This window comes from Streptomyces sp. NPDC043878, from assembly GCF_056435735.1.
In genome coordinates this window covers 1-41,386 of the sequence record NZ_JBWKDW010000045.1, presented here as the reverse complement: position 1 = coordinate 41,386, position 41,386 = coordinate 1, and the positions used below count along the sequence as shown (strand labels likewise).

Annotated in this window: 40 protein-coding genes and 1 pseudogene; 16 read left to right on the top strand and 25 right to left on the bottom strand. The window is 71.4% G+C overall.

Translation table 11 applies throughout. From position 1 onward, the window contains the following. The first annotated feature begins 113 nt into the window (after positions 1-113). Complete coding sequence (locus tag AC07AZ_RS37060) at positions 114-683, top strand: GNAT family N-acetyltransferase (protein ID WP_478855160.1); 570 nt, start codon at positions 114-116, stop codon at positions 681-683. A 15-nt stretch (positions 684-698) separates the two neighbouring features. Here the strand turns inward: AC07AZ_RS37060 and AC07AZ_RS37055 are convergent, their stop codons facing one another. The 8 genes from AC07AZ_RS37055 to AC07AZ_RS37020 all read right to left on the bottom strand — a co-directional run bounded on the left by AC07AZ_RS37055 (position 699) and on the right by AC07AZ_RS37020 (position 10,581). Next, positions 699-2,255 (bottom strand): TraM recognition domain-containing protein, encoded by a 1,557-nt coding sequence (locus AC07AZ_RS37055; RefSeq protein WP_478855159.1) that lies wholly within the window; start codon positions 2,253-2,255, stop codon positions 699-701. Between the two features lie 20 nt (positions 2,256-2,275). After that, the gene (locus tag AC07AZ_RS37050; protein ID WP_478855158.1) at positions 2,276-3,703 is read right to left on the bottom strand and encodes an ATP-binding protein; all 1,428 of its coding nucleotides are present in this window, start codon (positions 3,701-3,703) and stop codon (positions 2,276-2,278) included. A gap of 10 nt (positions 3,704-3,713) precedes the next feature. Then, positions 3,714-5,273 carry an SCO6880 family protein gene (locus tag AC07AZ_RS37045; RefSeq protein WP_478855157.1) on the bottom strand — a complete coding sequence of 520 codons (1,560 nt, stop codon included), beginning with the start codon at positions 5,271-5,273 and terminating at the stop codon, positions 3,714-3,716. After that, complete coding sequence (locus tag AC07AZ_RS37040; protein WP_478855156.1) at positions 5,270-6,595, bottom strand: hypothetical protein; 1,326 nt, start codon at positions 6,593-6,595, stop codon at positions 5,270-5,272. The genes AC07AZ_RS37045 and AC07AZ_RS37040 overlap by 4 nt, the downstream gene beginning before the upstream one ends. Continuing rightward, on the bottom strand, positions 6,585-7,415 hold the full coding sequence (locus AC07AZ_RS37035) for a DUF8175 domain-containg protein (protein WP_478855155.1): 831 nt from the start codon (positions 7,413-7,415) through the stop codon (positions 6,585-6,587). Before AC07AZ_RS37035 ends, AC07AZ_RS37040 begins: the two co-directional genes overlap by 11 nt. 197 nt (positions 7,416-7,612) lie before the next feature. Continuing rightward, entirely contained in the window at positions 7,613-7,921 is a 309-nt protein-coding gene (locus AC07AZ_RS37030; RefSeq protein WP_003991275.1) for a hypothetical protein, read from the bottom strand. A 441-nt stretch (positions 7,922-8,362) separates the two neighbouring features. Beyond that, entirely contained in the window at positions 8,363-9,691 is a 1,329-nt protein-coding gene (locus tag AC07AZ_RS37025; RefSeq protein ID WP_478855154.1) for a S53 family peptidase, read from the bottom strand. Positions 9,692-9,978: 287 nt separating this feature from the next. Next, positions 9,979-10,581: a TetR/AcrR family transcriptional regulator gene (locus AC07AZ_RS37020; protein WP_478855153.1), complete on the bottom strand. Its 603-nt coding sequence runs from the start codon at positions 10,579-10,581 to the stop codon at positions 9,979-9,981. Positions 10,582-10,652: 71 nt separating this feature from the next. Between AC07AZ_RS37020 and AC07AZ_RS37015 the strand changes: the two genes are divergently transcribed. Continuing rightward, positions 10,653-11,588, top strand: a complete 936-nt coding sequence (locus AC07AZ_RS37015; RefSeq protein ID WP_478855152.1) for an oxidoreductase — start codon at positions 10,653-10,655, stop codon at positions 11,586-11,588. Positions 11,589-11,601: 13 nt separating this feature from the next. Here the strand turns inward: AC07AZ_RS37015 and AC07AZ_RS37010 are convergent, their stop codons facing one another. Genes AC07AZ_RS37010 through AC07AZ_RS37000 form a run of 3 tightly spaced genes read right to left on the bottom strand, consistent with a single transcriptional unit; the run spans position 11,602 to position 12,904 of the window. Beyond that, positions 11,602-11,859 (bottom strand): DUF397 domain-containing protein, encoded by a 258-nt coding sequence (locus tag AC07AZ_RS37010; protein ID WP_478855151.1) that lies wholly within the window; start codon positions 11,857-11,859, stop codon positions 11,602-11,604. Continuing rightward, positions 11,852-12,043: a DUF397 domain-containing protein gene (locus tag AC07AZ_RS37005; RefSeq protein ID WP_478855150.1), complete on the bottom strand. Its 192-nt coding sequence runs from the start codon at positions 12,041-12,043 to the stop codon at positions 11,852-11,854. Before AC07AZ_RS37005 ends, AC07AZ_RS37010 begins: the two co-directional genes overlap by 8 nt. Before the next feature lie 9 nt (positions 12,044-12,052). Beyond that, positions 12,053-12,904, bottom strand: coding sequence for a helix-turn-helix domain-containing protein (locus AC07AZ_RS37000; RefSeq protein ID WP_478855149.1), 852 nt, complete (start codon positions 12,902-12,904; stop codon positions 12,053-12,055). A gap of 200 nt (positions 12,905-13,104) precedes the next feature. On the opposite strand from AC07AZ_RS37000, the pseudogene AC07AZ_RS36995 reads away from it, so the two are divergent. From AC07AZ_RS36995 to AC07AZ_RS36980, 4 genes and pseudogenes are all read left to right on the top strand, one after another. Further along, positions 13,105-13,532: pseudogene (locus AC07AZ_RS36995) on the top strand (ATP-binding protein). A 77-nt stretch (positions 13,533-13,609) separates the two neighbouring features. After that, positions 13,610-14,395 (top strand): trypsin-like serine peptidase, encoded by a 786-nt coding sequence (locus AC07AZ_RS36990; RefSeq protein WP_478855148.1) that lies wholly within the window; start codon positions 13,610-13,612, stop codon positions 14,393-14,395. 204 nt (positions 14,396-14,599) lie between these two features. After that, positions 14,600-15,544 carry a C40 family peptidase gene (locus tag AC07AZ_RS36985; protein ID WP_478855162.1) on the top strand — a complete coding sequence of 315 codons (945 nt, stop codon included), beginning with the start codon at positions 14,600-14,602 and terminating at the stop codon, positions 15,542-15,544. Positions 15,545-15,789: 245 nt separating this feature from the next. Next, entirely contained in the window at positions 15,790-16,497 is a 708-nt protein-coding gene (locus AC07AZ_RS36980) for a phosphatase PAP2 family protein (protein WP_478855147.1), read from the top strand. Positions 16,498-16,519: 22 nt separating this feature from the next. Here AC07AZ_RS36980 and AC07AZ_RS36975 read toward each other — a convergent pair whose 3' ends face one another. Continuing rightward, complete coding sequence (locus tag AC07AZ_RS36975) at positions 16,520-18,103, bottom strand: FAD-binding oxidoreductase (RefSeq protein ID WP_478855146.1); 1,584 nt, start codon at positions 18,101-18,103, stop codon at positions 16,520-16,522. Positions 18,104-19,067: 964 nt separating this feature from the next. On the opposite strand from AC07AZ_RS36975, the gene AC07AZ_RS36970 reads away from it, so the two are divergent. Next, a complete protein-coding gene (locus tag AC07AZ_RS36970) occupies positions 19,068-19,910 on the top strand; it encodes an SCO4651 family lipoprotein (protein WP_478855145.1) in 843 nt (280 codons plus the stop codon). A gap of 86 nt (positions 19,911-19,996) precedes the next feature. Next, positions 19,997-20,176 (top strand): hypothetical protein, encoded by a 180-nt coding sequence (locus AC07AZ_RS36965; RefSeq protein WP_478855144.1) that lies wholly within the window; start codon positions 19,997-19,999, stop codon positions 20,174-20,176. Positions 20,177-20,233: 57 nt separating this feature from the next. Here the strand turns inward: AC07AZ_RS36965 and AC07AZ_RS36960 are convergent, their stop codons facing one another. Next, on the bottom strand, positions 20,234-20,605 hold the full coding sequence (locus AC07AZ_RS36960) for a metal-sensitive transcriptional regulator (protein ID WP_478855143.1): 372 nt from the start codon (positions 20,603-20,605) through the stop codon (positions 20,234-20,236). A gap of 224 nt (positions 20,606-20,829) precedes the next feature. On the opposite strand from AC07AZ_RS36960, the gene AC07AZ_RS36955 reads away from it, so the two are divergent. Both AC07AZ_RS36955 and AC07AZ_RS36950 read left to right on the top strand, forming a co-directional pair. Continuing rightward, entirely contained in the window at positions 20,830-21,450 is a 621-nt protein-coding gene (locus tag AC07AZ_RS36955; RefSeq protein WP_478855142.1) for a DUF47 domain-containing protein, read from the top strand. A 7-nt stretch (positions 21,451-21,457) separates the two neighbouring features. Further along, positions 21,458-22,456, top strand: a complete 999-nt coding sequence (locus tag AC07AZ_RS36950) for an inorganic phosphate transporter (RefSeq protein WP_478855141.1) — start codon at positions 21,458-21,460, stop codon at positions 22,454-22,456. A 250-nt stretch (positions 22,457-22,706) separates the two neighbouring features. Here AC07AZ_RS36950 and pstB read toward each other — a convergent pair whose 3' ends face one another. The 10 genes from pstB to AC07AZ_RS36900 all read right to left on the bottom strand — a co-directional run bounded on the left by pstB (position 22,707) and on the right by AC07AZ_RS36900 (position 33,552). Further along, a complete protein-coding gene (pstB, locus tag AC07AZ_RS36945; RefSeq protein WP_478855140.1) occupies positions 22,707-23,483 on the bottom strand; it encodes a phosphate ABC transporter ATP-binding protein PstB in 777 nt (258 codons plus the stop codon). Positions 23,484-23,523: 40 nt separating this feature from the next. Further along, the gene (gene pstA, locus AC07AZ_RS36940) at positions 23,524-24,582 is read right to left on the bottom strand and encodes a phosphate ABC transporter permease PstA (protein ID WP_478855139.1); all 1,059 of its coding nucleotides are present in this window, start codon (positions 24,580-24,582) and stop codon (positions 23,524-23,526) included. Then, positions 24,579-25,586 carry a phosphate ABC transporter permease subunit PstC gene (gene pstC / locus AC07AZ_RS36935; protein ID WP_478855138.1) on the bottom strand — a complete coding sequence of 336 codons (1,008 nt, stop codon included), beginning with the start codon at positions 25,584-25,586 and terminating at the stop codon, positions 24,579-24,581. Before pstC ends, pstA begins: the two co-directional genes overlap by 4 nt. A gap of 101 nt (positions 25,587-25,687) precedes the next feature. Beyond that, the gene (pstS, locus tag AC07AZ_RS36930) at positions 25,688-26,815 is read right to left on the bottom strand and encodes a phosphate ABC transporter substrate-binding protein PstS (protein WP_478855137.1); all 1,128 of its coding nucleotides are present in this window, start codon (positions 26,813-26,815) and stop codon (positions 25,688-25,690) included. Positions 26,816-27,058: 243 nt separating this feature from the next. Beyond that, the gene (locus tag AC07AZ_RS36925; protein WP_478855136.1) at positions 27,059-27,481 is read right to left on the bottom strand and encodes an NUDIX hydrolase; all 423 of its coding nucleotides are present in this window, start codon (positions 27,479-27,481) and stop codon (positions 27,059-27,061) included. 48 nt (positions 27,482-27,529) lie between these two features. Further along, complete coding sequence (locus AC07AZ_RS36920; RefSeq protein ID WP_478855135.1) at positions 27,530-28,690, bottom strand: CHAD domain-containing protein; 1,161 nt, start codon at positions 28,688-28,690, stop codon at positions 27,530-27,532. Beyond that, complete coding sequence (locus AC07AZ_RS36915) at positions 28,671-30,902, bottom strand: RNA degradosome polyphosphate kinase (protein ID WP_478855134.1); 2,232 nt, start codon at positions 30,900-30,902, stop codon at positions 28,671-28,673. The genes AC07AZ_RS36920 and AC07AZ_RS36915 overlap by 20 nt, the downstream gene beginning before the upstream one ends. 330 nt (positions 30,903-31,232) lie before the next feature. Further along, positions 31,233-32,222, bottom strand: a complete 990-nt coding sequence (locus AC07AZ_RS36910; protein WP_478855161.1) for an ABC transporter permease — start codon at positions 32,220-32,222, stop codon at positions 31,233-31,235. A gap of 5 nt (positions 32,223-32,227) precedes the next feature. Further along, positions 32,228-33,133, bottom strand: a complete 906-nt coding sequence (locus AC07AZ_RS36905; protein ID WP_478855133.1) for an ABC transporter ATP-binding protein — start codon at positions 33,131-33,133, stop codon at positions 32,228-32,230. Continuing rightward, on the bottom strand, positions 33,130-33,552 hold the full coding sequence (locus tag AC07AZ_RS36900; RefSeq protein WP_478855132.1) for a GntR family transcriptional regulator: 423 nt from the start codon (positions 33,550-33,552) through the stop codon (positions 33,130-33,132). The genes AC07AZ_RS36905 and AC07AZ_RS36900 overlap by 4 nt, the downstream gene beginning before the upstream one ends. A gap of 109 nt (positions 33,553-33,661) precedes the next feature. Here AC07AZ_RS36900 and AC07AZ_RS36895 point away from each other — a divergent pair, with 109 nt between their 5' ends. From AC07AZ_RS36895 to AC07AZ_RS36875, 5 genes are read left to right on the top strand one after another with little or no spacing between them, the layout of a single operon-like run. Continuing rightward, positions 33,662-34,213: an RNA polymerase sigma factor gene (locus AC07AZ_RS36895; protein ID WP_478855131.1), complete on the top strand. Its 552-nt coding sequence runs from the start codon at positions 33,662-33,664 to the stop codon at positions 34,211-34,213. After that, on the top strand, positions 34,210-35,040 hold the full coding sequence (locus tag AC07AZ_RS36890) for a zf-HC2 domain-containing protein (RefSeq protein WP_478855130.1): 831 nt from the start codon (positions 34,210-34,212) through the stop codon (positions 35,038-35,040). The genes AC07AZ_RS36895 and AC07AZ_RS36890 overlap by 4 nt, the downstream gene beginning before the upstream one ends. Continuing rightward, a complete protein-coding gene (locus AC07AZ_RS36885; protein ID WP_478855129.1) occupies positions 35,037-35,897 on the top strand; it encodes an ABC transporter ATP-binding protein in 861 nt (286 codons plus the stop codon). The genes AC07AZ_RS36890 and AC07AZ_RS36885 overlap by 4 nt, the downstream gene beginning before the upstream one ends. Further along, on the top strand, positions 35,894-37,417 hold the full coding sequence (locus AC07AZ_RS36880; protein ID WP_478855128.1) for an ABC transporter permease: 1,524 nt from the start codon (positions 35,894-35,896) through the stop codon (positions 37,415-37,417). The genes AC07AZ_RS36885 and AC07AZ_RS36880 overlap by 4 nt, the downstream gene beginning before the upstream one ends. Beyond that, positions 37,414-38,127 carry an ABC transporter gene (locus AC07AZ_RS36875; RefSeq protein ID WP_478855127.1) on the top strand — a complete coding sequence of 238 codons (714 nt, stop codon included), beginning with the start codon at positions 37,414-37,416 and terminating at the stop codon, positions 38,125-38,127. Before AC07AZ_RS36880 ends, AC07AZ_RS36875 begins: the two co-directional genes overlap by 4 nt. 68 nt (positions 38,128-38,195) lie before the next feature. Here the strand turns inward: AC07AZ_RS36875 and AC07AZ_RS36870 are convergent, their stop codons facing one another. Both AC07AZ_RS36870 and mshD read right to left on the bottom strand, forming a co-directional pair. After that, positions 38,196-38,321, bottom strand: coding sequence for a hypothetical protein (locus AC07AZ_RS36870; RefSeq protein WP_478855126.1), 126 nt, complete (start codon positions 38,319-38,321; stop codon positions 38,196-38,198). Continuing rightward, a complete protein-coding gene (gene mshD, locus AC07AZ_RS36865; protein ID WP_478855125.1) occupies positions 38,321-39,247 on the bottom strand; it encodes a mycothiol synthase in 927 nt (308 codons plus the stop codon). Before mshD ends, AC07AZ_RS36870 begins: the two co-directional genes overlap by 1 nt. Before the next feature lie 156 nt (positions 39,248-39,403). Between mshD and AC07AZ_RS36860 the strand changes: the two genes are divergently transcribed. Continuing rightward, positions 39,404-41,221: a bifunctional metallophosphatase/5'-nucleotidase gene (locus tag AC07AZ_RS36860; protein WP_478855124.1), complete on the top strand. Its 1,818-nt coding sequence runs from the start codon at positions 39,404-39,406 to the stop codon at positions 41,219-41,221. Positions 41,222-41,386: the final 165 nt, after the last annotated feature.

Sequence of the window (41,386 nt, the reverse complement as noted above, 5' to 3'; positions counted from 1 at the left end):
GCAGGGGGGACCCTGTGGGAGAGTAGGACACCGCCGAACAATTCTTGGGAAAACCCCCGCACCGTTGGTGCGGGGGTTTTCTGCGTTCCGGGGTCAGGTATTACGGTGGCCGCATGAGCACCTCGAACGCCGAAAATCCCGGAAGCTATCTCATCCGTTCCATACGCTCCGACGAATGGGCCAGGGCCAAGGAGCTGCGGCTCGTCGCCCTGCGGGACCCGATCGCGCATCTCGCCTTCCTCGACACCTACGAACAGGCCGCGGCGAGGCCGGACTCCTTCTGGCAGGAGCGCGCCGAGGGTGCCGCCGAAGGGGCGACCGGGGCGCAGCAGATCATCTCGGAGGGCCCGGACGGGGACTGGGCCGGCATGCTGACCGTGCTGATCGAGCAGCCCGGGACCACGGACTGGGCGGGATCTCCCATCGAGCGGAAGCAGGGGCACATCGTCGGCGTCTACGTCAGGCCCGAGCACCGGGGGTGCGGGATGACCGAGGTGCTGTTCGACGCGGGCCTGGAATGGGCCTGGGGGCAGGGCGTCGAGCGCGTACGGCTCATCGTGCACGAGGACAACGGGCGGGCCCGGTCCTTCTACCGCAAGACGGGGTTCGTGCCCACCGGAGTGATCGTGCCGATCGCGGGCAGCGAGGGCCGCGAGCTGGAGATGGCCGTCGAGCGGCCGTGAGGAACGGGACGGCGCTCACACCGGCAGTTCGTCGTGCGGCCAGCGGGCGCGGGCCTGTTCGCGGGAGCGGAGCAGGGCCAGCGTGAGCAACCCCCGGTCGGCGCCGGTGGCGAGCAGCTCCGGGAGCTGGGGCAGGGGTGCGACGGCCGCGATGTCGTCCAGGACGAGGGTCAGTGGTGGGTCGAGCCGACCGGCGGATGACCGTTCGGCCATGCGCCGGCCGTGCTCGACCACGCTTGCGGTGAGAGCCGTCAGGAAGGGCATCGCACCGGGATTCGTCCTGGGATCTTCGATCGATTCACCGACCACATAAAGCGTGCCCCCTTCGTCGACGAAGGAATCCAAGGCGAGGGCATCAGTTCGGTTTGGAGTGCACGCCTCACGGATGTTGACGGTGAAGAGGGCGGCCAGCGCCCGGCCCGCCAGTTCCTGGGCGATGTCACGGCGGTCCGGATGCCCGGTGAGCGCTGCCTCGAGCTCACCCGCCGAGCCGGCGGCCGCCTTGGGATTCGTCCGCAGGGTGCGGACGGCGTCCTGGATCTGGGTGCCCTGCGACCAGCGGTGGACATGGCGGACGGTTCTGCCGTCGATCGCGGCGGCGTGGAGGTAGCTGCGCAGGAGGGTCTCGGCGGTATCGCTGACCGCCTGGTCGAGCCGCGCGGTGGGGCGGATCGGGCTGAGCAGGGCGGTGGCCCTCGCCGCGGCCGTCGCCTTGTCCTCGCAGCCCGCGGTGGGCGACCAGTGCAGACGGGCCGGGGTGTCGCAGCGGTGCGCGGGGTCGTAGAGGTGGACCGGGCCGAGCTTCGCGCGGGCGTCCTTCGTGTCCTGCCACAGCACGGGGTCGGAGGTGACGACGAGGGCGGGGCCCGCGGCGTCGCGTACCGCCTGGGTCGCCGACGTACGGCGGCTGTCCGGAAGGCCGTAGAGCACCACGCCCCCGGAGCGGACCGGTTCCCACGCGCCCGGTCTGTCACCGCCGAACGGGGAGGCGGGGACCGTCTGTTGCGGGGCCGGCGGCGTGAGGAGCTCCGCGGGTTCAGGCTCGACACGCGGGACGGGGACCTCGTGCACCTGGGGGTGCGGCCGGCGTGCCTCCGGCTCGGGTACGGGCGCGCGCACCGGCTCGGGAACCGGCCTCGGTTCCGTGCCGCTCGTCGTGCCGCGAGCCGTCGCCTCAGCCCGTTTCCGTGCCCTGACGCCCTTCCACCGTGCCACCGTGCCGAGCGTGAACACCGTCAGGACGAACAGCACCATCAGCTGGCCGAGGAACAGGCCCCAGAAGAGGCCGTAGCCCGAGAGCTGGGCCGGCGGGGTGTCGGGCCAGGCGCCGGGGACGTCGTGCGGGCGGCCGATGAGGTGGCGCATGGCCAGCGGGGTGCGGGTGAAGGCGACGCCGTCCGGCCAGGCGCCCTGGGCGAACAGGCCGGACAGGCCGGTCGCCGTCCACACCAGCAGGGTCATGCCGAGGAGGAAGGCGAGCAGGCCGACCAGGAGTCCGTCGGGCACGCCTCCCTGCCGGCTGTGGCGGTCCGTTCTGTCCTGCCGGCGGTCGAGGTGATCGTCCGGTCTCACGGCTGCCCCTGCCCCTCCGCCTACGCCACCGTCGACTCGGACGAGCCGTCCAAGTCGTTGAGGTGCTGCTCCATGAAGGCCGCCGCCCGTTCCTCCGCCTCCAGCTCGGCGGCGCGCAGGGCGTCGCCCGCCATTTCGTGTTCCCTGGAGGTCTCGGTCATCGCGCGGTCGGTGAAGACGAGCGGGCGTTCGGTCTCCGTGACCAGGTGTTTGACCACCTGGACGTTGCCGTTGACGTCCCAGACGGCGATGCCGGGGGTCAGGGTGGGGATGATCTCCACCGCCCAGCGCGGCAGCCCCAGCACCCGGCCCGTGGCGCGGGCCTCGTCGGCTTTCTGGGCGTAGATCGTCCGGGTCGACGCCATCTTCAGGATCGCGGCGGCCTCCTTCGCGGCCGCGCCGTCCACCACGTCACTCAGGTGGTGGACGACCGCCACGAAGGACAGACCCAGCCGCCGGCCGAACTTCAGCAGGCGCTGGAAGAGCTGGGCGACGAACGGGCTGTTGATGATGTGCCAGGCCTCCTCGACCAGGAAGATGCGCTTCTTCCGGTCGGGGCGGATCCAGGTGTGCTCGAGCCATACTCCGACGATCGCCATCAGGATGGGCATGGCGATGGAGTTGCGGTCGATGTGGGAGAGGTCGAAGACGATCAGGGGTGCGTCCAGGTCGATGCCGACCGTCGTGGGGCCGTCGAACATGCCCCGCAGGTCACCGTCGACCAGTCGGTCCAGAACGAGGGCCACGTCCAGGCCCCAGGCGCGTACGTCGTCCAGGGCGACGTTCATCGCCTCGGCGGACTCCGGCTCGGGGTGCCGCAGTTGGTCGACGATGTCCGTCAGGACGGGCTGGCGGTCGATGATCGTCTCGTTGACGTAGGCGTGCGCGACCTTGAGGGCGAAGCCGGACCGCTCGTCGAGGCCGTGCCCCATGGCGACCTCGATGATCGTGCGGAGCAGGGCGAGCTGCCCCGTCGTCGTGATCGACGGGTCGAGGGGGTTGAGCCGGATGCCGTGGTCGAGGGCGGCCGTCGGGTCCAGCCGGATGGGAGTTATGCCCAGCTCCTGCGCGACCAGGTTCCATTCGCCGACGCCGTCCTCGCCCTGGGCGTCGAGGACGACGACCTGGCGGTCGCGGAAGCGCAGCTGTCGGAGGACGTACGTCTTCTCCAGAGCCGACTTGCCGTTGCCGGACTCGCCGAGGACCAGCCAGTGCGGGGCCGGGAGCTGCTGGCCGTACAGCTGGAAGGGGTCGTAGATGTACCCCTTCCCGGAGTAGACCTCGCGGCCGATGATGACCCCCGAGTCGCCCAGGCCGGGCGCCGCGGTCGGCAGGTAGACGGCCTGCGCCTGGCCGGTGGAGGTGCGTACCGGAAGGCGGGTCGTCTCGACCTTCCCGAAGAGGAAGGAGGTGAAGGCGTCGGTCAGGATGGACATCGGATCCCGCATGCGGCGGCCCCTACCTTCGAATGCCGGTGGCGAACGGGAGCGTGTTCACGAAGGCGCGATGGTGCTCTCGGTCGCACCACTCCAGTTTCAGGTACGACTTTCCGGCCGAGGCCCGGATGGTCCGCTTGTCGCGGGCCAGGGCCTCGGGGGTGCGGGAGGAGACGGTGATGTAGCCGACCAGGTTGACGCCGGCGGCGCCGCTCGCGAGGTCCTCTCCGCGCTGGTCGAGCCGACCGTGCGCGGCGACGTCGCGGGGGTCGACGGTCCGGTTCATCTTGGCGGCGCGGGACGCCTCCGCCTCGTCGTTGGTCTTCTCCGTCAGCATGCGTTCGATGGCGACCTCGGTGGGTTCGAGGTCCATGGTGACGGCGACGGTACGGATGACGTCTGGGGTGTGGACGAGCAGCGGCGCGAGGAAGTTGACGCCGACGGGGGTCATCGGCCACTCCTTCACCCAGGCGGTCGCGTGGCACCAGGGGGCGCGGGTGGAGGACTCGCGGGTCTTGGCCTGGAGGTAGGAGGGCTCCATGGCGTCCAGTTCGGCCGGCCAGGCGTTGCGCTTGGTCATCGCCTGGATGTGGTCGATCGGGTGGTCCGGGTCGTACATCGCGTGGATGAGCGAGGCGAGCCTGCCCTGCCCGAGGGGCTGGCGGACGCGGATGTCGGCCTCCTGGAGGCGCGAGCAGATGTCGGTCAGCTCACGGGCCATGACGACGGCGAGCCCGGCGTCCCGGTCCAGTTTGCGGCCCGAGTGCGGCCGGGCCGCCCGGGCCATCGCGTGCGCCTCGGCGGACAGTTCGCGGGTGAAGTGCATGCAGGCCACGAGGTAGGCGCGGTGCTGCTCGCTGCTGGTCGACACCATCGACTGCAGCTGCTCGTACGACTGCGCCAGCCATCCCGGTGCCCGCTCGTCCCCGCGTACGGCGACGTCCTTGGCGTGGGCGTCCGGGTCGGCGGGGAGGGTGCGGGCGAGCATCTGGAGGCGGGTGACGAAGCCGTCGCCGTTGGCCACGTGCTTGAGGAGGGTGCCGAAGCGGTCGACCAGCGCCTCCTGGTCCTCGGAGTCGCGCAGGCCGACACCCGGGCCCTCGATCTCGATGGCCGCGGTGACGGTTCTGCGGTCGGCGTGCAGGAGTACGGCGATCTCGTCCGGGCCGAAGGGCGCGGCCAGCCAGTTGATGCGGCCGATGCCGGGCGGCGGGCCGACCTCGATCTCCCGGCCGTCGAGGCGGGTACCGGCCTCCATGGCGGAGGAACGGTAGGTCGTCCCCCGGCGCAGGGTGCGCTTGTAGCTGCGGTTGATCTCGAACCACTTGTAGAACGTGCGGCGCTTGTACGGCACGTAGACGGCGGCCAGCGCGAGCATCGGGAAGCCCGTGAGCAGCACGATCCGCAGGGAGAGGACGGGGACGAGGAGCCCGCACATCATGCCGAGGAACGCGCCCAGGACGATCAGCGCGATCTCACCGCTCTCGCGGTTGCGGCCGACGATCGCGTTCGGCCGGGCGCGGCCGATCAGATATGTACGGCGGGGCGCGAGCACGTGGGACACGTGGGACTCGGTCGTCAACGCCCTTCACCTCCCGTGCGGTTGGTACTGCTGTTGCGGGTTTCACTGGCGTGCGGCGTGTTCACCGGGCTGCCCTGGCGGGGAGCGGGGGCGGCGGAGGGGACAGATCCGCCGCCTCCGTTCGCGGTGCGCGAGCTGTGCGCGGCGACACCGCCGGAGGCCGGGTTGGCGGGGCGGGGTCCGCTGGACGCGGACTGGCCGCCGCCGCCGTTGTTGTCGGCGCGGGTGCTGTGGGTCTTGATGCCCTGCGCGACCATGGTCGCCGGGGAGCTGATGACCGCGGCGGCCTTGCCCTCGGCGCCCTGCATGATGCGGTTGTTGCGGGAGCCGGCGATCTCGTCGCCGAAGCCGGGGACGAAGCGGTAGATCATCGCGCTGGCGAAGATGGCCAGCAGGATGATGGCGAGCCCGGAGACGACGGCCGAGAAGGCGTCGGGGCCGTTGTCGGAGGACAGGGCACCGGCCAGGCCGAGCACGATGACGATCACCGGTTTGACCAGGATGACGGCGATCATGATGCCGGCCCAGCGGCGGACGTGGCCCCACATGTTCTTGTCGACCAGGCCCGCGTAGACGACGGTGCCGAGGAGGGCGCCGACGTAGAGCAGGGCGGCCCGGATGACGAGCTCCAGCCACAGGACGCCCGCGGCGAGGATCGACACCAGGGACACCACGATCAGCATGATCGGGCCGCCGCCGATGTCGTCGCTCTTGCCGAGAGCACCGGAGAACGTGCCGAAGAACGTGTCCGTCTGGTCGCCGGTCGTCTTCGCGAGGACCTCGGAGACGCCGTCCGTCGCCGACACGACCGTGTAGAGGATCAGCGGGGTGAAGGCGGAGGCGATCACCGTCAGCCACAGGAAGCCGATCGCCTCCGAGATGGCGGTGGTCAGCGGCACGCCCCGGACGGCCCGCTTGGTCACGGCCAGCAGCCACAGGACGAGCGTGAGGATGGTCGACGCGGCGAAGACGACGGCGTACTGCTGGAGGAACTTGCTGTTCGTGAAGTCGACGTTCGCGGTCTCCTTCACGGCCTCGCTGAGCTTGTCGACGGTCCAGGACGCGGCGTCGGCACAGCCCCTTGCCAGGGAGGAGAGGGGGTCGAGGGTGTCGGTGAGGGGGGGGTTGGTACCGGATCGCTTGCCGGAGCTGCCTCTTTCGCAGTAGTCCTTGGCGGGACCGCGGATCAGGTCGCAGGGGTCGTTGCTGGTCGTGGGCTGAGGTGTGGGTGCGGCGAGCGCGCGAGTGGCCAGCAGGAGCGTAGTGGTCTGCACGGCTGCGACGGCGGTCGTGACCTTGAGGAAGCAGTGCTTAGCGCGCATAGGTGAAGCCTCCGTACTCCTCGACGGCCTTGGTCATGTCGTCGGCGGTGGAGGCCTTCTGGTCGCGTCCGACCGGGACCGGCCCGTCCTGCTGCTGGAAGTCGGTGACCTTCCAGTCGTTGTCGATCCACTTCAGCTCATAAGTGGTGGTGTACCAGCTCTCGGACACCGGATTGGTCGAGTTCTCACCGGACAGACCGAACAGCGACGTGTACCAGACCTCGACCGTCGCATTGCTGGCACTGGCCGACTTGACCTTGGTGCCCACCGGGATGACGCGCGAAATGAACGTTTGGCCGCTCGGCGCGCTGCCGTCCTTGGCGAGGCCGATGTTGGTGAGGAAGTCCTCGTTCGTATACGCCTTGTCCAGGGCGGTCTGGCGGGTTGCCGCGACATCAGGGGCATAGACCGTGTCGACGATGTCGTGCCGTCTGGCCGTGTTGAACATGTCGGTCGAGCCCAGCGCGACGGAGTAGTTCGCCGCCGCGCTCTCCGCCCCCGTCTGGTCACGCGTGAAGCCCGACGGGATTCCGCCCGTCGTGGACCTCACCGGTTTGTCGCCGGATGCTGCCGTGGAGGCGGCGTCCGGCTTGGCGCCGGACGTGCCGTTGGATGCGGAATCGTCTCCTCCACGGTTCGCGAAGGCGATCGCGGCGATCAGGAGGACCACCACGCCGACCACCGTGACCAGGCTCCGTGAGGAGGAGCGGCCACCGCGGCGGGCGCCTCCGTACACGTCGCCGCCCCGGTCCGGCAGGCGGGTCCGGGTCTGCCCGGTGCCGCCGTAACCGGAGGCTTCGTTGTCGTCCCCGAGACTCATGCCGCGTACGCCCCCTCGACGTCGTGCGGATACTCGTAGGAATACGACGGTAGCCGTGCTGGTTCCCGCGCGGGCGCGGTGTGGTGACTCGACATCAGGGAAACGCAACCTCAGCCGGTGGGCACGACGGACGGGTGGGGTAGGGGAACACCGGGCGCGCCCGGCCGGACTGACGGAGCGTCGACCGGACGCCCCGCCTACACGGCCATGCCGTACACGATGGTGAAGAGCGTGCCGAGGGAGCCGATGATGAAGACGCCCGTGAGGCCCGCGATGATGAGGCCCTTGCCCTGTTCCGCGCTGAAGGTGTCGCGCAGCGCGGTCGCGCCGATGCGCTGTTTGGCGGCGCCCCAGATGGCGATGCCGAGGCAGAGGAGGATGGCCACCGCCATCACCACCTCGATCATCACCTTCGCCTCGTTGCCCAGGCTGCCGAAGGGCCCCCAGTCCGGAGCGATTCCGCCGATGATGGTGTTGATGTCTCCCTTGTCGGCCGCAAAGAGCATGTAAGTCACCGCCCCTGGTGGGTAGTTCCGCACCCCCTGCGTGGGTGCAGAGGTCAGGCACCATTGTCGCCGACGATGGCGCCGTCGTATGTCGACTTGACGTCATTGATTGGCGGGTTTCGTACGAACACCTTACGGAGGGTCGTATGGTCACTCTGTGTATCACGGCAGGTCACGCCGGGCAATGAGGCCGGAGCGGAACCTGTGGTGTGGTTCCGTCGTTGACCCCTTTTACGCCCTTGTCCGTTCCCGCCCGTTTCTGACGGCCGGTCGGGGGAAAGGGTCGTGCCGGTGTTCTCCGGGTGAAGGTTAACGCCGCGACGGCGGACGGGCCGCGGCTGGGTGCCGCGGCCCGTCTCCTGTGCCGCCGGCGGTCTCCCCACGAGCGCCCGCCGACGGCGCGTCCTCCCGGTGCGTCCGGGGTCTTCCGTGCGTCCGGGGTCAGCCGGTGAAGGCGCTCACGCCCTCCGGGGTGCCCCAGCCGGTCGGTCCGTCGTAGCCGGACGTCGCGGTGCACAGGTAGCTGGTGGTGCAGGTGCCGTTGTTGCCGCTGGTGACGTCGTTGAGGGCGGAGGTGCCGGCCGCCGTGTAGGGGAACTTCGCCGGGTAGGAGCCGCTGGAGGGGGTGCCGGCGAGGGCGTAGACGGCAGCGATGATCGGGGACGAGGCGCTGGTGCCGCCGAAGGTGTACCAGCCGGCGGTGACGCCGTAGGAGTCGTAGACGGAGACGCCGGTCGCCGGGTCGGCGACCGCCGAGACGTCGGAGATGGTGCGCCTGGCGCAGCCGGTGTCGGTCTGCCAGGCCGGCTTCGCGTCGTAGGAGGAGCAGCCGGAGCCGGTGCCCTCGGTGCTGCTGGTCTTCCAGACGCTCTCGGTCCAGCCGCGGGTGGTGGAGGTGGCCTTCGTCAGGGCGGTGCCGCCGACGGAGGTGACGTACCGGGAGGCGGCCGGGTACTCGGCGCCGTAGGCGGAGTCGCCCGCGCTGACGGTGATGGCGACGCCCGGGTGGTTGAAGTACGAGGAGTCGTACGACGTGTCGGAGGAGGACTCCGAGCCGCCGTAGCTGTTGGAGACGTACTTCGCGCCGAGGGTGACGGCCTCGTTCACGGACTTGCCGAGGTTGGCCATGGTGGCCGAAGTGGCCTCGACGAGGAGGATGTTGCACTTCGGGCAGACGGCGCTGGCCATGTCGAGGTCGAGGGATATCTCCTCCGACCAGCCCGAGTCGCTGGTGGGGAGCGAGGTGGTGGAGCCGGTCTGACCGACCTTCCTGAAGCAGCCGTTGGCCGTGGTGCAGGCGGTGAGGCCGTAGTACGAGCGGTACTTGGCGAGGTCGGCCTCGGCGTTGGGGTCGTTGTACGCGTCGACGATCGCGATGGTCTCGCCGGCGCCGTTGGCGGCGGCCGCGGAGGTCAGGCCGTAGGCCGACTGGAGGTCGGTGGGGCCGTAGCCGGAGGGGGTGGTGGCGTCGGCCGCCCTCGGTGTGACGCCGGCGGCCCTGGCGCGCGCCTGCTGGAAGGCGGTCACGCCGCCGGTGACGCGCAGGGAGTGGCAGGCCAGTTCGCCGGTCTTCCTGGGGGTGGAGCAGGGGGCGGCCGTCCAGGTGACCTTGGACGGCGTGGCGGTCGTCTGGGCCGCGTCGGCCTGGACCGCGGTGCCGAATCCGGCGAACACGAGCGCGGCGGTGGCGGCGACGGCCGCGGCGACGCGGCGGGCGCCGCGGCGGGGGGAGGGGCCGTCGGATCTGTCGGTGGGGGTGGTGGTACGCAAGGGTGCAGCCTCCTGATGGTGGTGGGGCAGGGGCGCGTGCGGGTGCGTGCCGCCGGTGTGGGGTCCGCGGCGGTGGGCGGCGGCCCGCGAAGACGATGCTCTTGTTGAGTACGCGACAACAAGGGGCTGCCGGAATCCTGACTTCCGCCATACCGAACCCAGGCCGGGGGTTACTCGCCGATGGCTGGCAGATGGGGCACGGGTGAAGGCCGCTTGACCCAACTCACAGGCGACTCACTGGGATTGGGCACGCGGGACACGCCCACCGGAGGTGAACGGGTGCCGGGTCAGCGGGGCTTGAGGCCGTGCAGCATGTGGTGGACCAGGCCGTCCACTCCGGCCAGGGCCGCTTCGGGGGTGAGTGTGCCGCTGGCCGTGAGGGTGGCGGTGCCGTGCAGGGCGGCGGCCGCGACGAGGGTGATCTGCTCGGGGTCCCCCTCGACGATCTCGCCGCGCTTCTGGGCGTCCGCGATCAGACGGTCCAGTCCGCCGACGGTCCGGTCGACGGCGGCGGCCATCTGGTCCGACGCGTCCGGCTCGTGCTTGCGGGTGTACATCAGCTCCAGCAGCTCGGCGTTGTCGATGGCGAAGCCGAGGTAGGCCCGGGCGAGCGCGACGAGGCGGGGCTCCAGGGGGAGGGCGGGGTCGTCGGCCGCCTCCAGGGCCCGGGCGAGCCGTTCGTAGCCGGTGAGGGCCAGCGCGTCGAGCAGGGCCTGCTTGTCCCGGAAGTGCCGGCCGGGGGCCGCGTGGCTGACGCCGGTCGCCCGGGCCAGTTCGCGCAGGGACAGCGCGGCCTTCCCCCGCTCCCGCAGGGTGCGCTCGGCGCCGGCCAGCAACGCGGCGCGCAGGTCTCCGTGGTGGTAGGGGCGGCTCTCGGGCATGCGGACCATCGTATCCCGATGTTGCCGCCGCCATCATTGTTGTCGTTGACAGCATTGTTGGCGGCGCCTACATTGACGTCATGGCTGACAAGCATGAGCAGGGCAAGTGGAACGCGAGCCGGATCCCTGACCTCTCCGGCCGTACGGCCGTGGTCACGGGCGCCAACAGCGGCATAGGGCTCACCGCGGCGGACGCGCTGGCCCGGGCCGGCGCGCACGTGGTGTTCGCCGTACGGGACCTGGAGCGGGGCCGGGCCGCGGCCGGGACCGTGACCGGCAGCACCGAGGTCCGGCGCCTGGACCTCGCCGACCTGTCCTCCGTGCGGGAGTTCGCCGGCTCCTGGAGCGGGCCGCTGGACCTGCTGGTCAACAACGCGGGCGTGATGATGCTCCCGCGGCAGCGGACCAAGGACGGCTTCGAGATGCAGTTCGGCACCAACCACCTGGGCCACTTCGCCCTGACGAACCTGCTGCTGCCGTACCTCACCGACCGGGTCGTCACCCTCTCCTCGGGCGCCCACCGCTGGGGCGACGGCCGGATCCACTTCGACGACCTGAACCGCACGGCCGACTACGAACCGCGGCGCGTCTACGGCCAGTCCAAGCTGGCCAACCTGCTGTTCACCCTCGAACTCCAGCGCCGCCTCACGGAGGCCGGCTCGCCGGTCCGCGCCCTCGCCGCCCACCCCGGCTACGCGGCCACCAACCTCCAGAGCCACACGGCGAGCCCCGTCGCCCGCGCCTTCATGCGCCTGGGCAACCGGATCGTGGCCCAGGACGACAAGGCGGGCGCCCTGCCCACCCTCTACGCGGCGACCCAGGACCTCCCCGGCGCGAGCTATGTGGGCCCCGACGGTCTCGGGGAGATGCGGGGCGCGCCGACCCTCGTGGGCCGTTCGGCCGCGGCGAGCGACCCGGTGACGGCCCGCCGGCTGTGGACCGTGTCGGAGGAACTGACCGGCACGGCCTTCCCGTTGGTGCCGGCGGGGTCGGAGGGCGGTCCGGCCGGCGGGTGACGCCGGCCGGCGGTCATTCCGTCGGGCCGTCCGTCCCCGGCACGCCCTCCACGAAGTGGTCGAACTCGCCTGCCTGTACGCCGAGAACGAAGGCGTCCCACTTGCGGCGGTTCGTCGTGACGACGTTGTCCGGGGCGCTGGTCTCACGCAGGTAGACGGGGGCGTCCCCGTCGTCCCCGTCGCCGAAGGCGATCTCGATCCAGGGGCCGGGGCCGGTGGCGTCGGGTGGGGCGGCGCGGGTCCATTCGAGGTCGGGGGGCAGTTCAGCCACGGTGGTTTTCCTCCTTGAGTGCGGAGAGGAGGGCGTCGAAGGCGGCCGGAACGGCCTTGAGTATCGCGCCGGTCGGGTCGCTGCTCTCGGTGAGATGGATCGTTTCGGTGGCGCGGGTGGCGGCGACGTGGACGCAGGACTCGCCTTCGCCGCAGTACGAGGACTTCTGCCAGGAGGTGGACATGTCTGCCTCTCAGAGGGACTGGATGACGCTGTGGATGAGGGCCCGCGACTCCAGCTCGATCAGGCTGAGTGCCATCAGGCGGTCGAGAACCTTGCGGTACTTGTCGAGTTGGGCCTCGGCGTGCAGCAGGGCGATGCCGTGCGACTGGTCGAGCTGCACCGTGTCGAGCTCAGGCACGGCACCGTGGACGTAGTAGATGGGCTGGCCTGCTCCGGGGTAGCCGCCTGCGTCGAACGGGATGACGTGGATCGAGATGTTGGAATGGTCGGTCATCTTGAGCAGGTGCTTCAGTTGCTGCTTGGCGACTTCGCGTCCGCCGAACCTCATGCGCAGGGCGGCCTCGTGGATGATCGCGTGATACGGGACCGGCTCCCTCCGGAAGAGCACGGCCTGCCGTTTGACGCGGAAGGACGCACGGTGTTCCACCTCGGGCGGCGAGAGTTCGGGGACGACCTGGCGGAACACCTCACGCGCGTGGTCCAGTGTCTGGAGAAGACCGGGGATACCTGAGGTATGGGCAGTGCGCAACGCGGTGCCGTGCGACTCCAGTTCGGCCAGATCCAGCAGCCCCGGCGGCAGGATTTCCCGGTACTCCTCCCACCAGCCCCGCCTGCGATCGCCGGTCATCTCGGTGATGGCCTCGACGAGCGCCTTGTCGGGGCACTCGTACTGGCAGGCCATGGCGCGCACCCGGTCCGCGCTCACTGGCAGACGTCCGGTCTCCATGTTGCTGACCTGGGCCTGCTTGATGCCGAGAAGCCGAGCGGCCTCCGTCGACGTCAGGCCTGCGCGCTCACGCAGTTTGCGCAACTCTGCGCCGAAACGGAGTTGCCGTGCGGTCGGGTTGGTCCTCGCGGGCATGCCCGTCGCTCCTCCGTACTACCTGTCACCCACAAAGGTGGTTGTGTCAGTTATTGCCCTGAACGGGATGAAGAATATATGGCGGCCCGCTACTTTGTGTAAGGCGCTCATCGCTCAGAAGTGCACCGCTCGACGGATCGGTAGGCCACTGGGCAACTCTAAGCACGCCTCCAACTCCCCACAGTGATCGGAGACATCCGATGGCCACCGTATCGCCGTCCTGGGCCTACACCCTCCACCTTCCGCACGATCCACGCGCACCGGGGATCGGCCGCGCGACCCTGCGTACCGTGCTCGCCGCGCACGGCCTCGTCCAGCTCGCCCCCACCGCCGAGCTGCTCGCCTCCGAGCTCCTCACCAACGCCCATCTCCACACCCACGGGCCCTACGCCCTCCGGCTGCGCGCCATGGAGACCGGCGGCTCCGTATCGGCGTGTGGGACACGGACCCGAGAGTTCCGGCGGGCTTCACGCACGAGGGGGCCCTCGCCGGCGTACCGCCCGTGAAGGCCGAGGACGGTCGCGGGCTGCATCTCGTGCGGGCCTGTGCGGACTCCGTCGGAGCCTCCGTGCTGCGTGAGCTCGGTGCCTCGAAGGGCGGAAAGCTGCTGTGGGCCGAGTGCCGGTAGCGGGGTCGGCCGCGGCACGGGAGAATGCGGTGAGGGCCTGATCCGTTTCTCACCTTCGTTCGGCAGAGTGGAGGCCGATGAAGCGCATCTTCCGCGTCGGCCGCCTGCCGTGTCCGCCGCGCCCCCTGCTGTGTGCCGTGGTGGCGCTGGCCGTCACCTCCGCCTCCGAGGCGGCCGCGGACGACGGGCCGGGCCCGCTCGGCGTGACGAGGGCCGCGGCGGCGACCGCGCAGAGCGCACGGGTCGGTGCCCTCTTCGGCGCCGGCCACGACGGCGGACTCGGCGGTCACTTCTGTACGGCGTCCGTGGTGCGCAGCCCGGGGCACGACCTCCTCGTCACCGCGGCGCACTGCCTGGACGGCGCCGGCGACCTCCTCTTCGTGCCCGGCTACCGGGACGGCGAGGCGCCGTACGGCGTGTGGAAGGTCCAGCGCCGGTACCTGCCCGACGGGTGGGCCAAGGGGCAGGACGAGGACAGCGACGTCGCCTTCGCCGCGCTGGAGGACCGGGACGGGAAGGGCGTCGAGGACGCCGTCGGCGGCAACCGGTTCGCCACCGGCATGGCCACCGGCGCCACGGCCGTCACCGTCACCGGATACCCCAGCTCCCGTGACGTGCCGGTCGCCTGCACGAACAAGCCCACCGCGCACAGCCGTACACAGCAGCGCATCGAGTGCCCCGACCTCACCGGCGGCACCAGCGGCAGCCCCTGGGTCAACGGCGACGGACAGGTCGTCGGCATCCTCGGCGGGCACGAGCAGGGCGGGGCCACGGCCGACATCTCGTACAGCGTCGTCCTGGGGGCGGAAGCCCGCGCGCTGTACCGGGACGCGACCGCCGATCGCCCGCAACCGACGCCGTAGCGGCGACCGCTGACGACCCGTCGCCCACCCCCGTCACGACGTGCTGTTTTCCGCCCTTCTTCCTCGTGCGTGATCACCCCGGAGGGCGGTCCCCGCCTCTACACTGACGTGGGCGACGGACTCCCGGGCGGCGAGGGGCGGTTGACGGTGCGTAAGGCATGGATCGTGGCGACCCTGGCTGTCGGATCCGCACTCTCCTTCGTGATGCTGCTGGTCGTCGGCGTCTACATCGTCGCCGGGAACCTCACGAACGGCGTCGGCGGCGCCACCAAGGCCCTCGCCAAGGGGTCGGTGCCGGCCGCCTACCAGCCCATCGTGCAGAAGTGGGGCAACCTGTGCCCCGCCCTCAACCCGGCACTGCTCGCCGCGCAGCTCTACCAGGAGAGCGGGTTCAACCCGACCGCGAGAAGCGCGGCGGCGGCCGAGGGCATCGCGCAGTTCATCCCCGGCACCTGGGCCACCCACGGCGTCGACGGCGACGGGGACGGCGACCGGGACGTCTGGGACCCGAATGACGCGATTCCGTCGGCCGCGTCCTACGACTGCAGCCTCGCCTCCTACGTCAAGGACGTCCCCGGCAACCTGACCGAGAACATGTTGGCCTCCTACAACGCGGGCGCCTACGCGGTCATCAAGTACGGGGGCGTGCCGCCGTACCAGGAGACCCGGAACTACGTGAAGACCATCACCACGCTGGAGGAGAGCTTCGCGGCGCCCGTCACCCGCGTCGACCCCTCCAAGCAGGCCGCCGGGGCGATCTACTACGCGCAGAAGAAGCTCGGCACGCCCTACCTCTGGGGCGGGAACGGCACCGCTGACCAGGGCGGACGCTTCGACTGCTCGGGTCTGACCAAGGCCGCGTTCGAAAGCGTCGGGGTCACGCTGCCCCGGGTCGCCAACGACCAGTACAACGCGGGCCCGCACCCCGCGCGGGAGGAACTGCTCCCCGGCGACCTGGTGTTCTTCTCGGACGACCTCACCAACTCCCGGGCCATCCGGCATGTGGGGATCTACGTGGGCGGCGGGTACATGATCGACGCCCCGCGCACGGGCGCCGTGATCCGGTTCGACCCGATTGACACCCCTGACTACTTCGGGGCCACCAGGGTCACCGAAGATGGCGCGAAAGCGCTCCCCGCGACGGTCTGAACGAGCCCCGAACCGAGCGTGAACCCGCCCCCTGAGCTGCGGCGATGTGTTTCTCTTCGATAACGTCTGCGTGATCATTCGGTGGAGTGTGGAACGTATCAAGCGGGGACGTGCGTTCCTGTTGACGTAGCCGAGCGGACGTCAGCGTCGGATCGACAGCGGAAGCGGATCTACACACCACGGGGGTGGGCAGGCGCGGCGCGCGCAAGTGCGCGCCGGAAAGACGACGAAGGGGCCGCAGCGCCATGGCTGGACTCGCCGAATCCGGGTCGAACCCCGACGTCGACCTGCTCTACGACATCAACGGCCTGGCCAAGGACGCGCCGCACTGGTTCGACCGGACCGTGGAGTACGTCGGTGAGTACGGGCTGCTGGTCGCCATGGTGCTGCTCGTGCTGTGGTGCTGGTGGGGCGTGCGCCGCCGGGGCGGCGAGGACGCGGCGCCGTCCGTCGCCGCGCTGCTCTGGGCGCCGCTCGCGGCCGGCGTCGCGGTCCTGGTCAACGTGCCGATCCGCGGATTCGTGGAACGCCCACGGCCCTTCCTCGACCATCAGGGCCTGGACGTCCTGGTGTCCGGGAAGACCGACTACTCGTTCGTGAGCGACCACGCGACCATCACCATGGCGATGGGCGTCGGACTGTTCGTCGCCAACCGGAAGTTCGGGATCGCCGGGATCGCGCTGGCCCTGCTCGAAGGGTTCTGCCGGATCTACCTGGGCGTGCACTACCCGACCGACGTCGTCGGCGGGTTCGCGCTCGGCACGGCCGTGGCGCTGCTGCTGTCCCCGCCCGCGACGGCCCTGCTGACGCCCGTGCTGAAGGCGGTCGAGCGGTCGCCGAGGGCCGGCCGGCTCATCCGGGCCCGGGGCCGGTCCTCCGACGGGCAGGACGCCGTGGTCCCCGGGGGGCGGCGCGAGACACCGGGCGACGAGGAACGGGACCTGGCGGCCTGAGCCGGGCGGTCCCGCGCCGAGGTCACAGAGCCTGCGGGTAGCTGAAGAAGCGGTCCGGGTCGTACTGCTTCTTCACGGTGGCCAGCCGGGCCGCCGCGTCCCCGTAGTACGCCTTCCGCCAGTCCGTGAGCGTCGGGTCCGTGTAGTTCTGGTAGGCCGCGCCCGAGGCGTACGGCTTCATCGCGCCGTGCGCCGAGGCCAGCCAGGACTGGACCGTCGTGCCCGAGGTGCCCGCCCGCCAGGACCCGATGTACTGGGCCAGCATGCGGGACCGGCGGTGCACGAACGCCGTGGCGGTGGGGGACACCCGGTTCACCGCGCCGCCGAGCGCGGTCAGCGCGACGCTGCCCGCACCGCCCCGCACCGACTTGATCTGCGTCAGCAGCGCCTGGACGCCGGCCGCGGACAGCGAACGGTCGAAGAAGTCCGAGCGCGCCGCGTACGTCTCGCGCTGAAGGGCGCCCTGCGGGGAGCGGCCCGGGGTCGTGCCCGGCAGATGGCACTGGGCGTCGTTCGCCTGCGACGAGCAGCCGGCGTAGATCTCCATCGCCTCCTCGTAGCCGCGGCGCTTCAGCGACACGCTCGTCGCGTTCGCGCCGGCCGCGTGGGCGAGGCGGTCCACCGCGTTCTGGAGTTCGCCGTAGGTGCCGAGGGAGAACGCGGCGACCGACACCGTCGGGGTGCCGCCGGAGGTGTTCGCCAGGTGCAGCGACGACCAGATCTCGTCCGGCTGCGACGGACCCCACTCCTGCCAGGCCTTCAGCACCGCGGCCGCCTTCGCCCACGGCCAGCTGAGATACGCCGTCACCGCCTGCGGGGCCGGGTGCGTCTTGAACCGGAGCTCGGTGACGACACCGAAGTTGCCGTTGCCCGCGCCGCGCAACGCCCAGAAGAGATCCTTGTGTTCGCCGGCGTTCGCGGTGAGCTGCCTGCCGTCCGCCGTGATCACGGTCGCCTGGGTCAGGCTGTCGCAGGTCAGGCCGTACGCCCGGGAGACCACACCGTGGCCGCCACCGAGCACGAGGCCGGACACGCCGACCGTGGGGCACGAGCCCGCCGGTATCGTCACGCCCTTCGCCGCGAGCGCGCGGTAGACGTCGATCAGCTTCGAGCCCGCGCCGACCACCGCCGAGCCGGCGGACGCCCGGACCCGGTTGAGCTTCGACACGTCGAGGACCAGGCGGCCGTTGCCGGAGGACCAACCCGCGTACGAGTGGCCGCCGTTGCGAATCGACACGTGGATGTCGTGGGCGTGGGCGTACGACAGGACGGTGCGTATGTCGTCCGCGTGCGAGACGTAGGCCACGGCGGCCGGCTTGAGGGAGTCGAAGCGGGTGTTGTACAGCTGCCGGGCCGCGGCCCACTTGGCGTCCCCCGGGCGCACCAGGACGCCGTCCAGGTCGTGGGCCAGGGCGGTCCAGTTCGCGGCGGCCGCGACGGCGGCGGGGGCGGTCGTCGTGCGGGTCGACATGGCGGTGGTGCGGGCCGGGCTCTGGGACGGGGTCCGCGGGGTGGTCGACGCGGTGGAGCCGTCGCTCTGGCAGGCGGACGTCGCCATCGCCGCGGCGGTTGCCACGGCGCCTCCGATGAACGTACGACGTTGCATGTCCGTGCCTTCCGTCAGCCCTGGCGGGCGAGTGTTCCGCCCTGGGGTGGCCGTTGCCGGCCGGGTCGGGGTCCTGTCGAACGAGACGGGTTCCCGGGGGGCGGGGGTTCCAAGGGCTTTGGGTTGCCGTGTGGCGCGGGGCTTTGGAGGTGGGGTGGAGTCGGGTTCTGGGGCGGGGGCGGGTGCGGGTGCGTTGTGGGTTTTTGCGCAGTTCCCCGCGCCCCTGGGTGGGGGGTCAGGGGTTGTGTGTCGGGTGCGGGTGGGTGGGGGGGTGTCGCGCAGTTCCCCGCGCCCCTATGAGGTCGTCGGTCGTGTGCCGGCTGTGGGGGTTGTCGCGCAGTTCCCCGCGCCCCTGCAATGAGGTCGTCGGTCGCGTGCCGGTCGTGGGGGTTTGTCGCGCAGTTCCCCGCGCCCCTATGGGGCGTCGGTCGTGTGCCGGTCGTGGGGGTTTGTCGCGCAGTTCCCCGCGCCCCTATGGGTTGTAGTTCGCGTGCCGGTCGTGGGGGTTTGTCGCGCAGTTCCCCGCGCCCCTGCAATGAGGTCGTCCGTCGCGTGCCGGTCGTGGGGGGTTTGGTGCGCAGTTCCCCGCGCCCCTATGGGGCGTCCGTCGCGTGCCGGCCGTGGGGGCTTGGCGTGCGGTTTTCGCGTCCTTGGGGGCTGTTGTCAGGTGGGTAACAGATTGGTGTGGGATTCCGCGTCTGTTCTGGCTGTGCTTCGGGCTCTGCGGGCGGGGCCTCGCCAGCCGCAGGTGCAGTGGGCCGTGCAGAAACGGCCGTTCTCGACGGTACTCGTGCGGTGTCCCGGAGCTTCCCGGCCGGGTTCGGTCATGTCCTGCTGCGCCACGCCGACAACGTTACCCACGGAAGGTAAAGCGCTGGTATGCGCGTGACGACGGGGCCCTACTCGTCGTTAACCGCAACGACACGGGGCCCGTGACGGACGTAGCGGCTGGGGGTAGCAGGCGATGACGGAGCGGCGGCAGCGGCGGTGGACGGCGGGCGGGACGGTCGTCGCGGCGGGGCTCGTGGTCTGTGCCGGTCTCGGCGCGGGCGGCTGCTCCGGCAGTGGCGCCGCCGCCGACGCGGCGCCCGCCGCCGATCCGGTCGACATCCTGCACCGGGCCGCCGACAGCCTGGTGGACGCGGGGAGTTCGAAGACCCGGACGTCGATGGAGATGGCCACCGGCGGGACCCGGGTCACCATCCGCGGCGAGGGCAGCTACGACTTCCGCCGGCAGGTCGGCCGGTTGAGGGTGCTGCTGCCGCAGGACCCGGCCGGCACCAGTGAGCACCGGCCGATCACCGAACTCCTCGCACCCGGCGCCCTGTTCATGAAGAACCGGGGCGCCGGAGTGCCCGCCGACAAGTGGGTGCGGGTCGACACCGGCACCCTGGCAGACGGGAACCTGGTCACCGGCGGGGCCACCGACCCGTTCGCCGCCGCCGAGGTGCTGCGCGGGACGCGGACGGCGACCTACGTGGGGACGACCGAGCTGGCCGGCGCCCGGGTGCGGCACTACCGCGGGACGGCCGACCTCGCGGCGGCGGCGAAGGACGCGTCCAGTGGCGGGACGAGATCCCTGGCGGCGGCGGCGAAGGGGTTCGCCACGGCCCGGGTGCCGTTCGACGTCTACCTCGACGAACAGGGCCGCATCCGCAAGATCCGGCACCGGTTCAGCTTCGTCAACGGACAGCACAAGGGCACCGTCGCGGTCGCCTCGACGACCCTGCTGTTCGACTTCGGGGCGCCCGTCGACGTACGGCTGCCGAAGGCCGCCGACATCTACGCCGGGCGGATCGCGGAGTGACCGCGCGGCGAGAACTAGCCCGTCCGTGCCATGCGCGGTGTGTAGGCCGCTCCCTACTCTAGGAAGTCGGTGACGGCAGAGAAGAGGTGACGCGCGTGGCTCCGGTCGGCGGTACGGCAGTTCAGGACCACGTGGCCCTCGCCGAGATCGAGTTGTGCGGAGAGCTGATCATCGCGGCCTCGGCCGCCGAGGACCGGCTCAGTCTGCAGAGCATCGACGAGGTGCTGCGGGTGGCCGAGGAACGCGGGGGTGCCTCCGGCGACTGAGCCGGGGGCTTCCCTCCGGTCGGCGCGGACCGTTCTTCTCCGGTCGGCTGGCCGGAATCAGGTGCGCAGGAGGCGGCCGATCGCCTTGGTCGCCTCCTCCACCTTCGCGTCGATCTCCGTGCCGCCCTTGACGGCGGCGTCGGCGACGCAGTGGCGGAGGTGCTCCTCCAGCAGTTGCAGGGCGAAGGACTGCAGGGCCTTGGTGGAGGCGGACACCTGGGTGAGTATGTCGATGCAGTAGACGTCCTCGTCGACCATCCGCTGGAGGCCGCGGATCTGCCCCTCGATGCGGCGCAGCCGCTTCAGGTGCTCGTCCTTCTGCTTGTGGTAGCCGTGCACCCCGCGGTCGTGGTCGCTCACCACGTCCTGCCCCGCCGTGGGTGCGGTGGCGGCGGAGGGCGTGTCCGCGCCGGCCTCGGTGGTCGTCATCGCGTCCTCCAGACGTATACCCCTACTGGGTATATCGTACAGAACTTCGGCGGGTATAGGTCCAGTGGCCGTCACCGCGCGCAGCGGCTGGACTGGACCACTGGGCGGCCCCCGTGCCGATCATCGTGTTCGATGGGCGACACTGGGGGACGGCCCATTAGCCGTGGCCGGATGATGCGCCTAGCATCAGCCTGACCGAAACCGATGCACCCCGAGGACCCCTTGTGCGATTTCGTCTGACCCCCAGGGAGACGAGCTTCTACGACATGTTCGCCGCATCCGCGGACAACATCGTCACGGGCTCGAAGCTCCTCATGGAACTGCTCGGGGCGGACACCGCCGGCCGGGCCGAGATCGCAGAGCGTATGCGGGCCGCGGAACACGCGGGTGACGATGCCACACACGCGATCTTCCACCAGCTGAACTCCTCGTTCATCACGCCGTTCGACCGTGAGGACATCTACAACCTCGCGTCGTCCCTCGACGACATCATGGACTTCATGGAAGAGGCCGTCGACCTGGTCGTCCTCTACAACGTCGAGGAACTGCCCAAGGGCGTCGAGCAGCAGATCGAGGTGCTGTCGCGGGCGGCCGAGCTGACCGCCGAGGCCATGCCGAACCTGCGGACCATGGACAACCTCACCGAGTACTGGATCGAGGTCAACCGCCTGGAGAACCAGGCCGACCAGGTCCACCGCAAGCTGCTCGCCCACCTCTTCAACGGCTCGTACGAAGCCATCGAGGTGCTCAAGCTCAAGCAGATCGTGGACGTACTGGAAGAAGCGGCGGACGCGTTCGAGCACGTGGCGAACACGGTGGAGACCATCGCCGTCAAGGAGTCCTGAACCGTTCATGGACACCTTCGCCCTGATCGTGACCATCGCTGTCGCGCTCGGATTCACCTACACCAACGGCTTCCACGACTCGGCGAACGCCATCGCCACGTCGGTCTCCACGCGGGCGCTGACCCCGCGGGCCGCGCTCGCCATGGCCGCCGTGATGAACCTCGCGGGCGCCTTCCTCGGCAGTGGCGTCGCCCACACCGTCAGCAGCGGACTGATCGAGATGCCCGAGGGGTCCAGGGGGATGGGGGTCCTGTTCGCCGCGCTCATCGGCGCCATCGTCTGGAACCTCGTCACCTGGTACTTCGGCCTGCCCTCGTCCTCCTCGCACGCGCTGTTCGGCGGCATGGTGGGCGCGGCGCTCGCAGGCGGTACGGAAGTCATCTGGTCCGGCGTCCTCGACAAGGTCGTCATCCCGATGTTCCTCTCGCCGGTCGTCGGCCTGATCGTCGGCTACCTGGTGATGTGCGTGATCCTGTGGCTCTTCCGCCGCTCCAACCCGCACAAGGCCAAGCGCGGATTCCGGATCGCGCAGACGGTGTCGGCGGCCGGCATGGCGCTCGGGCACGGTCTGCAGGACGCGCAGAAGACGATGGGCATCGTCGTGATGGCGCTCGTCATCGGTGACGTGCAGGGTGCGGACGACCCGATCCCGGTGTGGGTGAAGATCTCCTGCGCGCTGATGCTGTCGCTGGGCACGTACGCGGGTGGGTGGCGCATCATGCGGACGCTCGGGCGGAAGATCATCGAGCTGGATCCGCCGCAGGGGTTCGCCGCGGAGACCACGGGGGCGTCGATCATGTTCGCCACGGCGTTTCTGTTCAAGGCGCCTATTTCCACGACGCATGTCATCACCTCGGCGATCATGGGTGTCGGGGCGACGAAGCGGGTCAACGCCGTGCGGTGGGGGGTGGCCAAGAACATCGTTCTTGGGTGGTTCATCACCATGCCGGCTGCGGCGGCCGTCGCTGCGGCGGCGTTCGGGGTCGTGAATCTGGCGTTTCTCTAGGCTGAGGCCGCAGGGGGCGCCGCCCCCTGGACCCCCGCTCCTCAAACGCCGGAGGGGCTGGATGGTGCGGCCGGGCTGGATGGTGCGGCCGGGTTGAGATCACGGCCGGACTGAGGTCACGGCCGGACTGAGATCACGGCCGGGCTGAAAGAGCTGGACCATGCGAACGGGCCCGCCCCCTTGTCGGGGGCGGGCCCTTTTCGGCCTCGCGGTGGCACCGCCATGCAGCACCGCGAGGGGTCGGGGTCGGTCAGCCGAAGCGACCGGAGATGTAGTCCTCCGTGGCCTGGACCGAGGGGTTGGAGAAGATGCGCTCGGTGTCGTCGATCTCGATCAGCCTGCCGGGCTGGCCGACCGCCGACAGGTTGAAGAAGGCCGTGCGGTCGGAGACGCGGGCGGCCTGCTGCATGTTGTGCGTCACGATGACGATCGTGAAGCGTTCCTTCAGCTCGCCGATCAGGTCCTCGATGGCGAGCGTGGAGATCGGGTCCAGGGCCGAGCACGGCTCGTCCATCAGCAGGACGTTCGGCTCCACCGCGATCGCCCGCGCGATGCACAGCCGCTGCTGCTGACCGCCGGACAGGCCCGAACCGGGCTTGTTGAGGCGGTCCTTGACCTCGTTCCAGAGGTTCGCGCCCTTGAGGGACTTCTCGACGACGTCCGCGAGCTCGGTCTTCTTGTAGCTGCCGTTGAGGCGCAGGCCCGCCGCCACGTTGTCGAAGATCGACATCGTGGGGAACGGGTTCGGGCGCTGGAAGACCATGCCGACCTCGCGGCGGACGGACACCGGGTCTATGCCGGCGCCGTACAGGTCCTCGTCGTCCAGGAGCACCTTGCCCTCGACGCGTCCGCCCACGGTGACCTCGTGCATGCGGTTGAGGGTGCGCAGGAACGTCGACTTGCCGCAGCCGGAGGGGCCGATGAAGGCCGTCACCGAGCGGGGCTCGACGGTCATCGAGATGTCCTCGATCGCCTTGTGGGCGCTGTAGTAGGCGGTGAGTCCGCTTACGTCGATTCGCTTGGCCATGTCTCTACTTCACTTCCGGGTTCAGTCGCCGATGGCCGCGTCAGCGACCGGTCTTCGGGGCCTTCCAGCGGGCGATGCCGCGGGCCACCAGGTTCAGGATCATCACGAAGGCGATCAGCGTCAGCGACGCCGCCCAGGCCCTGTCGTAGGCCGCGCCCGAGCCCGCGCTGTTCGCGTACTGCTGATAGATGTACAGCGGCAGCGACGCCTGCGCACCCTCGAAGGGGTTGGCGTTGATGAACGGGTTGCCCCACACCAGGAGCAGGACGGGAGCCGTCTCGCCCGCGATACGGGCGATCGCCAGCATGATGCCCGTGGTGATGCCGCCGATGGACGTCGGCAGGACCACCTTCAGGATGGTGCGCCACTTCGGGATGCCGAGCGCGAGGGACGCCTCGCGCAGCTCGTTCGGTACGAGTTTGAGCATCTCCTCGGTGGAGCGCACGACGACCGGCATCATCAGGATCGCCAGCGCGAGCGAGCCGGCGAAGCCGAAGGGCTGCATCTCGAAGATCAGCATGAGGCTGAGGATGAACAGACCGGCGACGATCGACGGGATGCCGGTCATCACGTCGACGAAGAAGGTGATGGCCCGGGAGAGGTTGCCCCGCCCGTACTCGACCAGGTAGACGGCGGTCAGCACACCGATCGGCGCGGCGATCAGCGTGGCGAGGCCGACCTGCTCCAGGCTGCCGAGGATCGCGGCGTAGATGCCGCCGCCCGGCTCGGAGTCGGCGACCACGCCCATCGAGTGGGTCAGGAAGTAGAAGTCGAGGACCTTGATGCCGCGGGAGACGGTCACCCAGACCAGGGAGACCAGCGGCACCACGGCGAGCACGAACGCCACCCACACGAACGAGGTCGCGATGCGGTCCTTGGCCTGGCGGCGGCCCTCGACGCGGGCGGCGATGCCGTACGTGCCGATGAGGAAGAGGAGCGCGGCGATCAGGCCCCACTGGACCTTGCTGTCCAGGCCCGCGGCCAGACCGATGCCGGCGCCGACCACGACCGAGCCGACGATGACGCCGTACGGGAACCACTTCGGGAGGCTCGCGCCGCGCAGGGTGCTGGGGCGCGGCTCGATGACGGTGTTGCTCATGCGTTGGCCCCCGAGTACTCCTTGCGGCGGGCGATGATCGCGCGGGCCGCGCCGTTGACCAGCAGCGTGATGACGAACAGGACCAGACCGGAGGCGATGAGCGCGTCACGGCCCTGCGTGGTGGCCTCACCGAACTTGCTGGCGATGTTCTGGGCGAAGGTGCCGCCGCCCGGGTCGAGCAGGCTGGCCTGGATGTCGAAGGTCGGGGAGAGCACGGTGGCGACGGCCATCGTCTCGCCGAGCGCGCGGCCGAGGCCGAGCATCGAGGCGGAGATCACACCGGAGCGGCCGAAGGGGATGACCGCGATGCGCACGACCTCCCAGCGGGTGGCGCCCAGGGCGAGGGCCGCCTCCTCGTGCATCTGCGGGACCTGCCGGAAGACCTCGCGGCTCACGTTGGTGATGATCGGCAGGATCATGATCGCGAGCAGGACGCCGACCGTCAGCATCGACCGGGGGGCTCCGCCGTCCCAGGAGAAGATGCCGGTCCAGCCGAGGTATTCGTCGAGCCAGCCGAAGAGTCCGGTCATGCGCGGGACGAGGATCAGCGCGCCCCACAGGCCGTAGACGATGGAGGGCACCGCGGCGAGCAGGTCCACCACGTAGGAGATGACACCGCTCAGCTTGCGCGGGGCGTAGTGCGTGAGGAACAGCGCGATGGCCACCGCGATCGGGACCGCGATGACCATGGCGATGATCGAGGAGACCACCGTGCCGAAGGCCAGGACGGCGATGCCGAACACCGGCGGGTTCAGGTTGGTGTTCCACTCGAAGGTGGTGAGGAAGTTCCCGTCGTCCTTGCTGATCGCGAGGGACGCCCGGTAGGTCAGGAAGACCGCGATCGCGGCCATGACCACCAACAGGAAGATGCCCGACCCGCGGGAGAGACCGAGGAAGATCCGGTCACCGGGTCGGGTGGCACCGCGGGCCGCGCGCTTCTGCTCGGCTTCGGTGGGCTGGGGGGCGGGGGGAGGTGCTTCGGTGTTCTGTGTCGTTATGTCCATCGGGTTCTCCGGTCTGCGGGGCCGCACGTGTGCGGACCCCTGGCGGCGGTGCACCGGACGATGCGGCCCGGTCCCCCGCGGGGGACCGGGCCGCACTCGGGTCAGCTCAGGCCGTCGATCGTGGTGCGGACCTTGGCGATGATGTCCGCGGGGATCGGGGCGTACTTGTTGGCGGTCAGGACGTTCTGGCCGTCCTCGGAGGCGATGTAGCGCAGGAACGCCTTCGTGGCGGGCAGGGTCGCCGCCTTGTTGCCCTTGTCACAGACGATCTCGTAGGTGACGAGGGTGATCGGGTACGCGCCGTCGGCCTTGGTCGCGTAGTTCAGCTGGAGCGAGAGGTCCGAGCCCGTGCCGACGACCTTGGCGTCCGCGATGGCCTTGGTGGCGTTCTCGACGGTGGCCTCGACCGGGGCGCTGGCGCCGGTGTCGATGCTGACCGGCTTGACCGCGTCACCGACGTAGGAGAGCTCGAAGTAGCCGATGGCGCCGTTGGTCTGCTTGACCTGCTGGGCCACGCCGGAGGAGCCGGCGGCCGACTGGCCGCCCTTGGCCTGCCACGCCTTGCCGCCCTCGTAGGGCCAGTCGGCCTTGGCGGAGGCGATCAGGTACTTGGTGAAGTTGTCCGTGGTGCCGGACTCGTCCGAGCGGTGGAACGCCTGGATCTTGAGGTCGGGGAGCGTGGCGTCGGGGTTCAGCGCCTTGATCGCCTTGTCGTTCCAGTTCGTGATCTTGTCGTTGAAGATCAGCGCCAGGGTCTTGGCGTCCAGGATCAGGTTGTCGACACCGGCGACGTTGTAACCGAGGGCGATCGGGCCGCCGACCATCGGGAGGTCGATGCCCTGGCCGCCGGAGCAGACCTTCTTGGAGGCGGTGACCTCTTCGGGCTTCAGCGCGGAGTCGGAGCCGGCGAAGGCGACCTGGCCCTGCGTGAACGCCGTGACACCGGCGCCGGAGCCGCCGCCCTTGTAGTTGATCTGCACGCCGGAGCAGGCCTGCGTGAACTGCTTGACCCAGGCGTCGATCGCGTTCTTCTGCGCGGACGAGCCGTCGGCCAGGAGCTGGCCCTTGGCGTCGTCACACTTGATCGAACTGGCGTTGGCGGACGACGAGGCGCTGCTGCCCGAGCCGCTGCCGGTGTCGTCCGAGCCGCACGCCGTGAGGGCCAGGGCGCCGGAGACCGCGAGAGCACCGAGGGAGAGGGCCCGCCGGTTCATGCGCTGAAGCTTCACTTGAGGGAGTTCCTTCCAGGAGCCGCCGTCCTGAACCGGCGGCGTGCGAAGACTGAGAGATGCGGCCGCGTACTGCGAGGTACGTGGCGCATCGCGTAAGGCCGAAATTAGGCAGAAGAGGTGAAGGCGCCTATGGCCGAAGGTGAACGGGGGGTGAACCCCTGCGGTCGGTGTGGTTAGGTCACGGAACGCTCACGTCGAGGACACGGAGTCATCCCGACGGTGTGTCCCGACATGTCCGGACTATGTCAGATCCGGCACCTGGAGCAAGTCGTCCACCAGAGCCCGGTCCCTCGGTTGGGTCAGGCGGTCACGGGCCGCCGTGGGGGAGAGCCAGAGAACGCGGTCCACCTCGTCGTTCGGGATGAAACCGCCGGAGGCGGCCTCGGCCGCCCAGTAGCGCACCTGCTTGGGGCGTCCGTCGGCGGTGTAGCGCACGGTCGGCAGCCGGGTGCCGGGAACGGCGGTGTAGCCCGTCTCCTCGGCGGTCTCACGCAGCGCGCCCGCCAGGGGCTCCTCGCCCGGCTTCAGCTTGCCTTTGGGATGTGACCAGTCGTCGTACTTCGGCCGGTGGACCAGGCAGATCTCCAGTCTCCCGCCGGCCGGGGAGCGCCGCCACAGGACGCAGCCGGCCGCCTGCACCGTGCTGTCACCGGAACGCGTCACCGGTGGATCACCGCCTCCTGGTCGGGTGCGCCGGGGGTCCGCCCACGGTCAGGGCGCGTGGACGGCTCGCTTCAGCCACGACTGCTGGAAGGTGAACCGGGCCGCCTCCACCTCGTGCCGCTGGTCGGCGTGGAGCACGCCGAGCGCGTACGCCGTGGCCGGCGCGATGCGCGGGGTGCGGGCCGCCGAGGCGGCGGCGGCCGCGGCCTCGGACGCGTCCCGGTGCCGGTCGAGGGCCTGGCCCGCGCTCACCAGCCGGACGTCCACCGGGGCGGTGTCGCCCTGGAGCACCTCGCGGGTGTAGCGGTGCAGGCGCAGCAGCAGCCGGACCTGGTGCCAGGGGGCGTCCTGGGGATGCGGGGCCGGGTCCGGGGACAGGCCGTGGATGAGGGCCTCGGCGTTGTAGGGGCTGCCCGCGGTCACCAGCGGCAGCGTCACCACGGCGTCCCGCAGGCGTTCCTCGGCGGCGGAGGCGAGCGGGTCGAGCGCGGTCGCGGGCGCCGCCGGGGTGAGGGGCACCTCGCTGGCCAGTACGGCGATGCTGTCGGCGACCGCGTGGAAGCGGCTCGACCCCAGTGCCTGGAGGGCTGTGGAGTGGGCCCTGGTCCGGGCGAGCGTCAGCTGGCGTTCGAGCAGGGCGCCCGCCTTCGCGGCGCCGACCGTGAGGTTGCCGCGCTCCGGGACCGCCGTACGGCCGGCCGGGGGGCCGGATTCGGCCACGGCCGCGCTGTCCGCGCCGGCGCCGCGAACGGCCGCGGCGGGGCCGGTCCGGCTGCCGCCGACCGCGGACGGCGTCTGGGCGGGCAGGGTCGCCCCCGACAGCCGGTGCAGCGCCAGCAGCAGCCGCTCCAGGCGGGCCTGGTAGGCGTGCTCGGTGGTCAGCATGCCCGACAGCCAGGCCAGTTCGGGGCGCAGGGACTCCGACCAGTCCGGGTCGAGCAGGGGGCGGAAGGTGTGCAGGCTGCCGCTGATGCGGCGGACCGAGCGGCGCAGGGCGCGGGCCGCGTCGGCGGAGTCCGCCGATCCGGTCGCCGGCCCGCCACCGCTCTCCCGGTGCAGCCGCAGGGCGCGGAGGAACTCCGTGGCCTGCGCCCGCAGATAGTCCGCGAGGGCGTCGCCGGTCGGGGGGCCGTCCCGCTCCGGCGCGGCCGGGAGCCGGGCGGAGGGTCCGGCCGCGGACTGTGTCGGGTCAAGGTGTTGCTGTGCCACGCCGGCGCCTCCGGGCGTCTATGAGCATCTCCTGGACGTTGCGCAGGGGCTGGCCGTCCGCGTCGGTCGAGTGCCGGGCCCATTCCCCGTCGGGGCCGAGGTGCCAGGAGGCGGTGGTGTCGGACATACCGGTCTCCAGGAGCCGGTTGAGGGATGCGCGGTGGGCCGGATCGGTGACCCTGACCAGGGCCTCGATCCGGCGGTCGAGGTTGCGGTGCATCATGTCGGCGCTGCCGAGCCACACTTCGGGTTCGCCGCCGTTGCCGAAGGCGAACACCCGCGAGTGTTCGAGGAAACGGCCGAGGATCGAGCGGACCCGGACGTTCTCCGACAGGCCGGCCACGCCCGGGCGCACCGCGCAGATGCCGCGCACCCACACGTCGACCGGGACGCCCTCCTGGGACGCGCGGTACAGCGAGTCGATGATCGCCTCGTCCACCATCGAGTTGACCTTGATGCGGATGAAGGCGGGGCGCCCGGCACGGTGGTGCTGGACCTCCTTGTTGATCCGCGCGATCAGGCCGTCGCGCAGGGACTTGGGGGCGACGAGCAGCCGGCGGTAGGTCTCCCGGCGCGAGTAGCCGGACAGCCGGTTGAACAGGTCCGAGAGGTCGGCGCCGACCTGCGGGTCTGCCGTGAGCAGGCCGAGGTCCTCGTAGAGGCGGGCCGTCTTCGGGTGGTAGTTGCCGGTGCCGACGTGGCAGTAGCGCCGCAGCGTGTCGCCTTCCTGGCGCACCACCAGGGACAGCTTGCAGTGGGTCTTGAGGCCGACCAGGCCGTAGACGACGTGGCAGCCGGCCTCCTCCAGCTTGCGCGCCCACTTGATGTTGGCGTGCTCGTCGAACCGGGCCTTGATCTCGACCAGGACGAGGACCTGCTTGCCGGACTCGGCGGCGTCGATGAGGGCGTCGACTATCGGGGAGTCGCCCGAGGTGCGGTAGAGGGTCTGCTTGATGGCGAGGACGTCGGGGTCGCCCGCCGCCTGCTCCAGGAACGCCTGCACGGAGGTGGAGAAGGAGTCGTAGGGGTGGTGCAGCAGCACGTCCCGGTTGCGCAGGGCGGCGAAGATGTCGGGCGCGGAGGCCGACTCCACCTCGGCGAGGTCACGGTGGGTGCCGGCGATGAACTTCTGGTACTTCAGCTCGGGCCGGTCGAGGCTGTGGATGCGGAAGAGGCCGGTGAGGTCCAGGGGACCCGGCAGCGGATACACCTCCGCCTCGCTGATCTTCAGCTCGCGCACCAGCAGGTCGAGCACCTCGCGGTCGATGGACTCCTCGACCTCCAGCCGCACCGGCGGCCCGAAGCGGCGCCGCATGAGCTCCTTCTCCAGGGCCTGGAGCAGGTTCTCGGCGTCGTCCTCCTCGACTTCGAGGTCCTCGTTGCGGGTGAGCCGGAACGCGTGGTGCTCCAGCACCTCCATGCCCGGGAACAGCTCCTCCAGGTGGGCGCCGATGACGTCCTCGATGGGCACGTAGCGGCCGGGGGAGCTCTCCAGGAAGCGGGACAGCAGCGGGGGCACCTTGACGCGGGCGAAGTGGCGGTGGCCGCTGACCGGGTTGCGGACGATGACCGCGAGGTTGAGCGAGAGACCCGAGATGTACGGGAAGGGGTGCGCGGGGTCGACGGCCAGCGGGGTCAGCACCGGGAAGATCTGGTGCCGGAAGAGCGTGAACAGGCGGGCCTGTTCCTTCTCGGTCAGCTCGCTCCAGCGGACCAGGTGGATGCCCTCCTCCGCCAGGGAGGGGGCGATGTCCTCGTGGTAGCAGGCGGCGTGCCGGGCCATGAGCTCACGCGAGCGGGCCCAGATCATCTCCAGCACCTCGCGGGGCTGGAGGCCGGACGCGGACCGGGTGGCGACACCGGTGGCGATACGGCGCTTCAGACCGGCCACCCGGACCATGAAGAACTCGTCCAGGTTGCTGGCGAAGATCGCGAGGAAGTTCGCCCGTTCCAGCAGCGGAGTGTCCGGGTCCTCGGCCAGTTCCAGGACACGCTCGTTGAAGGCGAGCCAGCTGCGCTCCCGGTCGAGGAAACGACCCTGCGGCAGCTGCGGACCGTCGTAGGGCGACTCCTCGTACTCGTCGAGGTCGGCATCGAGGTCGGGTTCCAGGTCGGAGACCACCGCCGCCACCGTGTGCGGGCGGTGCGCGGCTATGGAGCCCACGGAGGGCTGCGCGTGCTGGACCTGTGCCTGTGCGTCTGGCTGACTCATGGAGCCATTCTTCCGCGCCGGGAGGGGAATGGGCGCGTCGGACAGCGCGGGAGGGAGCGCGGCGACAGCGCGGACGCCTGCGGTCCCCGCGCTCGGAGGGGTTCCGTCCGGCGGTGGCGAGGGCTCTGGCACGGCGGGCTTCATTCGCCGAGCGTCGCAAGCCCGTCTGAACCACTGGTTACGGGGACATGGCGTGCGGGATATCTGGGGGCGGCTCGCGGACGTCCACCTACGCCGCCCGCCGGACACCCCTCCCCCCGTGGAAGGACGTACGACGGCCGGCGGGGCTCGGGCGGCAGGGCGGCGGAGGGATCCGCGACGGCCGGTGGCTCAGGCGGTACGGCGGCGCAGCAGGTGGAACGCCGTCAGGGCGAGCAGGGCGGTGACGGCCAGGACCACTCCGGTCTCCATGAGCTGGAGGGGCCAGTAGTGGGAGTGGGGGTGGTAGTCGCGGTAGCGGCCGACGGCGTCCATCCGGTGGTAGAGGGTGGCGCACTGCGGGACGTCGGTGCTGCCGCAGTGGGGGTCGGCGACGTGTGCGCCGGTGGAGGTGAGGATGCCCGTGTCGACGGTGATGCCCCCGCCGGAGGGGCCCCCGGCGCGGAGCGCGGCGACGCTGGTGACGGTGGGCCACAGGCGGGGCATGAGCAGGTGGGCCGCGCCCCACAGGAGGGCGGAGGCGCCCACCCCGGTGCCGAGTGCGGCCAGGGAGCGGCCCAGCACCAGGCCCGCGAGGGCGCCGATGACCAGGCCGGCCAGGGCCAGGGCGACGAGGGCGGGGCCGCCCGCGTAGAAGGTCGGCGTGTCGTACCAGGACTTGGCGTTGTCGATGCGGCCGTCGCCCGCCGACCAGGCCAGGTGGTGCAGCAGGACCAGCAGGCCGGTGCCCGCGGCGGTCAGCGCCCCCGGCGCGAGGAGTTTCGCGGCGAGCCAGCGGGCGGGGGAGACGCCCTGGGTCCAGGCCAGCCGGGTGGTGCCCTGCTCCAGTTCGCGGCCGGTCAGCGCGGCGCCCGCCCAGGCCGCCACCAGGAGCGGGAGCGCGACGACGGCGGTGGTCGCGTACTGGTAGACGTCCTTGTAGCCCAGGATCGCGTCCTGGTCGTACCGGCACGGGCCGTTCATCCCGCAGGCGTCGTACTGCTTCCAGGCCGCCGCCGCCGCGTCGGTGAGCGGGCCGCCCAGCCACAGCAGCGCGGCGCCGAGCACGACGACGAGGCAGGTCCAGACGTACAGGGCGGGGCGGTGCAGCCGCAGCAGCCAGCGGACCAGGCGGGGCGCGGACGGGCCGGGCCGGACGGCGGCGGGGGCGGGGGAGGTCAGGGTGCTCACGCGATGTTCTCCGGGGTCTTGGCCGGGGCGGCCGGGTTCTTGACCGGCGCGTCGGGGTTGCGCAGGTGGGCGAGGAGCAGCTCTTCCAGGGAGGGCGGGCCGGTGCGCCAGTCGGCCGGGACCGGGCCCGCCGGGCGGATCAGCGCGGAGAGGCTGCGGCCGGCGGTCCGGGACTCCACGACGGTGTGCGGTGCGAGGGGGGTGTCCGCGGGGGCGGACACCCGCAGGTGCGCCCCGAGCAGCTCGTCCAGTCCGCCGGCCAGCCGGATGCGGCCGCCGCCGACCAGCAGCAGGTGGTCGCAGGACTCCTCCAGTTCGGCGACGACGTGCGAGGACATCACGATCGTCGTGCCGTGCCGGGCCGCCTGGCCCATCAGGACGCCCATCAGTTCGTGCCGGGCCAGCGGGTCGAGGTCGGCCATCGGCTCGTCCAGCAGGAGCAGCTCGGGCCGTTTGCCGAGGGCGAGGGCGAGGGCCACCCGGGTGCGCTGGCCGCCGGACAGCGAGCGGATGTGCTTGGCCGGGTCGAGGTCGCCGGCGGCCACGATCCGGTCGGCGGTGGGCGCGTCCCAGCGGGCGGGGTTGAGGTCGGCGCCCATCCGCAGCGTCTCGGCGACCGTGAGCTGCGGGTACAGCGGCTTGTCCTGGGCGACGAAGGCGACGCGGGTACGGGCGGCGGCCGGGTCGGTGCCGAGGACGCTGACGGTGCCCTCGGTCGGGACGAGCAGCCCGGCGGCCAGGGCGAGCAGGGTGGACTTGCCGGCGCCGTTGGGCCCGACGACGGCGCAGACGCGGCCGGCCGGCAGCCGGAAGGAGCAGTCGCGCAGCGCCCAGCCCCCTCGCCGTCCGTAGCGTCTGCCGAGGCCGGCGGCCTCCAGGGCGGTGGCTGCGGAGTCGGTCATGACGGGTCCCCCTGGGAGTGCGGGTGCGCGGATGCGGCGGCGGGCTGGGTGAAGTGCTGGTCGAGTACGGCGGTGAAGAGGGCGGCGACGTCGTCGCGGTCCAGTCCGGCCTCGCGGGCCCGGGCCGCCCACGCGTCCAGCTCGCCGTGCAGCGGGGAGTCGGCCGGGGTGGTGCCGAGCGAGCGCCGGACGAAGGTGCCGAGTCCCCGGCGGGCCTCGACCAGCCCCTCGCGCTCCAGCTCGCGGTATGCCTTGAGGACGGTGTTGGGGTTGATGGCGGTGGCCTCGACGACCTCGCGGGCCGTGGGCAGCCGGTCGCCCGGCACGAGGTGTCCCAGACGCAGCGCCTGCTTGGTCTGCTGGACGATCTGGACGTAGGTGGCCACCCCGCTGTGCCGGTCGATGCGGTACTCCACCACTCGACAACACCCTTTCACTAATTGAGTAGTGAAAGGGTGTTGTAAGCGGGCCCGAAAAGTCAAGCGTGGTTTCGTGAACCGTTCGGCCCGGCCGGTCCGATGAGGAGACGTGAGCGGAGAGAGAAGCGACGGGGAACTGCTGCGGGCCATCGCGGCGGACGGTGACCGGCGCGCCTTCGAGGAGCTGTACCGGCGGTTCGCGCCATGGCTGACCGCCCGGCTGCGCGGCCGCTGCGCCGACGCGGCGATCGTCGACGACGTCGTACAGGAGACGTTCCTCGCCGTGTGGCGGGGCACCGCGCGCTACCGGGAGGACGGGAACGCCGGAGACGCCGCCGGCTGGCTGTGGCGCATCGGCTCCCGGCGGCTGGTCGACGCGCTGCGCGGCGACGGGGCACGCGGCCGGCTGCGGCAGGCACTGGCACGGCTGCGACACCGCGACGAGGCGTCCGCGGAGGAACGCGTCCTCGCCGGAGTCGAACACGGGGACCTCGCCGGGGCCCTGGTGCGGCTGTCACCGGAACTGCGCGCGGTGCTCCAGGCCACGGTCATCGACGGACTGACGACCCGGGAGGCGGCCGTTCTGCTCGGGATACCGCCCGGCACGGTCAAGACGCGGGCGATGCGGGCCCGTAAGCAACTGCGGGAGGCGCTGGCATGACCTGGCACGTATCCGAGGAGGACCTGCGGGCCTACGCCCGGGGCGCGTTGGCGCCCCCCGCGCTCTGGTCCGCCGACACCCATCTGACCGCCTGCGCCACCTGCCGGGCCGCCCTCGCCGGCGCCGGCGACCCCGCCGCCCTCGACGCCGGCTGGGAACGGCTGGACGCCGAACTCGACGCGCCCCGGCCGGGCCGGATCGAGTCGCTCCTGGTGCGGCTCGGGGTGGCCGAGCACACCGCCCGGCTGCTCGCGGCCACGCCCGTGCTGCGCCGTTCCTGGCTCGGCGCCGTCTCCGCCGTGCTCACCCTGACCGTCCTCGCCACCCACCTGGCCCGCGGCACCAACTCGCCCACGCTGTTCCTCGCGCTCGCCCCGCTGCTGCCGCTCGGCGGCGTCGCCCTGGCGTACGGGCCCCGGCTGGACCCGACGTACGAGATGACCGTCGTCTCACCTCTGCACGGCTTCCGGCTGCTGATGATCCGGACCGTCGCCGTGCTCGTCGCCGGCCTCGGCCTCGACGGACTCGCCACCCTCGCCCTGCCCGGCTACGGGCTGAGCGCCCTCGGCTGGCTGCTGCCCGCGCTCGCCCTCACCACGACCGGGCTGGCGCTGACCCCCCGGCTCGGGCCGGTCCTCGCGCCCGGCGCGGTCGGCGTGGGCTGGGCGGTCCTGCTGTGGGTGGCCCGCGCGGCCGCCGACGGCCGGACTCTCGCACCCTTCACCGCGGCCGGACAGGGCGCGGCCGCGGCCGTCGCCGTCCTCGCCGCCGCCCTGCTGTTCGCTGCCCGCGACCGGTTCGACTTCTCCCTCAGGAGTGCCGCATGACCCCCACCGTCTCCGCCGTCGGGCTGAGTCTCCGCTACGGCCCCACCCGCGCCCTCGACGACGTGTCGCTGCGGCTGACACGGGGCGTCACCGGGCTGCTCGGCCCCAACGGGGCGGGCAAGACGACCCTGTTGAGGGTGCTCGCCACGGCCGTGCCCGCCGACCGGGGCGCCTTCACCGTGCTCGGCCAGGACCCGGGGACTGCGCTCGGCCGGCAGGAGGTGCGGCGACGGCTCGGCTATCTGCCGCAGACCCCCGGCCTCCACCCCGACTTCACTGCCTTCGAGTTCGTCGACTACGTGGCGATCCTCAAGGAGCTCACCGACCGCGCGGCCCGCCACCGGGAGGTGCGGCGCGTCCTGGACCAGGTCGACCTCAGCGACGTACGCGGCAGGCGGATCAAGAAGCTGTCCGGCGGCATGCGGCAGCGGGTCGCGCTGGCCGCCGCGCTCGTGGGCGACCCCGGCTTCCTCGTCCTGGACGAGCCGACCGTCGGTCTCGACCCCGAACAGCGCATGCGCTTCCGGGAGTTGATCGCCGACGCCGGAGAGGGCCGCACGGTCCTGCTGTCCACCCACCAGACCGAGGACGTCGCGATGCTCTGCCACCGGGTCCTGGTCATGGCGGCCGGACACATCCGGTTCGACGGCACCCCCGCCGAGCTGACCGCCCGGGCGGACGGCCGGGTGTGGAGCAGCACCGAACGCGCCCCCGGCGCGCTGGCGGGCTGGCGCACCGGCACCGGCTCCTTCCGCAACGTGGGCGATCCGCCGCCCGGCGCCGACCTCCTCGAACCGACCCTGGAGGACGGCTACCTCCTCACCCTCGACGGCGCGCACGCGGAGGTGGCGGCATGAGCGGCACCCTCCTCGAGGCGGCCCCGGCCGCCGTGACGACGCGGCCCGGCCGCGCGTTGCCCGCCGTGTCCGCCCTCGCCCGGTTCGAGGCCCGCAGGCTGCTGCTGCGCGTCCCCGTGTTCCTCGCGCTGGCCGCGTACGCCGCCTGGATCGGGTGGAGCACCCACACCGCCCAGGAGGGCTTCCCGGCCCTCCAGGACGCCGACCGCGCCACCCAGTCCGGGCCGCTGCTGGTCGGCCTCGCCGTACTGCTGTGCGTGAACAGCGCGATGCTGCGCTCCCGGCGCCACGACACCGAGCGGCACTTCTCCGTCCTGGTGCTCCAGCCGTGGCAGCGCACGGCCGCCCACGTGCTGTCCGTGGTCCCGGTCGCGGTGCTCGTCACGGTGGCCGTGGGCGTCCAGTTCGGCTGGCAGGCCCTGCGGTCCGGCGCGATCGGACACGGCTCACCGGCCGAACTGCTCGTCGGCCCGCTGTGCGTGCTGCTCCTCGGGGCGGTCGGCGCGCTGCTCGCCCGACTGATGACCTCGCTCGTCGCGGCCCCGCTGCTGCTCGTGTTCTGCCTCCTGGTGTTCCTCCTCGGGACGGTCCCCCAGGACAGCGACACCACCAGGTGGCTGTACCCGGTGATCGGCGAGAGCACCACCAACACGCTGCCGTCCGACCTGCTGGGCCGGCCCGCCGGCTGGCACGCCCTGTACCTCCTCGGCCTCGCCCTGACCGCGGCCCTGCTCGCGCTCCTGGTCCGCGCCGGCCGCACCCCGCACATCCTCAAGGCGGCCGCCGGCGGAGCGCTCGCGCTGGCGGTGCTGGGCGGGGTGGGCCAGACGGCAGGCGTCCCGGCCGGGGTGACCGCGGCCCGCGAACGGGTCTCCGTCACCCCGGAGAAGGAACAGACCTGCGTCCGCGAGGGCCGCTCGACGTACTGCGCCTTCCCCGAGTGGACGCCGTGGACCGGCACCTGGGCCGGGACGGCGGACCGGGTCCAGTCCCTGGCCGGCGGCACCGCGGCCACCCGCCCGCTGCTCGTACGGCAGCGCGTCGAGGCCCGCTACGGCCTCTCCACCGACAGCGCGATCGACCCGCTGACCAAGCCCCACCAGGTCAGCGTCGGTACGGCCTGGGGCGGCAACCGCGTCCCCGAGTTCTCCGTCGCCGTCGCCGCGGTCCTGGTGGCCGGGAACGAGAAGGCGGGCAGCGAACTGTGCGACGGCCGGATGGTCACCGTCATGTGGCTGGCGCTCGGCGCGCAGCCCGACCCGCTGTCCTCCCTGAGCCACGTACGCCTCGACGACAGCGTGACCGGAGCGGCGATCGTCCTCGCCCCGACCGAGCCGCTGTCCATGACGACCGCGCAGACGGAGGTCGTACGGGAGCTGCTGGACCGCCCGCGCGCGGAGGTCACGGCGAAGGTGAAGGCGCACTGGACCGAGCTGACCGCCCCCAAGGTGACCGCGGCACGCGCGGCGGAACTGCTGGGCGTCGCCGCACCGAAGGGCGAGGACACGTGCGATCGGTGACACCGTGGACGCAGCCGGAAACGGACACGGGGACCGCGAAGACAGGGCGAGGCGCGGTGTGGTGGGCGCTGGTGTCCCCGGTCCGGCGCACGCTGCCGTGGCGGATGCTGGGCGGCGCCGCCACCGCGGGGCTGCTGCTCGCCGCGCTGCCGCGTCTGTTCGCCGGTGACATCGACGCCCGGCTGACGCTCAACCTGCTGCGCGCCGCGGTCCTGGCCCTCGCGACGGGCCTGGCGTTCCTGCTGGACGACCCGGCCCGCGAGGCCACGGCGGCCGTACCGACCCGCCGGCCGGTCCGGCAGGCGCTGCGGCTCGCCCTCGTCGCCCCGCTCGCCGCGCTGTGGTGGACGGCCGCGCTGCTCCTGGTCCCGGCGGGCCTGCGGCCCCCGTCGGCCGCCATCACCCTGGAGGCGGCCACCACCCTCGCCCTGGCTCCGGCCGCCGCGGCCGCCGCACTGCGCTTCGGCGCGCGAGCGCGCCCGGGCCCCCCGGTGGCGGCCGGCCTCCTGTTCACCGCCACCCTCGCCCCGCTGCTCCTGCCGGACCGCTGGACCCTGTTCACGACCCCGCAGGCAGACAACTGGCAGTCGGCCCACGACCGCTGGACGGTGGTCCTGATCGCGGCGGCGGTGGTGTGGACGGCGTGCGGAGCGGAGCCGCTGCGGCGGCGACACGTCCGACGTGCTCTCGGTCCGTCCGGGGGAGCTTGACCAGCCCGTCGGGGCGTGGCAGGCGGGCCGTTCCTCTCAGCCCGTCCGGCGTCCGAGGACGAGGCCGTTCAGGCCGGAGCGGGGACCTGGGGGCGGCAGCCCCCGGCGACACCCGTATCGGCGCCGGTGACGAACGAACCGGTGCCGGTGACACCCGTACCGGTGCCGGTGACACCCGTACCGGCGCCGGACATCACGTCTCCGTCCGGTACATCAGATCCGTCTCGTACGTCCCGAACCCCAGCCGCTCGTACACCGCCACGGCCGCCTTGTTGTCGGCGTCGACGTACAGCATGGCCGTCGGCAGCCCCTGCCCCGCCAGATGCCGCAGCCCCACCGTGGTGAGCGCCTTGCCCAGCCCGCCGCCCTGCGCGCCCGGCCGCACCCCGAGGACGTACACCTCGCCGAGCCGTTCCGCCGTGTGCACCTTGGTCCAGTGGAAGCCGGCCAGTTCGTCCCCCCGGAAGGCGAGGAAGAAACCCGCCGGGTCGAACCACGGTTCCCCCATCCGGTCCTCCAGGTCGCGCTGGGTGAGGGACCCCTGCTCGGGATGGTGGGCGAAGGCGGCGGCGTTGACGGCGAGCCAGGCCGCGTCGTCCGCGCCGGGCTTGAAGGTCCGTACGGTCACGCCCTCGGGGAACACCGGTTCGGGCAGGTCGAGGTCGTCCAACGAGCGGCGCATCTGGCGCAGTTCACGGAACAGGGTGAGACCGAGGACCTGGGCGAGGTGCCGGGCGGCGGAGTGGCCGCCGTGCGCCCACACCCGCAGCCGTTTCCCGGACGCGGCGAGCAGGGCGGAGCCCAGCGCCCGCCCGTGTCCGTGGCCGCGGTGCGCGGGGTGCACGACCAGTTCGGCGGTCGGCGCCTCGACCGGGTCGGTGTCCTCCAGCTGGGCGTAGCCGACGAGTTCGGCGCCGGCGGTCAGCAGCAGATGAGCCACTCCCGGCCGCTCGCCGCCGCGCAGCTGGAGCCGTCCCTGTTCGGACACCGCCTGCTGTCCGTCGTTCCGGGCGGCCTCGGCGAGCAGTGCGAGCACGGCCTCGGTCTGCTCGGGGGTGAGCGCGGAGTGGGTCTCGATGGAGCGGGGGATACCGGGCCGTTCGGTGTCGTCGCTGGTCATGCGTACGAGGGTAAGCGGAGGGCCCCGCAAAGTGGCGGCAAAGGGCAGGGCAAAGGGAAACCAGGATGTAACTCCTAACCCCCTGTCGCGCTACGCGCGTTGACCCTAGGCTGCGCCGGACGGAGCCACGAACCCAGCCAACCCACAGGGGGGCGAATGCCAGCCATGTCCCAGCCGCCGGGCGACCGCCGCAGACGTCGTACGTACCGAGTCCTCGCCGCGGCCGGCGCTCTGGTCACCGTGGGTGCCCTGGCCGCCGCGCTGCCGGCGACGGCCTCCGCCGGTGAGGGCCACGGCAGGCCCGGTCATCACCAGCCGAGCCGCTACCAGGACGTACAACTGCTGTCCTTCAACGACCTGCACGGCAACCTGGAGCCGCCGTCCGGGTCCTCCGGCCGGGTCACCGAGCTCCAGGCGGACGGCACGACCAAGACGATCGACGCGGGTGGTGTCGAGTACCTCGCGACCCATCTGCGCCAGGCCCGCGAGGGCAACCCGTACTCCATCACCGCCGCCGGCGGCGACCTGGTCGGCGCGTCCCCGCTGATCTCGGGCCTCTTCCACGACGAGCCCACCATCGAGGCGCTGAACAAGCTCGACCTCGACGTGACGAGCGTCGGCAACCACGAGTTCGACGAGGGCGCCAGGGAACTGGCCCGCCTGCAGAACGGCGGCTGCCACCCGACCGACGGCTGCTACACGGGCAAGAAGTTCAAGGGCGCCGACTTCCCCTACCTCGCCGCCAACGTCCTCGACGAGAAGACCGGCAGGCCGATCCTCAGGCCCTACTGGGTGTGGAAGAAGAAGGACGTCAAGATCGGCTTCATCGGCGTGACCCTGGAGGGCACCCCGGGCATCGTCTCCGCCGACGGCGTCAAGGGCCTCGCCTTCAAGGACGAGGTCGAGACGATCAACAAGTACGCCAAGGTCCTCCAGCGGCAGGGCGTGCAGTCGATCGTCGCCCTGATCCACGAGGGCGGACTGCCCGCCTCGTCGTCGTACAACTACGACTGCGACTCGGCCGGCGCGGGGTCCGGCGTCTCCGGCCCCATCGTCGACATCGCCAGGAACATCAGCCCGTCCGTGGACGCGCTGGTCACCGGCCACACCCACACCGCGTACGTGTGCACGATCCCCGACCCGGCGGGCAACCCCCGCATGGTCACCTCGGCCGCGTCCTTCGGCCGCCTCTACACCGACACCACGCTCACCTACGACCGCCGCACCCACGACATCGCCCGTACGGCCGTGACGTCGGCGAACCACGTGGTCACCCGGGACGTGCCCAGGGCGAGCGACCTGACCGAGCTGATCAGCAGGTGGAACGCGCTCGCCGCGCCCATCGGCAACCGGCCGATCGGCTACATCTCCGCCGACATCCCGAACACCGGCACCGAGTCCCCCATGGGTGACCTGATCGCCGACGCGCAACTCGCCCACGGCAAGTCCCTCGACCCCGAGACCGACCTGGCGCTGATGAACCCCGGCGGTGTCCGGGCCGGGCTCACCTACGCGGCCAAGGGCGCCGAGGGCGACGGGGTGGTGACCTACGCGGAGGGCTTCACGGTCCAGCCGTTCGCCAACACCGTGAACCTGCAGAACTTCACCGGCGCCCAGGTCGTCCAGGCGCTCAAGGAGCAGGTGAGCGGGGTGAACGCGAGCGCGCCGAAGATCCTCCAGGTCTCCTCGGGCCTGACGTACACGCTGGACCTGACGAAGACGGGCGCGGACCGGGTGGTCGCCGACTCCGTCAGGCTCAACGGCGCGGCCATCGACCCGTCCGCCACCTACCGGGTCGCCACGAACAGCTTCCTCGCGGGCGGCGGCGACGGCTTCCCCACCCTGGGGCAGGGCACCGGTGACCTCGTCGGCTCCGACGACCTCGCGGCCCTGGCGCAGTACATGACGGCCAACTCCTCGGCCACCGCCCCGATCGCGCCGTCGGCCGCGAACCGGATCACGATCGTGCAGTAGGCACGATCGTGCGGTAGCCGCACAAGCACAAGCACCAGCACCACGCCAGCACCAGCACCACGCCAGCACCAGCACCACGCCAGCACCGAGGGGGGGGGGGGGGGGGGGGGGGGGGGGGGGGGGGGGGGGGGGGGGGGGGGGGGGGGTTTTTGTTTCCCCCCCTTT

Bases quoted from the DNA above. Each gene is read 5' to 3' on its own strand.
- AC07AZ_RS37060 (WP_478855160.1), top strand. From the start codon at position 114: ATGAGCACCTCGAACGCCGAAAATCCCGGAAGCTATCTCATCCGTTCC.
- AC07AZ_RS37050 (WP_478855158.1), bottom strand. From the start codon at position 3,703: ATGCGGGATCCGATGTCCATCCTGACCGACGCCTTCACCTCCTTCCTC.
- AC07AZ_RS37040 (WP_478855156.1), bottom strand. From the start codon at position 6,595: ATGCGCGCTAAGCACTGCTTCCTCAAGGTCACGACCGCCGTCGCAGCC.
- AC07AZ_RS37035 (WP_478855155.1), bottom strand. From the start codon at position 7,415: ATGAGTCTCGGGGACGACAACGAAGCCTCCGGTTACGGCGGCACCGGG.
- AC07AZ_RS37030 (WP_003991275.1), bottom strand. From the start codon at position 7,921: ATGCTCTTTGCGGCCGACAAGGGAGACATCAACACCATCATCGGCGGA.
- AC07AZ_RS37020 (WP_478855153.1), bottom strand. From the start codon at position 10,581: ATGGTCCGCATGCCCGAGAGCCGCCCCTACCACCACGGAGACCTGCGC.
- AC07AZ_RS37015 (WP_478855152.1), top strand. From the start codon at position 10,653: ATGGCTGACAAGCATGAGCAGGGCAAGTGGAACGCGAGCCGGATCCCT.
- AC07AZ_RS37005 (WP_478855150.1), bottom strand. From the start codon at position 12,043: ATGTCCACCTCCTGGCAGAAGTCCTCGTACTGCGGCGAAGGCGAGTCC.
- AC07AZ_RS37000 (WP_478855149.1), bottom strand. From the start codon at position 12,904: ATGCCCGCGAGGACCAACCCGACCGCACGGCAACTCCGTTTCGGCGCA.
- AC07AZ_RS36990 (WP_478855148.1), top strand. From the start codon at position 13,610: ATGAAGCGCATCTTCCGCGTCGGCCGCCTGCCGTGTCCGCCGCGCCCC.
- AC07AZ_RS36985 (WP_478855162.1), top strand. From the start codon at position 14,600: ATGCTGCTGGTCGTCGGCGTCTACATCGTCGCCGGGAACCTCACGAAC.
- AC07AZ_RS36980 (WP_478855147.1), top strand. From the start codon at position 15,790: ATGGCTGGACTCGCCGAATCCGGGTCGAACCCCGACGTCGACCTGCTC.
- AC07AZ_RS36975 (WP_478855146.1), bottom strand. From the start codon at position 18,103: ATGCAACGTCGTACGTTCATCGGAGGCGCCGTGGCAACCGCCGCGGCG.
- AC07AZ_RS36970 (WP_478855145.1), top strand. From the start codon at position 19,068: ATGACGGAGCGGCGGCAGCGGCGGTGGACGGCGGGCGGGACGGTCGTC.
- AC07AZ_RS36960 (WP_478855143.1), bottom strand. From the start codon at position 20,605: ATGACGACCACCGAGGCCGGCGCGGACACGCCCTCCGCCGCCACCGCA.
- AC07AZ_RS36950 (WP_478855141.1), top strand. From the start codon at position 21,458: ATGGACACCTTCGCCCTGATCGTGACCATCGCTGTCGCGCTCGGATTC.
- pstB (WP_478855140.1), bottom strand. From the start codon at position 23,483: ATGGCCAAGCGAATCGACGTAAGCGGACTCACCGCCTACTACAGCGCC.
- pstA (WP_478855139.1), bottom strand. From the start codon at position 24,582: ATGAGCAACACCGTCATCGAGCCGCGCCCCAGCACCCTGCGCGGCGCG.
- pstC (WP_478855138.1), bottom strand. From the start codon at position 25,586: ATGGACATAACGACACAGAACACCGAAGCACCTCCCCCCGCCCCCCAG.
- AC07AZ_RS36915 (WP_478855134.1), bottom strand. From the start codon at position 30,902: ATGAGTCAGCCAGACGCACAGGCACAGGTCCAGCACGCGCAGCCCTCC.
- AC07AZ_RS36905 (WP_478855133.1), bottom strand. From the start codon at position 33,133: ATGACCGACTCCGCAGCCACCGCCCTGGAGGCCGCCGGCCTCGGCAGA.
- AC07AZ_RS36890 (WP_478855130.1), top strand. From the start codon at position 34,210: ATGACCTGGCACGTATCCGAGGAGGACCTGCGGGCCTACGCCCGGGGC.
- AC07AZ_RS36885 (WP_478855129.1), top strand. From the start codon at position 35,037: ATGACCCCCACCGTCTCCGCCGTCGGGCTGAGTCTCCGCTACGGCCCC.
- AC07AZ_RS36880 (WP_478855128.1), top strand. From the start codon at position 35,894: ATGAGCGGCACCCTCCTCGAGGCGGCCCCGGCCGCCGTGACGACGCGG.
- AC07AZ_RS36870 (WP_478855126.1), bottom strand. From the start codon at position 38,321: ATGTCCGGCGCCGGTACGGGTGTCACCGGCACCGGTACGGGTGTCACC.
- mshD (WP_478855125.1), bottom strand. From the start codon at position 39,247: ATGACCAGCGACGACACCGAACGGCCCGGTATCCCCCGCTCCATCGAG.
- AC07AZ_RS36860 (WP_478855124.1), top strand. From the start codon at position 39,404: ATGCCAGCCATGTCCCAGCCGCCGGGCGACCGCCGCAGACGTCGTACG.